47 protein-coding genes, 1 pseudogene and 2 riboswitches (1 of these 50 running past the window's edge) are annotated in these 57,671 nt (G+C 60.8%); of the genes and pseudogenes, 23 read left to right on the forward strand and 25 right to left on the reverse strand.

Annotated features, from left to right (window positions below; all coding sequences use genetic code 11):
- Window positions 1–95: 95 nt before the first annotated feature.
- From AC07XF_RS05910 to AC07XF_RS05940, 7 genes are all read right to left on the reverse strand, one after another.
- Entirely contained in the window at window positions 96–758 is a 663-nt protein-coding gene (locus AC07XF_RS05910) for a flavin reductase family protein (RefSeq protein ID WP_495025761.1), read from the reverse strand.
- A 12-nt stretch (window positions 759–770) separates the two neighbouring features.
- On the reverse strand, window positions 771–2,258 hold the full coding sequence (locus AC07XF_RS05915; protein ID WP_495025762.1) for an amidohydrolase family protein: 1,488 nt from the start codon (window positions 2,256–2,258) through the stop codon (window positions 771–773).
- Entirely contained in the window at window positions 2,255–3,451 is a 1,197-nt protein-coding gene (locus AC07XF_RS05920; RefSeq protein ID WP_495025763.1) for an amidohydrolase family protein, read from the reverse strand. Before AC07XF_RS05920 ends, AC07XF_RS05915 begins: the two co-directional genes overlap by 4 nt.
- A gap of 122 nt (window positions 3,452–3,573) precedes the next feature.
- Window positions 3,574–4,626 (reverse strand): extracellular solute-binding protein, encoded by a 1,053-nt coding sequence (locus tag AC07XF_RS05925; RefSeq protein WP_495025764.1) that lies wholly within the window; start codon window positions 4,624–4,626, stop codon window positions 3,574–3,576.
- Window positions 4,627–4,642: 16 nt separating this feature from the next.
- Window positions 4,643–5,431, reverse strand: coding sequence for an ABC transporter permease (locus AC07XF_RS05930; RefSeq protein ID WP_429389040.1), 789 nt, complete (start codon window positions 5,429–5,431; stop codon window positions 4,643–4,645).
- Window positions 5,428–6,345: an ABC transporter permease gene (locus AC07XF_RS05935; protein ID WP_007995937.1), complete on the reverse strand. Its 918-nt coding sequence runs from the start codon at window positions 6,343–6,345 to the stop codon at window positions 5,428–5,430. Before AC07XF_RS05935 ends, AC07XF_RS05930 begins: the two co-directional genes overlap by 4 nt.
- A gap of 1 nt (window position 6,346) precedes the next feature.
- Window positions 6,347–7,432, reverse strand: a complete 1,086-nt coding sequence (locus AC07XF_RS05940) for an ABC transporter ATP-binding protein (RefSeq protein WP_495025765.1) — start codon at window positions 7,430–7,432, stop codon at window positions 6,347–6,349.
- Window positions 7,433–7,572: 140 nt separating this feature from the next.
- Here AC07XF_RS05940 and AC07XF_RS05945 point away from each other — a divergent pair, with 140 nt between their 5' ends.
- The 3 genes from AC07XF_RS05945 to AC07XF_RS05955 all read left to right on the forward strand — a co-directional run bounded on the left by AC07XF_RS05945 (window position 7,573) and on the right by AC07XF_RS05955 (window position 11,022).
- Window positions 7,573–8,262 (forward strand): GntR family transcriptional regulator, encoded by a 690-nt coding sequence (locus AC07XF_RS05945; protein ID WP_495025766.1) that lies wholly within the window; start codon window positions 7,573–7,575, stop codon window positions 8,260–8,262.
- Between the two features lie 241 nt (window positions 8,263–8,503).
- Window positions 8,504–10,615, forward strand: a complete 2,112-nt coding sequence (locus AC07XF_RS05950) for a hybrid sensor histidine kinase/response regulator (RefSeq protein ID WP_495025767.1) — start codon at window positions 8,504–8,506, stop codon at window positions 10,613–10,615.
- A 173-nt stretch (window positions 10,616–10,788) separates the two neighbouring features.
- Window positions 10,789–11,022, forward strand: a complete 234-nt coding sequence (locus AC07XF_RS05955) for a DUF465 domain-containing protein (protein WP_095966813.1) — start codon at window positions 10,789–10,791, stop codon at window positions 11,020–11,022.
- Window positions 11,023–11,286: 264 nt separating this feature from the next.
- Here AC07XF_RS05955 and AC07XF_RS05960 read toward each other — a convergent pair whose 3' ends face one another.
- The 5 genes from AC07XF_RS05960 to AC07XF_RS05980 form a co-directional block, all read right to left on the reverse strand.
- Window positions 11,287–12,366 (reverse strand): SMP-30/gluconolactonase/LRE family protein, encoded by a 1,080-nt coding sequence (locus AC07XF_RS05960; protein ID WP_495025768.1) that lies wholly within the window; start codon window positions 12,364–12,366, stop codon window positions 11,287–11,289.
- Window positions 12,363–13,502, reverse strand: coding sequence for a sterol desaturase/SRPBCC family protein (locus tag AC07XF_RS05965; protein ID WP_495025769.1), 1,140 nt, complete (start codon window positions 13,500–13,502; stop codon window positions 12,363–12,365). Before AC07XF_RS05965 ends, AC07XF_RS05960 begins: the two co-directional genes overlap by 4 nt.
- Window positions 13,503–13,608: 106 nt before the next feature.
- Window positions 13,609–14,472 carry a LysR family transcriptional regulator gene (locus AC07XF_RS05970; RefSeq protein WP_495025770.1) on the reverse strand — a complete coding sequence of 288 codons (864 nt, stop codon included), beginning with the start codon at window positions 14,470–14,472 and terminating at the stop codon, window positions 13,609–13,611.
- A gap of 249 nt (window positions 14,473–14,721) precedes the next feature.
- The gene (locus tag AC07XF_RS05975; protein ID WP_015094878.1) at window positions 14,722–15,036 is read right to left on the reverse strand and encodes an SCP2 sterol-binding domain-containing protein; all 315 of its coding nucleotides are present in this window, start codon (window positions 15,034–15,036) and stop codon (window positions 14,722–14,724) included.
- Between the two features lie 64 nt (window positions 15,037–15,100).
- The gene (locus AC07XF_RS05980; RefSeq protein ID WP_310062542.1) at window positions 15,101–15,811 is read right to left on the reverse strand and encodes a histidine phosphatase family protein; all 711 of its coding nucleotides are present in this window, start codon (window positions 15,809–15,811) and stop codon (window positions 15,101–15,103) included.
- A gap of 201 nt (window positions 15,812–16,012) precedes the next feature.
- Here AC07XF_RS05980 and sohB point away from each other — a divergent pair, with 201 nt between their 5' ends.
- Window positions 16,013–17,035 (forward strand): protease SohB, encoded by a 1,023-nt coding sequence (gene sohB, locus AC07XF_RS05985; protein WP_495025771.1) that lies wholly within the window; start codon window positions 16,013–16,015, stop codon window positions 17,033–17,035.
- Between the two features lie 326 nt (window positions 17,036–17,361).
- Window positions 17,362–21,270: a dermonecrotic toxin domain-containing protein gene (locus AC07XF_RS05990; RefSeq protein ID WP_495025772.1), complete on the forward strand. Its 3,909-nt coding sequence runs from the start codon at window positions 17,362–17,364 to the stop codon at window positions 21,268–21,270.
- A gap of 51 nt (window positions 21,271–21,321) precedes the next feature.
- Here the strand turns inward: AC07XF_RS05990 and AC07XF_RS05995 are convergent, their stop codons facing one another.
- A complete protein-coding gene (locus AC07XF_RS05995; RefSeq protein ID WP_495025773.1) occupies window positions 21,322–21,816 on the reverse strand; it encodes a DUF934 domain-containing protein in 495 nt (164 codons plus the stop codon).
- Complete coding sequence (locus tag AC07XF_RS06000; RefSeq protein WP_495025774.1) at window positions 21,800–23,458, reverse strand: nitrite/sulfite reductase; 1,659 nt, start codon at window positions 23,456–23,458, stop codon at window positions 21,800–21,802. Before AC07XF_RS06000 ends, AC07XF_RS05995 begins: the two co-directional genes overlap by 17 nt.
- A 523-nt stretch (window positions 23,459–23,981) precedes the next feature.
- Between AC07XF_RS06000 and AC07XF_RS06005 the strand changes: the two genes are divergently transcribed.
- A complete protein-coding gene (locus AC07XF_RS06005; RefSeq protein WP_495025775.1) occupies window positions 23,982–25,067 on the forward strand; it encodes an ABC transporter substrate-binding protein in 1,086 nt (361 codons plus the stop codon).
- Between the two features lie 6 nt (window positions 25,068–25,073).
- Here AC07XF_RS06005 and AC07XF_RS06010 read toward each other — a convergent pair whose 3' ends face one another.
- Both AC07XF_RS06010 and metH read right to left on the reverse strand, forming a co-directional pair.
- A complete protein-coding gene (locus AC07XF_RS06010; protein WP_495025776.1) occupies window positions 25,074–25,292 on the reverse strand; it encodes a DUF2970 domain-containing protein in 219 nt (72 codons plus the stop codon).
- A 173-nt stretch (window positions 25,293–25,465) separates the two neighbouring features.
- The gene (metH, locus tag AC07XF_RS06015; RefSeq protein ID WP_495025777.1) at window positions 25,466–29,176 is read right to left on the reverse strand and encodes a methionine synthase; all 3,711 of its coding nucleotides are present in this window, start codon (window positions 29,174–29,176) and stop codon (window positions 25,466–25,468) included.
- A gap of 156 nt (window positions 29,177–29,332) precedes the next feature.
- Here metH and AC07XF_RS06020 point away from each other — a divergent pair, with 156 nt between their 5' ends.
- Both AC07XF_RS06020 and nfuA read left to right on the forward strand, forming a co-directional pair.
- Window positions 29,333–31,630, forward strand: a complete 2,298-nt coding sequence (locus tag AC07XF_RS06020; RefSeq protein WP_495025778.1) for a fatty acid cis/trans isomerase — start codon at window positions 29,333–29,335, stop codon at window positions 31,628–31,630.
- 190 nt (window positions 31,631–31,820) lie between these two features.
- Window positions 31,821–32,405: a Fe-S biogenesis protein NfuA gene (gene nfuA / locus AC07XF_RS06025; protein ID WP_495025779.1), complete on the forward strand. Its 585-nt coding sequence runs from the start codon at window positions 31,821–31,823 to the stop codon at window positions 32,403–32,405.
- Between the two features lie 143 nt (window positions 32,406–32,548).
- Here nfuA and cobM read toward each other — a convergent pair whose 3' ends face one another.
- The 4 genes from cobM to AC07XF_RS06045 form a co-directional block, all read right to left on the reverse strand.
- A complete protein-coding gene (gene cobM, locus AC07XF_RS06030; RefSeq protein ID WP_495025780.1) occupies window positions 32,549–33,295 on the reverse strand; it encodes a precorrin-4 C(11)-methyltransferase in 747 nt (248 codons plus the stop codon).
- A gap of 84 nt (window positions 33,296–33,379) precedes the next feature.
- Complete coding sequence (locus AC07XF_RS06035; protein ID WP_007998825.1) at window positions 33,380–33,793, reverse strand: cobalamin biosynthesis protein; 414 nt, start codon at window positions 33,791–33,793, stop codon at window positions 33,380–33,382.
- Window positions 33,790–34,497 (reverse strand): CbtA family protein, encoded by a 708-nt coding sequence (locus AC07XF_RS06040; protein ID WP_495025781.1) that lies wholly within the window; start codon window positions 34,495–34,497, stop codon window positions 33,790–33,792. The genes AC07XF_RS06035 and AC07XF_RS06040 overlap by 4 nt, the downstream gene beginning before the upstream one ends.
- An 11-nt stretch (window positions 34,498–34,508) precedes the next feature.
- Window positions 34,509–34,700: a CbtB domain-containing protein gene (locus tag AC07XF_RS06045; RefSeq protein WP_413423532.1), complete on the reverse strand. Its 192-nt coding sequence runs from the start codon at window positions 34,698–34,700 to the stop codon at window positions 34,509–34,511.
- Window positions 34,701–34,821: 121 nt separating this feature from the next.
- Window positions 34,822–35,047: riboswitch (cobalamin riboswitch) on the reverse strand.
- Window positions 35,048–35,242: 195 nt separating this feature from the next.
- Window positions 35,243–35,455, forward strand: a riboswitch (cobalamin riboswitch).
- 103 nt (window positions 35,456–35,558) lie between these two features.
- Between AC07XF_RS06045 and cobW the strand changes: the two genes are divergently transcribed.
- From cobW to AC07XF_RS06065, 4 genes are all read left to right on the forward strand, one after another.
- Window positions 35,559–36,629 (forward strand): cobalamin biosynthesis protein CobW, encoded by a 1,071-nt coding sequence (gene cobW / locus AC07XF_RS06050; RefSeq protein ID WP_495025782.1) that lies wholly within the window; start codon window positions 35,559–35,561, stop codon window positions 36,627–36,629.
- Window positions 36,630–36,632: 3 nt separating this feature from the next.
- The gene (gene cobN / locus AC07XF_RS06055; RefSeq protein WP_495025783.1) at window positions 36,633–40,481 is read left to right on the forward strand and encodes a cobaltochelatase subunit CobN; all 3,849 of its coding nucleotides are present in this window, start codon (window positions 36,633–36,635) and stop codon (window positions 40,479–40,481) included.
- Between the two features lie 151 nt (window positions 40,482–40,632).
- Window positions 40,633–41,640, forward strand: coding sequence for a magnesium chelatase ATPase subunit I (locus tag AC07XF_RS06060; RefSeq protein ID WP_495025784.1), 1,008 nt, complete (start codon window positions 40,633–40,635; stop codon window positions 41,638–41,640).
- Window positions 41,641–41,759: 119 nt separating this feature from the next.
- Window positions 41,760–42,305: a vWA domain-containing protein gene (locus AC07XF_RS06065; protein ID WP_495025785.1), complete on the forward strand. Its 546-nt coding sequence runs from the start codon at window positions 41,760–41,762 to the stop codon at window positions 42,303–42,305.
- A gap of 120 nt (window positions 42,306–42,425) precedes the next feature.
- Here AC07XF_RS06065 and AC07XF_RS06070 read toward each other — a convergent pair whose 3' ends face one another.
- Complete coding sequence (locus tag AC07XF_RS06070) at window positions 42,426–43,649, reverse strand: NADH:flavin oxidoreductase/NADH oxidase family protein (protein WP_495025786.1); 1,224 nt, start codon at window positions 43,647–43,649, stop codon at window positions 42,426–42,428.
- 76 nt (window positions 43,650–43,725) lie between these two features.
- Here AC07XF_RS06070 and AC07XF_RS06075 point away from each other — a divergent pair, with 76 nt between their 5' ends.
- From AC07XF_RS06075 to AC07XF_RS06125, 11 genes and pseudogenes are all read left to right on the forward strand, one after another.
- Window positions 43,726–44,130 (forward strand): MerR family transcriptional regulator, encoded by a 405-nt coding sequence (locus AC07XF_RS06075; RefSeq protein WP_495025787.1) that lies wholly within the window; start codon window positions 43,726–43,728, stop codon window positions 44,128–44,130.
- A 365-nt stretch (window positions 44,131–44,495) separates the two neighbouring features.
- Window positions 44,496–44,744, forward strand: a complete 249-nt coding sequence (locus AC07XF_RS06080; protein WP_495025788.1) for a type II toxin-antitoxin system Phd/YefM family antitoxin — start codon at window positions 44,496–44,498, stop codon at window positions 44,742–44,744.
- Window positions 44,734–45,012: pseudogene (locus tag AC07XF_RS06085) on the forward strand (type II toxin-antitoxin system RelE family toxin); the annotation flags it as partial. The gene AC07XF_RS06080 and the pseudogene AC07XF_RS06085, both read left to right, overlap by 11 nt.
- A gap of 268 nt (window positions 45,013–45,280) precedes the next feature.
- Entirely contained in the window at window positions 45,281–46,129 is an 849-nt protein-coding gene (locus AC07XF_RS06090; protein WP_495025789.1) for a transporter substrate-binding protein, read from the forward strand.
- Between the two features lie 51 nt (window positions 46,130–46,180).
- A complete protein-coding gene (locus AC07XF_RS06095) occupies window positions 46,181–46,843 on the forward strand; it encodes an amino acid ABC transporter permease (protein WP_109784714.1) in 663 nt (220 codons plus the stop codon).
- An 8-nt stretch (window positions 46,844–46,851) separates the two neighbouring features.
- Entirely contained in the window at window positions 46,852–47,514 is a 663-nt protein-coding gene (locus tag AC07XF_RS06100; RefSeq protein WP_495025790.1) for an amino acid ABC transporter permease, read from the forward strand.
- Entirely contained in the window at window positions 47,511–48,305 is a 795-nt protein-coding gene (locus AC07XF_RS06105) for an amino acid ABC transporter ATP-binding protein (protein WP_495025791.1), read from the forward strand. Before AC07XF_RS06100 ends, AC07XF_RS06105 begins: the two co-directional genes overlap by 4 nt.
- A gap of 30 nt (window positions 48,306–48,335) precedes the next feature.
- Complete coding sequence (locus AC07XF_RS06110) at window positions 48,336–48,725, forward strand: RidA family protein (RefSeq protein ID WP_495025792.1); 390 nt, start codon at window positions 48,336–48,338, stop codon at window positions 48,723–48,725.
- Window positions 48,726–48,872: 147 nt separating this feature from the next.
- On the forward strand, window positions 48,873–49,637 hold the full coding sequence (locus tag AC07XF_RS06115; protein ID WP_495025793.1) for an IclR family transcriptional regulator: 765 nt from the start codon (window positions 48,873–48,875) through the stop codon (window positions 49,635–49,637).
- Window positions 49,638–49,676: 39 nt separating this feature from the next.
- On the forward strand, window positions 49,677–50,894 hold the full coding sequence (locus AC07XF_RS06120; RefSeq protein ID WP_495025794.1) for an amino acid deaminase: 1,218 nt from the start codon (window positions 49,677–49,679) through the stop codon (window positions 50,892–50,894).
- Window positions 50,895–51,023: 129 nt separating this feature from the next.
- Window positions 51,024–51,956 (forward strand): sugar kinase, encoded by a 933-nt coding sequence (locus AC07XF_RS06125; protein ID WP_495025795.1) that lies wholly within the window; start codon window positions 51,024–51,026, stop codon window positions 51,954–51,956.
- A gap of 116 nt (window positions 51,957–52,072) precedes the next feature.
- On the opposite strand, the gene AC07XF_RS06130 is transcribed toward AC07XF_RS06125, so the two are convergent.
- The 4 genes from AC07XF_RS06130 to hbdH form a co-directional block, all read right to left on the reverse strand.
- Entirely contained in the window at window positions 52,073–52,348 is a 276-nt protein-coding gene (locus AC07XF_RS06130; protein WP_007898282.1) for a peptidylprolyl isomerase, read from the reverse strand.
- Between the two features lie 54 nt (window positions 52,349–52,402).
- A complete protein-coding gene (locus tag AC07XF_RS06135) occupies window positions 52,403–54,940 on the reverse strand; it encodes a hybrid sensor histidine kinase/response regulator (protein WP_495025796.1) in 2,538 nt (845 codons plus the stop codon).
- 208 nt (window positions 54,941–55,148) lie between these two features.
- The gene (locus AC07XF_RS06140) at window positions 55,149–57,104 is read right to left on the reverse strand and encodes an acetoacetate--CoA ligase (RefSeq protein ID WP_495025797.1); all 1,956 of its coding nucleotides are present in this window, start codon (window positions 57,102–57,104) and stop codon (window positions 55,149–55,151) included.
- A 187-nt stretch (window positions 57,105–57,291) separates the two neighbouring features.
- Window positions 57,292–57,671: the end of a 3-hydroxybutyrate dehydrogenase gene (hbdH, locus tag AC07XF_RS06145; RefSeq protein WP_495025798.1), read on the reverse strand. Its footprint extends 394 nt past the window's final position; only the last 380 of its 774 coding nucleotides appear in the window; its start codon lies off the right edge, out of view; it ends in the stop codon at window positions 57,292–57,294.

A 57,671-nucleotide genomic window follows, 5' to 3' on the forward strand; every position in this document is an offset into this window, starting at 1 on the left:
CCGGCTTGCCGGCGAAGGCGGTCTTGAGTCGTGCGCCGATCTTTCGGGCGCCTTCGCTGGCAAGCCAGCTCCTACAGGTCATGTGTAAACAGGCGTCATTTGGTGACAGGCCAAAACCGCTCACCACCCCCCGGTGCGTCCGTCCACGCTTGCAACGACCGTGTCGGCAAGTCGAAGTAATCCCGCGTGCGCGCATAGCCATGCCCGCCCATCCGTCCAATTGCATCAAGCCCCAACTGATCGATGTACAGGGTTTTCGGATCGATCAGTTCGTCACGTACATGAGCCATCAGCACTTCACCAAAGATAATCTCCCGGGATTGGCCGATGGACAGTGCCATCATTCGCCGGCACTCCAGCGCCACCGGGGCTTCGCCGATGCGCGGGCATTTGACTGTGGTGCCGGGGATGGCGGTGAGGCCGGCGGCGGTCAGTTCATCGAAACCAGGCGCGAAGGGCACGGCGCAGACGTTCATGGCCTCCACCAGCGCATCGCTGACGATGTTCACGGTGAATTCCTGATTGAGCTGGATATTGCGGGTGGTGTCCTTGGGGCTTTGGTCGCCGTAGTTTTCCACGCCCAGGGCGAGGATGGGCGGGTCGGCCGACAGTGCATTGAAGAAGCTGAACGGTGCAGCATTGACCCGGCCTTCGCCGTCGACGGTGGTGACCAGGGCAATCGGCCGTGGCACTACGCTGCCGATCAGAATCTTGTATTTGTCCCGTGGGCTCAAAGTGCTGAAGTCGAAGCTTTGCATGGGCAGAAATCTCTAAAGAAATGGCTCAATCGCGCTCAGTGGCGCATGTGCGCTGTAGTCGTCGGCGAACGGGATGGCTGGCTGGAACAGGCTTTTCCAGTCCGGTTGGCCAAGGGCCCGGTCGCTGTGGCTGCGCATCAGTTTTGCGAATTGGCGTTGGGCCTGGCGCTGCAGGGCGGGGTAGTCGACGCCTTCGACCTGGCCGTCCTGCATCACGCAGCGGCCATCGATGTAGCTGGCGATGCAGTCATCGCCGCGGCCGGCCAGAACAAGATTTTTCAGCGGATCGAACAACGGCCCCAGGTGCATCCCGCGCAGGTTGAACACGGTGATATCGGCCTTGCAGCCCGGCGCCAGTCGGCCGAGATCATCACGGCCCAGTGCTTGGGCGCCGCCAAGAGTGGCAGCGTTGTACATATCCAGCGTGCTGGTCAGCTCGTTACCGCCCTCCATCAGTCGCGCGATGTTCAAGCCCTGACGCATGTTGTCCAGCAGGTCCGCTGGCCAGGTGTCGGTGCCCAGGGCGAAGTTGATGCCCTTGGCCCGATAACGCCCAAACGAATTCAGCGCTTCGCCGTCCCGGGCAAATACCACCGGGCAATGCACCAGGCTCGCGCCGCCATCCACCACACGTTGCAGGTCGTCATCGCCGTGGGTGTAAATGCCGTGGGGCAACAGGCTGCGCGGGACCAAAAGCCCAAGCTGCTGCAACCACCCCAACGGCGAGGTGCCGCGCAGTTGCTCGACCATCGCCACTTCACCGAGGCCCTGACAGCAGTGCAAACGCATTGGCGCGTTCAGTTCCCGGCTCAGCGCGGCGGTGCGTTGTAACAGCGCCGGGGTGCAGGTCTGGATGCGATCGGGCAGCAGCGCACCGCGAATCAGGCCGTTGTTCGTGCCGTCGAAATCCCGGAAAAACCGTTCAGCGGCATCGAGCCCGGCCATGCCCCGGGCTTCGTCCCAGTGGTGCGCCAGGGCTCCATCGGCGCGCCAGTAACTCATGCCGCTCATGTAGCAGGGGCCGAGGTACGTGCGCAGCCCCAACTCGGCCGCCACGCCGGCTACCGCCGCAAACTCGTCGTAGGTCTCGGCCCACTCGCGGTAATACATCGAGGTGATCGGCATGGCCGTGGTGATGCCGTTGCGGATCAGTTGCGTGAAGGCGTAGCGGTATTTGAAGACTTCTTCTTCGGGGCTGTAACTTTCCCGCGATCCACGCGCCAGATACTCCGCCGACCACATCCGGCCCATGTCGCGCTCGTCGCCGTTGTCCAGGGTCAGCACCGTGGAGTCGAGATCGCCAAGGGCATCCAGATCGATGAAGCCGGGGCCGATCAGCGCGTTGCCGTAATCAATCCATTGATCCACCGGCTCTGGATAACCGCGCCCGACGAACTCAATGCACGAGCCTGCGAACACCACTTCGCCGTCGCGCCACAGCACATGCTGCGTGCCGTCGAAGCCGACCACGCAACTGGCCCGCAAGCCGATGCGCTTCACAAACGGCTGTCCAGCACGCGACCGCCCGCAGCAATCAACTGACCCGCGCGATAGACCTGACGCAGCGGCCGTGAAACCACGGCTTCGCCCAGCGTTTGCACCGGCATCAGCAAGAAGTCCGCCGCTTGGCCGATCTCCAGGCGATTGGCTTCGCAACCCAGCGCTTGGGCGCCATTGACGGTCGCGGCTTCGAACGCCGCCGCCAGTTCATCGTCCTTGCTCAGGTCGAAGCGGAACGCCAGCAGCATCGCCCGTTCCAGCATGTCGCCGTTGCCCATGGGCGACCAGGCATCACGGATGCCGTCCGAGCCCAGGCACACATTCACGCCGGTTTCGCGCAGGGCCAGGAACGGCGGCACCGCGCAATCGGCCGGGGCCGAACTCATCAGCGAAATGCCCAGCGTCGCCAGGCGCTCGGCCACAGGTAAGACCTGGCTCCACGGCAACATCCCCAGGCAATACGCGTGGCTGATCATCACCCGGCCTTCGCGGCCGAAGCGCTTGGTGTAGTCGGCGATCAGGGCGATCTGCCACAGACCCAGCTCACCCTTGTCGTGCAGGTGAATGTCGATGCCACGGTCGAACTCGCTGGCCAGTTTGAAGACGAAGTCGAGTTGTGCGATAGGGTCATTGTCGATACCGCATGGGTCCAGGCCACCGACGTTCTCCACACCCAGGGCCATGGCTTCGCGCATTAGCTCGGCGGTGCCGGGGCGGCTGATAAGCCCGGTTTGCGGGAACACCACCAGTTGCAGGTCGATCAGGTCGCGGTAGTTTTCACGCAGTTGCTGCATGGCCTCGACATGACGCAGGCCGAACTCCGGGTCGATGTCGACGTGGCAACGCATGGTCAGCGAGCCACGGGCGATGCAGTTTTCCAGCAGGGCGCCGGCCCGTTGCGCGATGGGGGTGGTGACTTCACGCAGAATTCGCCTTTCGTTGGCGATGTAGTCCTTGAGGGTCGGGCCGGCGCTGTTGGGGCGCCACGGTTGACCCCAGAGGGTTTTGTCCAGGTGCACATGGCTTTCCACCAGTGCGGGGGTGAGCAGTTGGTTCTGGCCGTCGATGTCGGTGCTCGCTATCGCCACGTTCGAGGCGGGACGGCGCTGGGTGAACCGGCCGTTTTCGAGCAGCAGGTCTTCGGCGGTTGAGCCGTAGGGGCGCACGTTGCGCAGCCAGCGGGGTTGATTCATTGCAAACCTCAAGTTGTATGTTGTCAGGGCCGGCCTCTTCGCGAGCAAGCCCGCTCCCACATTTGAAATGCATTCCCCTGTGGGAGCGGGCTTGCTCGCGAAGGCCGCGACTCGGTTTTGGATCAGCCCTTGAGCTTGGCCCAGATCCGGTCCTGCAGCTCACGCGCCTTGTTACTGCATTCCTTTTCCGGACGCAGGCGCGAGGCGAATTCGTCGGGCATGTTGATGGCATCCATCACCCGCCATTTGGCGTCGATCAGCTTGTCGCTCTGGATGCCGTTGTCGTAGGCGATGGCATTGGACACGGCGGCGGCGTTTTCCGGTTTCATCATCCAGTCGATGAAGATTTTTGCGTTGCCGGGGTGTGGCGCGCTTTTCGGTACGGCGAAGTTGTCCTGGAACATCGCCAGGCCTTCACGCGGGTAGACGTACTTGATGGTGCTCTTCTGCAAGGTGGCCCGGGCGGTGGAGCCGTTCCAGTTCTGCATCATGATCACCTCACCGGAGGCCATGCGGTCGACGGTGTTGTCCGAGCTGTACATCTTCAGGAACGGTTTCTGTTTTTGCAGCAGTTCGAGGATGCGCTTGGCGTCCTGCGGGTTTTCGCTGCATTCGTCGACATTCAGGTAGTGACTGGCGGCGTTGATCACGCTGCTGGAAGTGTCGAGGGCGGCGAGTTGGCCTTGCAGCTCCTTGCGCGGTTCGAAGAACTCTTTCCACGAGTCGTCCAGTTTGCCGCCAGGCACCCGGGCGCTGTCATAGGAGAACCCGGTGGTGCCCCACAGGTACGGTGCCGAGAACTTGCGGCCGGGGTCGAAGCCCGGGTCGCGGAACGCCGGTTTGACGTACTGGAAGTTGGGCAGCGCCGAGGCGTCGATTTCCAGCAGCAGGTTCTGGTTGATCAGGGTGCGCATGATCGATTGCGACGGCACGATCACGTCATACGCGGCACCGCCGGCCTGCAACTTGGCCAGCAGGGTTTCATTGCTGTCGTAGCCGTCCATGGTGACCTTGATGCCGGTCTCCTTTTCGAACTTGGCCAGCAGGTCGACCGGGTAGTAATCGGTCCAGTTGTAGAAGAACAGTTCCTTGGGCTCGGCGGCCTGCGCGGTAAAAACGGTGAAGCAACTGAGGGCCAGACCGGCAATGCCGTAACGCATGTTTTTATTTTTCATAGAGCGCGCTCCAGGTTCATTGGTTTTTGCCGCGCTGTCCCAGCCAGAAGGCCAGCACCACCAGCACGATGGATATCACCAGCATCAGGGTCGAGATCGCATTGATCTCCGGCGTCACGCCGGCCTTGATCGCCGAGAAGATGTACACCGGTAAGGTCGTTGAACCCGGCCCGGCGACAAAGAAAGTCATGATGAAATCGTCGAGGCTGACCACGAACGCCAGCACCGAACCGGACAGCACCGCCGGCCACAGTAGCGGCAAGGTCACCCGGCGAAACACCTGCCAGGGGTTGGCGTACAGGTCGTTCGCCGCTTCCAGCAGGCTCTTGTCCAGGTCATTGAGCCGCGCACGAATCGGCAGGTAGGCAAAGGGAATGCAAAAGCCGATGTGCGCGACGATCACCGTCAGCAAACCGAGCTTGATCCCCAGCGCCATGAACAGCAGCAGGGTGGCCACCGCGGTGACGATCTCCGGCAGGATCAGCGGCAGGTTGATTCCGCCTTCGACCATTTTCTGTCCGTAGAACGGCCGGTAAGTCGCCAGCGCCGCGAGCAACGCAATCGCCGTGGCGCAGACCGTGGCGATGCTGGCGACGATGATCGAGTTCAGCGCAGCGGTCTGGATCGACGGGTTGGCCAGGATGCGTCCGTACCAGGCGAACGAGAACTCGGTCCACACCGTCGCCGAGCGGTTGGCGTTGAAGCTGTAGGCGATCAACACGAAAATCGGCAGGTACAAATAGGCCAGCATCAGCAGACTGACTTCACGGGTCAGGGGCAGTTTCTTCAGGTGCAGGGCAATCATGCTTGGGCTCCCCGACGCAGGGTCTTGGCGGCATTGCGGCTATAGAGGGCGTACAGCACCAGGGACAGCAACATGATCCCTAGCAACAGGAACGACAGCGAACTGCCCAGCGGCCAATTGCGTGCAGTGCCGAACTGCTGCTGGATCAGGTTGCCGATCATCAACGTCTTGCCACCGCCGAGGATCGCCGGGGTAATGAACGCACCCAGGCTTGGCACGAACACCAGCAAGGCACCTGCAATCACCCCCGGCATCGACAGCGGCAGGATGATCCGGCGCAACGCGTGCCAGCGGTTGGCGCCCAGGTCATAGGCGGCTTCCACCAGGCGCCAGTCGAGTTTTTCCAGGGTCGAGTAGATCGGCAGGATCATGAATGGCAGGAAGCTGTAGACCAGGCCGACGCTGACCGCGAAGTCGTTGTAGAGCAGGGTGATGCCACCGGCTTGCGGGAACAGCGCGTTGAGGCTCTGGGCGACCCAGCCGTGTTCGCGCAGGATGATCAGCCACGCATAGTTGCGGATCAGCAGGTTGGTCCAGAACGGAATGGTGATCAGCAACACCATCAGGTTGCGCCGACGGGGTGTCAGGCTCGACATCCACAACGCCACCGGAAAGCCGAACAGGAAACACAACACCGTGGTGCCACCGGCCTGGAATACCGAGCGCAACAACGCTTGGGCGTAGACCCAGTTCAGTTCCAGTTCACCGTCGAAACCTTCCTGGAAAAACAGCTGTACGTAACTTTGCAATTGCCAGTTGGCCTGCCAGTCGACGCCACCATAGACGTTGCGTGGCAACAGGCTGATGTAGCCCATGATGCCCAGCGGAATGGCGATCAGGGCCAGCAGGGTCAGAACCACCGGGCTGAGCAGCAGCGCACGGTTGAGGGCTGGGGAAGTGCTGCTGACGCTCATCTCAGGCCTCCATCAACAGGCAGGCGTGGGGCGGCAGGTTGACCGCGACCCGATCACCCACCACCCGGCCGTGGTTCAGGCCTTCGTTGTTCTCGCGCAGCATGACCTGGATGTCATTGTTCAAGCGGCATTGATAGAGCGTGGCCGTGCCGACATACAGCACGGCTTCGATCACGCCGCGCAGGTGATGCGGCTGCGTCGGCTCGACCAGTTGCGAACGCTCGGGGCGGAACGCCAGTTGCACCTTGCTGCCAGCAAAACCCTGGGCCTGGCAGGGGATTTCCACCGGCATGCCGTTGGGCACGAAGAGGTTTTCGTTCTGCTGACCGCGCTTGAGATGGCCGGGGAGGAAGTTGATGTCGCCGATGAATTGTGCGACGAACTGATGCTGCGGCCGTTCGTAGATTTCATTGGGCGTGCCGATTTGCAGGATCTTGCCGGCGGACATCACGGCAATGCGATCGGACAGGGTCAGCGCTTCTTCCTGATCGTGGGTGACGAATATGAAGGTGATCCCGGCTTCTTTCTGCACGCGCTTGAGTTCGACCTGCATTTCCTTGCGTAGCTTTAGGTCCAGGGCCGACAGCGGCTCGTCCAGCAACAGCACTTTCGGTTTTGGCGCCAGGGCCCGGGCCAGAGCCACCCGTTGCTGTTGGCCGCCGGACAGCTCGGCCGGTTTGCGTTTGGCCAGGTGCTGCATTTGCACCAGCGCGAGCATTTCCTCGACCCGCTGCGGGATCAGTTTGCGATCAAGACCCTGCATCTCGAGGCCGAAGGCGATATTCTGCGCAACACTCATGTGCGGAAACAGCGCGTAACTCTGGAACACCGTGTTGACCCGACGCTTGAACGGCGGCAAATCGTTGACCGGCTCGCCTGCGAGGCGGATCTCACCGTCGCTGACGTGCTCGAAACCGGCGATGGTGCGCAGCAAAGTAGTTTTGCCGCAGCCGGAGGGGCCGAGCAGGGTGAAGAATTCGTTGTCGGCGATGTCGACAGAAACGTTGTCGAGCGCTGGAGCCAGCCCTGGATCGTCGGAATATCGTTTTGAGACGTTTCGCACTTCAATTGCAACTGGATGACCCATAATGGTGCATTCCTCTAATTATTGTATGCAAAATCTGGATGCAATTTAGAAATACCCGGATTAATCTGCCCGTGCAAGCCCCTTTTTCAACGGCTGTTCATTCGCCAGGGTTGGCTGCACAGGGCTGAAGGAGTTGATGAATGACGGAAAAGAAACTGGAAACCACGGTCGACCGCGTCTACCAAGGGGTGTACGAGGCGATCAGCAAACGCTCGTTGCGGCCCGGGATGAAGCTCGGCGAAGCCTCTTTGGCTGAACTATTCAATGTCAGCCGCACATCCGTTCGGGCCGCGCTCAAGCAACTGGAGGCCGACGGACTGGTCACCACCGAGCCCAATAAAGGTGCGTCGGTGTCGTTACCGAGCGACGAAGAGATTCGTTCGCTGTTCGAAACCCGGCGCTTGATCGAGATCGGTATCGTCAGCGAACTGTGCCGTCGTCGCGATACGGCGGTGACCCAGGACCTGCGCGATCACTTGTTGCTGGAGGATGAAGCGCATCAAAGCGGTGATCACGAACGGCTGATTCACCTGCTCGGCGAGTTCCACATCAAACTGGCCCGCAGCCTGAACAACCCGGTGCTGCTCGACTGGTTCCAGAAGCTGATTTCCCGGGCATCGCTGTATGCCGCCGCGCTGGATGACGACAGCCATGAAGCCTGTCGCGACGATGAACACCTGCGGTTGATCGAGTACATCGAAGCGGGCAACCAGAGCGCGGCCATCGAACTGACCTGCATGCACTTGAATGGCATCGAGAAGGCGATTCTCGACGTCGCGGCCACTCTGAAAAGCGGCTACAACCCGCTCAAGCACTTGATTGAGGTGTAGTAAGCCACACTGAAGATCAAAAAGTGGGAGCGGGCTTGCTCGCGAAAGCGGTGCATCAGAAGACGAATGTGTTGAATGACACACCGCCTTCGCGAGCAAGCCCGCTCCCACAGCAATCTCTATTGGCCACAGATTCCCGGCTCGACAAGGAAGCCTCAGAATCAGCTATACCTCTATGAAACAAATAGCGTGCAGGATGCTCGAAACAAACGGGTGCAATTGACCGGGATTGAGCCAAGCCATGCAGTTTCTAGAGGATAGCCACGGGTGCTCCGGGTGGAACGGCGAAATGGCCGGGCGCATTCGTGCGTTCGACTGGAGCCTGACCGAACTTGGCCCACTCGACTCATGGTCGAAGAGCCTGAGCAGCGCGGTGCAGTTGATGCTCGCGTCCCCGCTGCCGATGGTGATGCTCTGGGGCCAGTCCGGGTACATGATCTATAACGACGCTTACTCCAAGTTTGCCGGTGGGCGTCATCCGTATCTGCTCGGCTCGACCGTGGAACTGGGTTGGCCGGAAATCGCCGAATTCAATCGCCACGTGGTGGATACCTGCCTGGCGGGCGGCACCTTGTCCTATCGCAATAAAGTCCTGGTATTGCTGCGCGACGGCGTTCCCGAGGATGTCTGGCTCGACCTCTATTACAGTCCGGTGGCCGACGATGACGGGCGCCCGGCCGGGGTCATGGCCATGGTGGTGGAAACCACCGAATGGGTGATTTCCGAGCGCCGGCGCCGGGCGGCCGAAGACGCCTACCGCGCCGACAACGAACGGGTGCGTCTGGCGCTGAATGCCGGTGCCTTGCTTGGTTCCTTTGTCTGGGACATCAAGGCCAATGTGCTGTCGGGTGATGAGCGATACGCTCGCACGTTCTCTTATCCAGCCGGGCAGGACCTGGGCAACCTGTCACAGGAGATCGCCGACAGCAGGATCCATCCGGACGACCGCGACTGGGTCCAGGAACGGACCACACTGTCGGTCGAGACTGGCGAGCCCTACAACGTCGAATACCGGATACTGCGCCCCGACGGCAGTTACCTCTGGGTACTCGCCAGTGGTTGTTGCGAGTTCAATGAACAGGGTGAGGCGTTTCGTTTCCCCTGCGTGCTGATCGATATTCACGAACGCAAGACCGCCGAAGAGTCCCTGCTCAAGTTCACCCGCAACCTGGAGCAACGGGTGGCCGATGAAGTCGAGGCGCGGTTGGCGGCGGAAGAGCAACTGCGTCAGTCACAGAAACTTGAAGCCATCGGCGGCCTTACCGGCGGTGTGGCCCATGACTTCAACAACCTGTTGCAAGTGATCGCCGGCAACCTGCACCTGCTGGCGCGTCATGAGCCGGCTAACGCCAATGTGCAGCGCCGGGTCTCGGCGTCGATTGCCGCCGTCGAACGCGGTGCCAAGTTGTCCTCGCAGTTGCTTGCATTCGCCCGTCGCCAACCGTTGTCGCCAGGGGTCTTCACATTGCGGCAGATTTTCGATGGCCTGGCGGAACTGTTGCAGCGTGCCTTGGGTGAAACCCTTCAGGTGCACATGGCAGCGCCTGAAGATTCGTGGAATGTGTTTGTCGATCGCAATCAACTGGAAAACGCCATTCTCAATCTGGCGATCAACGCCCGGGACGCCATGCAGGGGGAGGGGACCCTTGATCTTTGCGCGGACAATATCGTCCTCGACCGCAAGTTTTGCGCCGGCAAGGGCATTGCTGCCGGGGACTATGTGCGGGTGTCCGTGGCGGACACCGGCGTCGGCATGCCACCACAGGTATTGGCCCAGGCGTTCGAGCCATTCTTCACCACCAAGGCCGACGGTCAGGGCACCGGATTGGGCTTGAGTATGGTGTTTGGCTTCGTCAAACAGAGTGGCGGTCATATTGAAATTGCCAGCGACGTTGGGCAGGGCACCCGGGTGCAGCTGTATTTCCCGCGCACCTCGCGCTCGGCACCCAGCGAAACGCCGAACCTTGACGTGCCGCAACGGGGCGGGCACGAGCGCATCCTGGTGGTCGAAGACAATGAGGCGGTGCGGGTATCGGCGGTGGAGTTGTTGCGCGAAGAAGGCTATCAGATCCTCACGGCAACCAACGGTGACGTCGCCATGCAAATGTTGCTGCAAGGCGTGGCGGTGGACCTGATATTCACCGACGTGGTCATGCCCGGCCTGATCAAGAGTTCGGACCTGGCGGCCTGGGCGAAAGTGCAGGAACCCCCGGTGGCCGTGCTGTTCACCTCGGGGCATACCCGCGACATCATCTCGCGTAATCACCAGTTGAGCCCCGACACCCACCTGCTGAGCAAACCCTACAATCCCGAAGCACTTAAGCAGATGGTGCGCATGGTGCTTAACGGCTGAAACCGCTGGAGGCGCCCGCGCAGGCAATGGTTTTATCGCATTGGCGACAGGACGACGAACGGACACCGCTGGTCTGACGGGTGGTCGACAGAACAGGCTAACCGAGGCCATTCTGATAGTTGGTGAACGCAATCAGTCGGCGTTTGCTACCGATTAACAAACGGAGGTGTTCCATGCCGGTGCCCCATGACCTTTTTCAGGATCTGAGTTGCACAAAGGAAGAAATCCAGCAGAAACGCACCAAGGATCCGTTACTGGATTCACTGATCAACAAGTATTCCCTGGCTGATGCCGAAGTGGTGAAAGCGGAGGAAGCCAAATCCAGCGATGATGCGGTGACGAAGCTCAAGGCGAAGCGCTTGGAGGTCAAGGACAAGATCGTCAAACAACTCCAGTTGCGGTCCTGATCCAGCGAACCTGCCACCGACGATCGGTGGCTGAAAAGTTGGACCGGCCACCAGAACCGGCACCTCGAATGCTCAGAGACCGATATTACGGCTCTCAACGAGGTGCCCCCGAATATCCCTGTGAACTGAACGCTGTCCCATGTGGGAGCGGGCTTGCTCGCGAATTGGGCCTGCCAGTCAATGTCGATGTTGAATGTGCTGACGTCTTCGCGAGCAAGCCCGCTCCCACATGGGGGCTACGGTGAATTCAGAGAGGTGCACTGCTCATTGCAACGCCTTGCTCAATGGCAAACGCACCATGTTCTGCGCTTTCAGCGAACCGAAGTACAACCAGTCCCCATACTCGCGCACCGTGGTGATGGGTGAGTAATTGTCGCTGCTGCCGTCCTGCAGGTTGGCGATCACTTTGCCCTCAAGGTCCAGGCCCAAGGCAAACCCGCGCTTTTCCACGGGTTTGGGCAGGACGGTCATGGCCCGCACGATCATCTTGCGCACGAACGGATGCGCCGCCGTGCCGTCGAGCAAGGCGTTTCGGGGGGCATACAGTGCCACCCAGAACCGGTCGTGACCATTGAACGACAGGTTGTCCGGTAGCCCCGGCAGGTTGTCGATGAACAGGTCATGGGTGCCGGCCTTCGGACCGCTGAGCCAATAACGGCTGATGCGGTAGGCACCGGTTTCATTGACCAGTACATAGGCATCGTCCGGTCCCAGGGTTACACCGTTGGCAAACTCCAGCTTATCCAGCACAACCGAGGTCTTGCCGGTCTGGAAGTCGTAACGCAGCAGTCGGCCGTCCCCGCCGTGTTCGAGCACGGCCTCACCGTCGTGGCCGTAGCCGAACCGGCTCGAGGCATCGCTGAAATAAGCGTAGTGACCGGGTTTGTCGATGGCGACATCGTCGGTAAAACCGAAGGGAACGCCGCCGGCCTCTTTGGCCAAGGCCACCAGACGCCCCTGGGCGTCGAGTGACAGCAAGCCTTTGACGGCATCGGCGATCACCAGCAAACCATTGGGGTGCCGGGCCATGCCCAAAGGTCGGCCACCGGTATCGACCAGGACTTTGGTGGTCTTGCCGTCCAGGCTCGTGCGGATCAGGCGACCGTCGTGCAGGCCGGTGATGAGCGTGTCATTTTCCAGCAACAGGGCTTCCGGCCCGTCAATGTCGGCGGCACCGACGCGCTCCACGCCCTTGAGTCGCTGATTGTCGGCATAGATTCCGCTGGAGAGCGACGGCGCGGGTTGTGGTGTCCAGGCCACCGGTTGCACCTTGGTCGGCATCAGCAGCAGGAAGGCGCCGATGACGACGATGACCAGCAACAGACATTTGAAGATTCTGCTCACGCGTTGACTCCTGACGCCGCCAGATGTTTTTGCGCCATGTCGCGCAACGCCTGCATCGACGCCGCCGATTCGTGATCGATGCGACGCTTGAGCAGCACCCGGTTGGCGATCCGCATCGCCAGACCGCTGAATTGATACTCCAGGGTGCGGACGAAACATGTGTCCTCGCCTGTTGCTTCGCATTCATAGGTCACCACCAGCGACAGGCCATGATCACCCTGGGCCCGGGCGCTCCAGCGCCTTCCGGGCAGGTACTCCGCCACCTCCCAGCTCAAGTGTCCGTTGCGTCCGCCGGCGCGGATGTCTTCCTCGAAACGTGCACCGGCATGCAACGGACCTTTTGGCCCATCGATGCGCAGCGACGACGGATGCCATTGCGGCCAAAGGGTCACGGTGCTGGCGTAGGCCAGTACGTCGATCGGGTGTCCGGCAATGACAATCTGATGCTGCATGCGGGTCATGGGCGTTCTCGTCGGGTTGAGCGGCGCAGGTTCCCAATAGAGGGTACCGAACAGGTAGTCCATCAGCGGGAAAACGATGTTGAAATTACGCTCCTGCATCAATTCGCGGCGGTGGTGCAGTTCGTGTAGCCGGCGCATCTGACGGATCCACGGCAATCGCGTGATCGGGTTGCGCGATGGCAGGTGCTCGCAGGCATGAAACACTTCATAGGTAAGGTAACCAAGGACAAGAACACCGCCAACCAATCCGGCGACGTTGGTATCGATGTGCTTGAGCAGCCACCAGAGGGGCAGGGCGACGGCGAGGGTGTGCAGCACGATCAGCCATGCCGGAAACAGGATCACCCGCCAGTCGCGCGCGCTGTCGTAGGTCATGTGGCCGGGGGTGAAAAAGCTGTGATGGTCGCCCGCATGACGGGCATAAAACAGCCGGGCGAAGCTCTTTCTATGATGACCCAGGTGGCGGTGCACCATGTACACGCCGAGGTTGAACAACAGCAGCGTGACGGGCACCGCCAGCCATTGTGCTGGCCGCACCTGATGCACGTTGCTCCAGAAAGCGCTGATCGCCAGAACCCCGAACAACAGGACAAAAGCGCCGTGCAGCCAGGGGTTGTAGAGCGGATGAATGTCGGCGCGGTAACGGCTGCGGAATCCTTCGGTGGTCTGCCTCACTGCAATCACCTGTCGTTATTGTTATTTCTTTCAGATTAGCCGATCCCGGTGATTTGACGGGCCGAACCTTGAGGACACAACAGCCATGATCCGGTGCAAACCGGTCTCAGGTCAGCGGGTCCCAGCGTTGCGACCAGTCTTCGTCGGAGTCGATGACCTTGCGCAGCAGGTCGAAGGCGCGTTGCAGCGTCGGCGAGTCACGATCGCGCGAGTAGACCAGATAAGTCGGGTAGCTGAATTCCGGCGCCTTGGGCACCCGTTCCAGGGCGCCGCTTTCCAGATAACTCTGCACGACGCGAGTGCGGAAGTAGCCACTGCCGCCGTTTTCAAGAAGGTACTGCAAGCCCAGCGGGCCGAGATTGAAACTCAACGCGGCCTTGGCCTTTTCCGGTAGGGCAGCGTCGTGCTGGCGTCGGAATTCGCTGCCCCAGTCGATGTACACATAAGGATCGGGCTTGCCGGCCAGACGCACGAGAATCAGCTTTTCTTCGAGAATCTGCTCGACCTGCAAGCGCGGCCAATACTCGGGCTGATACACCAGCGCCGCATCCAGAACGCCCAATTCCAATTGGCGCAGCAGGTTTTCGCCGTCTCGGATTTCCATGCGCAAGGCGTGGCTGGGGATGTTCTTGCGGATTTCGCCGGCCCAACCGAGCATCAGCGGGTTGCACAGGCTCACTTCGCCACCGATGTGCAGCACATCGCGATAGCCCTCGGGCAACGGTAAATCCCGTCGCGCAGCTTCCCAGGTTTGCACCAATTGATTGGCGTACACCACGAACGCTTCACCGTTGGGCGTCAGGCGGGCACCGGCACGATTGCGCACGAACAGGGTGCTGCCCAACTGGCTCTCGAGTTTTTGCACCCGTGCGGTGATGGCGGTCTGGGTGACATGGAGTTTTTCCGCGGCGGCAGCGAGGCTGCCATGACGGACGATTTCGAGGAAGGTGCGGGCGAGGTCGATGTCCATGGGGCGGCCGGTGTGGGGAGTGCGGGCATTGTAAGAGCACCACAGAACTTGTGGCGAGCGAGCTTGCTCGCGTTGGGCTGCGCAGCGGCCCCAAACCAGTGCTGCGTACTCGAACGGGACGGTGCGGCGATCCGACAAGCTCCCTCGCCACACAGAGCGTCGTTTCAGGGCCCTGAAACGACGAATCCCGCCACTAAGGGCGGGATTCGATTGCAGCAGGCACACTCCCGGAGTCCGGGAGCCCAGTGCTTACGACGGGAACAGCTCGGACAGTTTCATGGCCAGCATCATGTCGCCTTCAGCGCGCAGTTTGCCGCCCATGAACGCTTGCATGCCATCAGTCGAGCCGTCGACGATGCCTTCCAGGGTTTCGCCGTCCATCACCAGGGTCACCTGGGCGTCCGGGTTCTCGCCTTCCTGCAGCTCGCAGGTCTGGTCTTTGACGATCAGCGAGAAGTTCTTGGTGTCGTCGATGCGGAAACCAAAGACCAGGTCCAGACCGGCGGCAGCGGCTGGGTTGAACTTGGCTTTCATTGCTTGTACGGCATCAGCTACGGAGGTCATGGTTCGATCCTTTCTTGGGTAATAAGAGCTGGGCGATTACAGCCAGGGTCACAATAGTCCGGACTCAGCGAAACGTGATGAGCTCCGGGGTCTTCAACAGTTGCAGGTGTGCATGTCCGTTGAAGGAAGCCAGGGACACCTCGCGACCACGAAACTTAAGCTGGTTGAGCGAGGTGTTGACGATTTGCCAGTTCAATTCAAAGGCCTGCCTGGCAGGCATTTGCGTAATCAGGTGGAGCAGGGCGGTGATGGTGCCGCCGGAGGTGAACACGGCGATTTTTTGTGTGTTGTCGGCCTGGTCGAGGATACGATGCAAACCGGCCCGTACCCGCTCGACAAACCCCAGCCAGCTTTCCAGGCCCGGTGTGTCATAGGTGCCGGCAAGCCAGCGTTCGATGATCAGGGCGAAGATACGCTGGAACTCACCACGGTTTTGCGCGGCATTGCGCAGGATGTTCAAGGCTTCGGGTTCGTCCGGCAACATGGCCGGCAACAGCGCGCGGATGACCGCATCGGCGTCGAATTCGTTGAAGGCGGGGTCGGTTTCCAGGAGCGGCACCGGCAGGCCCACCGCGGCGAATTGTTCCAGCGCGCTGTTGGCCGTGTGCTGCTGACGGCGCAGGTCGCCCGCCAGGCAGCGGTCGAAGCTGATCCCCAGTTCGGCCAGGTGCCGGCCGAGGATTTCAGCCTGACGAATACCGGTCGGCGACAGGACGTCGTAGTCGTCCGCACCGAAGGAGGCCTGGCCATGTCGAATCAAATATATGCTGCCCACGTCCGCGTCATCCCGGTACGTTGAAGGTTTGGCGAGGTTATGAGGATGGCGGTGTGCTGTCAATGAAAAAACATACGCTTGTTTGAAATGCCCGTTACAGGCCTGTTGCCAGAGGTTTCACGACTGGTCGCAAGGTCGGCGCATGGGTATGCTGGAGGTATCCCGCGCGCGTTCAAGCCGTGCATCGTTTGAGGAGTCCCTGTGGAGTTTTTTTCCGAGTACGCCATTTTTCTGGCCAAGACCGTGACCCTGGTGATCGCCATTCTGGTGGTCCTGGCCAGTTTTGCGGCCTTGCGCAGCAAAGGGCGGCGAAAGTCGTCCGGGCAGTTGCAGGTCAGCAAGCTCAATGATTTCTACAAAGGGCTGCGCGAGCGCCTGGAGCAAACCTTGCTCGACAAGGACCAGCTCAAGGCCTTGCGCAAGACCCAGGCTAAAACCGACAAGAAACAGAAGAAAAAACCCGAGGCCAAACCCCGGGTGTTCGTGCTGGATTTCAACGGCGATATCAAGGCCTCGGCCACCGAAAGCCTGCGCCACGAAATCACCGCTCTGCTGACTCTCGCCACACCGAAGGACGAAGTGGTCCTGCGCCTGGAAAGCGGCGGCGGCATGGTTCACAGCTACGGCCTGGCCTCCTCGCAACTGGCGCGTATCCGTGAGGCCGGCGTGCCATTGACCGTGTGCATCGACAAGGTCGCAGCCAGCGGCGGCTACATGATGGCGTGCATCGGCCAGAAGATCATCAGCGCACCGTTCGCAATCCTTGGCTCGATTGGCGTGGTGGCGCAGTTGCCCAATGTCAATCGCTTGCTGAAAAAACACGACATCGACTTCGAAGTGCTGACCGCCGGTGAATACAAACGCACCCTGACCGTGTTTGGCGAAAACACCGAGAAGGGCCGGGAGAAGTTCCAGCAAGACCTGGACATCACCCATCAACTGTTCAAGAACTTCGTGTCGCGCTATCGCCCGCAACTGGCGATCGATGAAGTGGCCACCGGCGAAATCTGGCTCGGCGTCGCGGCGCTGGACAAGCACCTGGTCGACGAACTCAAGACCAGCGATGAATACCTCGCCGAACGCGCCAAGCAGTCCGAGCTCTATCACCTGCATTATTCCGAACGCAAAAGCCTGCCGGAGCGCATCGGCATGGCCGCCAGCGGTTCGGTCGATCGCGTGCTGTTGAGCTGGTGGAGTCGCTTGACCCAGCAACGCTTCTGGTAAGGCTTTTGTTGTCTTCGAAAAAATGAAACCGCAGCGCCTGCTGCGGTTTTTGAAGTTGAAACGGTCCTTTGTAGCAGCTGTCGAGTTTACGAGGCTGTGTTCGGCAGCGAAGCAGTCGCAAAACCGTGCAGCTCGGTGTATCAGACAAACCGCGTACACCAGCCTGCGAGGACTTTGTCCTCGAACGCAGCCTCGCAGGCTCGGCAGCTGCTACATCCTTCACACATCAGAGAAATTTCCCAGACCCGCTGGCGAGCCCTTCCTGCTGCCGACCCAGCCACCGCCCGCTATGTTGCAATTCCTCCAATGTCTGCAACGGAATGCACATGAACGACTATTCGCACGGCCACTACGCTCCGCCACATCCACCCGTCACGCCCTTGCGTGATGAACTGAAAACGGCGGTAGCGACAGCACTGCCGCAATCCCCCGAGCAATTCGGCGCAGCACTGATAACGGAAAAATGGGGACAGGCCATTGATCCGCAAACGGCTCTGTTGGTGACGCTGGACTACGACACTGACGCAAGCGCCGGGCATGACGCGATCCACCAGGGAAAGGTGAACAATTCACGCACCCTGGTGCAGGCATTGCTGTCGAATTATCAGACGGTGGGTGACGGTCGTTTCGGTGAAACGGCGTTCGGCCTGTACACGCCACCGGACATCGGTCCCGAGATACGTATCGTTGATCCCGTCGATGAGCCGTCTGCCAAAGTCGTGGATTATTACCGGGACTATGAGGGCATTTACCGGTGCACAACACCGCAGATCTATGGCCCCTCCACGCAAATCGCCCTCCGGCCGGCCGATTTCAAACAGTGGGTATGGGAACTGGATCTGCAAACCCGCTATCAGGCTTACCTTGACCACGCCTGGCCTTCCGATAAGCGCATCGTCCAGACAGAGCCTTACGACCTGAGAACATCGACCAAGGCCGCCTTTATCATGAGCGCCTGCCTGCAGCATCAGGAGGGCAGTTTGAGTCAGGAAGGTCTGGCCCTGGCGATGCAGGCCGCCGGATTGCCGGCGGAGCAGGCCTGGAATGCGCTGACCATCGGCCAGGTGCAGGCGCCAACCCGCGTCAGCGCACCGATCGAGGTCGGTCGGCTGACGATCTATCGCTACACATCGAACGATATCTGGTGTTATCGCCACCGTCACAGTGGCAGGGTCTTGCTGAGTATCCCGGGCAATTCCTCCCCCTTGCATGAATTCGCCGACTTCCAGCACCTGCGCCAATGGATCGTGGCACAAGGCACGGTGGACGCTACACGGCAAGCACTGGTCGCGCACTTTGCCGAGGACGATCGTGAAGATGGCACCTTCCATGCGGGCGTGTTGACGGCGTTGGAGGGCATGGCTGTTTACCCGAAGGAGCACTGGCTGAAAAAGAACGCCGGGCTCTTCAATGACGACGGTTTCTGGGATCCGCAGGACTACATCGACCTTGCGCGTCCTCCGACCGACACCGACCCGTTCGCGCAACTGGTGCTGACCATGAAGCAAGCCTCCATGGCCAGCGTCAAAACCATCCGCGACGATGCCCAAGTCAATCGCGACAACCTGAGCGCAGTGGTGGAACCGCTTGTGCAGTGGATCAATCGGTTGGGTCCATTGGCGTTGTTCATTCCAGGAGGCGAGGGCGTTCTGGTGCTCGCCGGCCTGATCGACGCCGGATACGGCCTCGACCAGGCCATCGACGGCAAAACACCCGAACAGCGCTCCGAAGGCGTGACGCGCACCGTGTTTGGCTTGCTCAATGCGCTTCCGCTGGCCGGGTCGGTGGCAGCACTCAAGGGGGAAGAAAAAATCACCGGAACGCTGCGCGAGCCCCGGGAACCCGGGAACGAGCCGCCTCGCGAAACGCCGGTCGAGCCCACCCCCGGATCGGCTCCGGCACCCGTGTCGACACATGTGGAGCTGATGCGTGGCGTTTGCGCGCCACTTGCTTCCTTCAGTGATGAGGTACTGGCGCAAATCGCGCAGGTCAGTACGGTCGACGACGATATGCTGCGCCTGATGCAGGCCGGACGCCCGCCGACGCCGTTGCTCGCCGACACCATCACGCGCTTCAAGCTCGATCAAGAACTCGACACCGTCGCCGATTCGCAGGCGCGGGCCGGATTGTTCAACGCCCGCTATCAGGCGCTCCAGCACTCGGACCAGCAATGGATTCGCCTGTTTCAGGGCGAATACCCCGGTTTGCCGAAAAGTGCCGTGGAGCAAATCCTCGACCGTTCGGGAGTCGACCTCGAGCGGCCCTTCGATGCTGACGAGGCGCTGCAACTGTTCAAGCGTCTGGACAGCAAGGCGCGGGAGTATCAACAACATGTACAACTCAACCGAGCTTACGAAGGCCTGTACTTGCGCTCGGTCGTCCATCCCGACACCGACATCCTGGCGTTGCACTCCCTGCAACGCCTGCCCGATTGGCCGAAAGGCTTGCGTATCGAAGTGCTCGACGGATCAATCAGTGGCCGGGTCCTGGACCGCTGCGGTCCGCTCGATTCAGCGGATTGTCGGCGTTTGATCAAGGTAGGTGATCGATATCGGTATTCCGCAGTGGCGGCTACCGACGGCGAGGGTTCGGATCTGTTTACCGCGCTGGTCGACCTCTTGTCCGTGGAGGAGCGTACGGCGATGTCGCTGCACTCGCTGCGCTCGCTGGATTTGGCTAGTGAATTGCGCTTGCGCATTGGCGGGCACGCCTTGTCCCGCTCCGAGCTGATGCTCGGCTTGGGTCGAATGGATTCGGACTTGCCCTTCGAGGCCCCGGGATTGCGCGGCGGCGGCTTTCCGAATACGCCACAGGCCGCTGTGCTGAACCACGAAATCATGCGTTTGCAGGTCAAGGATGTGTATCCGGATTTCACCGATGCCCAGGCGGACGAGTTACTCCGGATGGCGGGCGCCGGGGCCCAAGCGCTGGTGGATCGCCTGATGCTCCAGATGCAGCAACTGCATGCCGACCTGCGCCAGTGGGTCGACCAGGCCGTGCTGGATGCCGATGACATGGACGTGGATTTTCTGGCGGTAGGCGATGATGACGCCGCGGGCATGAGTCCTCAGCAGGTGGCGGCGCACAATGCCGAACTGTTGCAAAGCGTGATCGATTACGAGCGTGAGACACGAATTGAACTGAGCGACGAACTGATGAGCATCTGGCAAAAATGCCCGCCCCAGATCAATAGAGTGCTGTCCGGTGAGGGGTTTTCCGGCTACAGGCTGGATCTGGGTTTCGAGGACTTCCATCGGTTGCCGACGATGAACGTGCGCTTCAATGAAGTTGTCGAGCTATCGATGAAGGGCATGCACTTGGTCGAGCGCGAGAGCCTGGACGTCTTTCTGGAAAGCTTTCCGAATCTGCGCTCCCTGAACCTGGAACGTGTTGACCTGCGTCGGCTCAACGCAGACGACGTGCTGGAGGGTGTATTGCCGGCGCCGGTTCGTCAAATGACCCGGCTCACAACGCTCAAGCTGGGTTCCACCTTTCTGCAGCTTCAGGAGAACACGGCTTCACAGTTCTGTGATCTGGCGAGCCTGCAATCACTGGATCTGAGTGACAACCCTTTGGCCGTCCCTCCTGTTGTTTTGGGGTTGAAAGAATTGCGTGTATTGAACTTGAGAAACACCGGAATTGGCCATTGCCCGATTGGCATCGCCGACCAGCCGTACCTCACCTCGCTTGACTTGCGCGGCAACCGGATCAGCCGGGTTCCCTACGCAATACTGAGTCAGGCGGTCTCCCGGGACCGGGTGAAGCTGTGGGGTAATCCGTTGACGGATGAAGAGACGTTGTTGCGCCTGGTCGATCATCGTGAGCGCACCGGTATCAATCTGTGGCTGAGTGAGCCGGGTGCCGATTATGGCAGTGCGACGCCCTGGCTGGAGGAGGGCGACGAAAGCGTGCGCGAGGCGCGGCAACAGATCTGGCAGCGATTGGCCGTCAAGCCATCGGGCAGTACGTTACTGAGGGTCATGGATGGTTTGAGCCTGACGGCAGATTTCCGGATCGACTATCTGTCGCTACAGGCGCGAGTGTGGCGCTTGCTGCACGAAGCGGATGCATCAGAGGAGTTGTGGGGCTGGTTGCGCCGGTGTGTCGAAACGCGGATGGCCGATGCGGACAACCCGTTCAGGTTGTTCGTGGTGCTGGAGGATCGAGTCCGGCTGTACCGCGACTGGGTCGCCATGGGGCGGTTGATTCCGCTGGCGGATTATCCAGTGTTTTAGCGGCAAGGGTAAAACGCCTTGAACCCCGGGCCGGGGTTCAAGGCGTGACGGTCAGCGGCGACGGAACAGCGGCAGCGGTTCGTCGGTAGCGGCCTGGTAGGTCACCGAGAAGTCCTTGAGGCCTTCAAGGGCTTCGTACGGGTCTTTGTCGGGGCGTACAGCAAAGGCATCGAAACCGCAGCGATGCATGTAGAACAACTGGTCACGCAGCACGTCGCCAATGGCCCGCAGTTCGCCCTTGAAACCGTAACGGTCGCGCAGCAGGCGGGCGTTGGAGTAGTTGCGGCCATCGGTGAATGCCGGGAAGTTCAGGGCGATGACCTGGAACTGCGCCACGTCGTCACCGATTTCCTCGGCTTCTTCATCGGCATCCAGCCAGATGCCCAGGCCGCCGTCGCGGGCCAGGAGCATGCGGCTGTGTTCGCGCCACAGCTGCAGCGGCACGATGAGGTCGTCGCAGTTGCTGATCCCGTCGATGTTGAAATCCTTGGGCAGCAGGTGCCAGGTCTCGTCGACGACCTCGTTGTTCTTAATTATTCGCTGCATAGACACGCTCCTTGAAGAGTTCGATGCCAATACGCTGATAGGTGTCGATGAAGCGTTCGTCTTCGGTACGTTGTTCGATGTACACGTCGATCAGCTTTTCGATCACGTCAGGCATGGCTTCCTGGGCAAAGGACGGGCCGAGGATCTTGCCCAGGCTGGCGTCACGGCTGGCGCTGCCGCCGAGGGAAACCTGATAGAACTCTTCGCCTTTCTTGTCCACCCCGAGGATGCCGATGTGGCCAACGTGGTGGTGACCACAGGCGTTCATGCAACCGGAGATGTTCAGGTCCAGTTCGCCGATGTCGAACAGGTAGTCGAGGTCGTCGAAACGACGCTGGATCGATTCGGCGATCGGAATCGATTTGGCGTTGGCCAGGGAGCAGAAGTCGCCACCCGGGCAGCAGATGATGTCGGTCAGCAGGCCGATGTTCGGCGTGGCGAAGCCTTGCTCGCGCAGCTCGCCCCACATGGCGAACAGTTTTTCCTGCTCGACGTCGGCCAGAATGATGTTCTGCTCGTGGGAGGTGCGCAGTTGACCGAAGCTGTAACGGTCGGCCAGGTCGGCCACGGCGTCGAGCTGTTTGTCGGTGATGTCGCCCGGTGCAACGCCGGTCGGCTTCAGGGACAGGGTCACGGCCACATAGCCCGGCTTCTTGTGGGCCAGGGTGTTGCGCACGCGCCAGCGGGCAAAGCCCGGGTGCTGCCGGTCGAGCTCGGCCAGTTCGGCGGCCTGGTTGTCCAGCGCCTTGTAGTCCGGGTCGACGAAATGCTTGGCGACGCGCTGCACTTCGGCTTCGGTCAACGTGGTCTGGCCACCGCGCAGGTGCTCCATTTCCGCATCGACTTTCTGTGCGAAGACTTCAGGCGTCAGCGCCTTCACCAGGATCTTGATCCGCGCCTTGTACTTGTTGTCGCGACGGCCATAGCGGTTGTAGACCCGCAGGATGGCGTCGAGGTAGCTCAGCAGGTCTTGCCACGGCAGGAATTCATTGATGAATGCACCCACCACCGGTGTACGGCCCAGGCCACCGCCGACCAGGACACGGAAGCCCAGTTCGCCAGCGGCGTTGTGCACCGGCTCAAGGCCGATGTCGTGGACTTCGATGGCGGCGCGGTCGGAGGTCGAACCGTTGACGGCGATCTTGAACTTGCGCGGCAGGTAGGCGAATTCCGGGTGGAACGTGGTCCATTGGCGGACGATCTCGCACCACGGGCGCGGGTCGATCAGCTCATCGAAGGCGACACCGGCGAACTGGTCGGTGGTGACGTTGCGCAGGCAGTTGCCGCTGGTCTGGATCGCGTGCATCTGCACGGTGGCCAGTTCAGCCAGGATGTCCGGAATGTCTTCCACGGCCGGCCAGTTGAACTGCACGTTCTGCCGGGTACTGATGTGGGCGTAGCCCTTGTCGTAGTCGCGGGCAATCCGGGCCATCATTCGCACCTGGCGCGAAGTCAGCTGGCCGTAAGGCACGGCGACTCGCAACATCGGCGCAAAACGCTGGATATAAAGACCATTTTGCAGGCGCAGGGGGCGGAATTCTTCTTCGCTCAGCTCGCCTGCCAGATAGCGTCGGGTCTGATCACGGAACTGCTTGACGCGGTCCTCGATGATCCGCTGATCGTATTCGTCGTATACGTACATAAAAGTCCTGTTCTCAGGCTTGGGCCGGTCGGAAACAGCGGCGTTTTTTGGCTTGCTGGCGTCCGATAAAACCTCGGCAATTCTGCGCGCACGGCCGCGCACTCCCTACGGAGCCGGGGCAAGATACCAGTTTGCAGTTATGCGCAAAAGTGATGTTTGAGTATATGTAAAGAACCAAATCGCCTAATGAGAATCGTTGTTGCAACGCCCTTGTTTGTGGTGCGGGCAATCGTCGTCTTTACTCTGCTCGAGTCTTTATGCAATCACCGATAAAACCGACAAGAGGCGATGCAATGAGCAACCCAACCAAAGCACGGAAAAGCGATAGCACCGTTGATGCATGGGCCATTTTGTTTCTGATCATTCTGGTCGTGGGGACGGCGGTTTTCTGGGTCAGCCATCAATAAACGACCCCGTCCGGGCCCGGTTCCGACGATTGTCTGACAAAAACCGGAAAAATCGCCGTTTTACGGACGTTCGCTGGCTATAATGCGCGGCGAATTTCCGGGGGCTCGGACGACCAATGTTGAAGTTTCTGTGTGGCGTAATACTGACGCTGGGTATGGTCGTGGGACCTTGTGTCCAGGCGGCGTCAGTGCTGTTCCTGAACCCGGGAACCCCCACGGAAGCTTTTTGGATGAGTTACTCGCAGTTCATGCAGGCCGCGGCGACCGACCTGGGGATGGACCTGCGCATCCAGTATTCCGACCGCGTCTCCGAAAACACCATCCAGCAGGCTCGCGAAGCCCTTCAGGGCCACCATCGTCCCGACTACCTGATCTTCGTCAACGAACAATACATCGCGCCGGAAATCCTGCGGCTGGCCAAAGGCAGCGGTGTGAAGCTGTTCATGGTCAACAACGCCTTGACTGCGGATCAGATGAAACTGATCGGCGCGCGGCCTGACAAGTATCCCGATTTGCTCGGTAGCCTGGTGCCCAATGACGAGGAGGGCGGCTACCTGATGCTCAAGGAGCTGATTCGACAGCACGGCCCGGTGGCCCCCGGCCAGACGATCGAACTGCTGGCCTTTTCCGGTTTGAAGATCACCCCGTCCGCGCAGTATCGCGAGAAAGGCCTGCGGCGTGCCTTGGCCGAGCACCCTGAAGTGCGTTTGCGGCAGTTGGTGTACGGCGGCTGGAGCCGGCAACGTGCCTATGAGCAGGCCAGGTTGTTGCTCAAGCGCTACCCGCAGACGTCGCTGGTCTGGGCCGCGAATGACGAGATGGCGTTCGGTGTGATGCAGGCGTATGCCGAAGCCGGAGGTGTGCCAGGCAAAGGCGTGCTGTTCGGCGCGATCAACAATTCACCCGCAGCGTTGCAGGCATTGCTGGACCGTCGTCTGAGTGTCTTGCTGGGCGGGCACTTCAGTCTGGGGGGCTGGGCGCTGGTGCAATTGCATGACTACGATGAAGGCGTGGACATCAGCCAGTACGGCGGCCGTGACCGACAAGTTCCTCTGTTGCAACTGATCGATCGGGCACAGGCCAAGCGACTGCTGGAGATGGGTTCCACGCAGGACTTCGGCGTGGACTTCCAAAAGCTCTCGGCCAAGGGCCGTCCCGCGTCCTGGCGCTACCCGTTCACCCTGCAAACCCTGATGCACTGAGCCGCGTCAAACCCCGGCCAGAAGTAGCACCAGCTTGACGATGCCGAACAGCGTCAAGGCGAACACCACCGTGAACAGAATCCCCAGAATCACGAAATGACTCGGCTTGCCGTGAGTGAAATCACGGGCCCGGTTTTTCCCGCTCTGCACCCCGAACGCCGCCGCCACAACGCTGTGCAGCATTTGCCAGAAGGTCGGCGGCTTGTTGTCGGCCGGATCGTCCATAAATCCCTCGCCAGGAATGTGTGTGAGGCAAGCATAGACAATTCACAGCATGCACAAAACAAATGTGGGAGCGGGCTTGCTCGCGAAGGTGGTCGTTCAGTGAAAATGTCTGTTTCTGACGAACCGCCTTCGCGAGCAAGCCCGCTCCCACACTGAATCGAGTACGCCTGCAATCAGTTGTCGTAACCCAGGTTCGGCGCCAGCCAGCGCTCGGTCACGCTCAACTCCTGGCCTTTGCGCGAGGTGTAGCTTTGCACCTGGTCCTTGTCGACCTTGCCCACGGCGAAGTATTGCGCCTGCGGGTGGGCGAAGTACCAGCCGCTGACCGCCGCGGCCGGGAACATGGCGTAGTGCTCGGTGAGGAACACGCCGCTGCGGCCTGCACGCATTTCCTGGGCTTCGGGATCGAGCAGGGCGAACAACTGGGCTTTCTCGGTGTGATCCGGGCAGGCCGGGTAGCCCGGGGCAGGGCGGATGCCGCTGTATTGCTCCTTGATCAGGGCCTCGTTGTCCAGCACCTCATCCTTGGCATAACCCCAGTACTCTTTACGCACCTGCTGGTGCAGCCACTCGGCGCACGCCTCGGCCAGGCGGTCGGCGAGAGCCTTGACCATGATCGAGTTGTAGTCGTCGCCAGCGTCCTGGTAGGCCTTGGCCACCTCTTCGGCGCCGATACCCGCGGTGGTGATGAAGCCACCGACGTAGTCGGTCACTTCACTGTCCTTCGGCGCAACAAAGTCGGCCAGGGAGAAGTTCGGCTTGCCGTCGGTCTTGATGATCTGTTGACGCAAGTGGTGCAACTTGGCCATTGGCTTGCCGTCATCGCCATAGAGTTCGATGTCGTCGTCATGCACCTGGTTGGCCGGCCAGAAACCGAACACCGCGCGGGCGCTGATCAGCTTCTCGTCGATCAGTTTGGTGAGCATTTCCCGGGCATCGTTGTACAGCGAGGTGGCAGCCTCGCCGACCACTTCGTCCTGGAGGATGCGCGGGAACTTGCCGGCCAGGTCCCAGGACACGAAGAACGGTGTCCAGTCGATGTACTCGGCCAGAACGTTGAGGTCGATGTTGTCCAGCACCCGCGACCCGGTGAAAGTCGGCTTGACCGGGGTGTAGCTCGCCCAGTCGAATTGCGGCTTCTTGGCGATGGCCGCGCCATAGCTCAGGCGTTCGGTGCGGGCGCTGCGGTTGGCGGTGCGCTCGCGAACCTCAATGTAGTCCTGGCGGGTTTTCTCGACGAAGCCGGCCTTGAGTTCCTTGGATAGCAACTGCGTCGCCACGCCCACGGCGCGGGAGGCATCGGTGACGTAGATCACCGCATCGTTGCTGTACTTCGGCTCGATCTTCACCGCCGTGTGGGCCTTGGAGGTGGTGGCACCACCGATCATCAGCGGCAGGTGGAAGTCCTGGCGCTGCATTTCGCGGGCGACGTGGACCATCTCATCCAGCGACGGAGTGATCAGGCCGGACAAGCCGATGATGTCGCACTTCTGTTCTTTGGCTACCTGGAGGATTTTCTCCGCCGGTACCATCACGCCGAGGTCGACGATGTCATAGCCGTTGCAACCGAGCACGACGCCAACGATGTTCTTGCCGATGTCGTGCACGTCACCTTTCACGGTAGCCATCAGGATCTTGCCCTTGGCTTCCGGCTTGTCGCCTTTTTCCAGTTCGATGAACGGGATCAAATGCGCGACCGCCTGCTTCATGACCCGAGCGGATTTCACCACTTGCGGCAGGAACATTTTGCCGGCGCCGAACAGGTCGCCGACGATGTTCATGCCAGCCATCAGCGGGCCTTCGATCACCTCGATCGGGCGGCTGAAGGACTGGCGCGATTCTTCGGTGTCTTCAACGATGTGGGTGGTGATGCCCTTGACCAGCGCATGTTCCAGACGCTTGTTGACGTCCCAGTTGCGCCACTCTTCGGTCTCGGCTTCCTTGACGCTGCCGTCGCCCTTGTACTTGTCGGCGATGGCGAGGAGGGCGTCGGTGCCTTCCGGCGTACGGTTGAGGATCACGTCTTCCACGGCGTCGCGCAGTTCCACCGGGATCTGGTCGTAGATCTCCAGTTGGCCGGCGTTGACGATGCCCATGGTCAGTCCGGCGCGGATCGCGTACAGCAGGAACACCGAGTGGATCGCCTCACGCACCGGGTTGTTGCCGCGGAACGAGAACGACACGTTGGACACGCCACCGGAGGTCAGCGCATAGGGCAGCTCGTCACGGATGTAGGCACAGGCGTTGATGAAGTCGACGGCGTAATTGTTGTGCTCTTCGATACCGGTGGCGACGGCGAAGATGTTCGGGTCGAAGATGATGTCTTCCGGCGGGAAGTCCACTTCGTTGACCAGAATGTCGTAGGAGCGTTTGCAGATTTCTTTCTTGCGCGCTTCGGTGTCGGCCTGGCCGGCTTCGTCGAAGGCCATCACCACCACGGCGGCGCCGTAGCGCTTGCACAGCTTGGCGTGATGAATGAACTGCTCGACACCTTCTTTCATGCTGATCGAGTTGACGATGCCCTTGCCCTGGATGCACTTCAGACCGGCTTCGATCACTTCCCACTTCGAGGAGTCGATCATGATCGGTACGCGGGAGATGTCCGGTTCGCCGGCAATCAGATTGAGGAAGGTCACCATGGCCTTCTTCGAATCGAGCATCCCTTCGTCCATGTTGATGTCGATCACCTGGGCACCGGCTTCGACCTGCTGCAGGGCGACTTCCAGGGCTTCGGTGTAGTTGTCCTCGCGGATCAGCCGGGCGAACTTGGCGGAACCGGTGATGTTGGTGCGCTCGCCGACGTTGACGAACAGCGAACTGCGATCGATGGTGAACGGTTCCAGGCCGGAGAGGCGGCAAGCTTTGGGAATGTCCGGGATCTCGCGCGGCGCATAACCGGCCACGGCCTTGGCGATGGCTTCGATGTGGCCCGGCGTGGTGCCGCAGCAGCCGCCGACAATGTTGAGGAAGCCGCTTTGGGCGAACTCTTCGATGACCTTGGCGGTTTGCGACGGCAGTTCGTCGTACTCGCCGAATTCGTTCGGCAGGCCGGCGTTCGGGTGCGCGGAAACGTGGGTGTTGGCCTTGTTCGACAGCTCTTCGAGGTACGGGCGCAACTCGCTGGCGCCGAGGGCGCAGTTCAGGCCAACGGAAATCGGCTTGGCGTGGGCCACGGAGTTCCAGAAGGCTTCGGTGGTCTGGCCCGAAAGGGTGCGGCCCGAGGCGTCGGTGATGGTGCCGGAAATCATGATCGGCAGTTCGACGCCCAGTTCTTCGAACACGCCCTGTACGGCGAAGATCGCGGCCTTGGCGTTCAGGGTGTCGAAAATGGTTTCGATCAGGATCAGGTCGGCGCCGCCTTCGATCAGGCCTTTGGTGGATTCGGTGTAGTTTTCCACCAGCTCATCGAAGGTCACGTTGCGGTAGCCGGGGTTGTTTACGTCCGGGGACAGCGAGCAGGTGCGACTTGTAGGACCGAGCACGCCGGCGACGAAGCGCGGCTTGTCCGGGGTTTCCAGGGTCTTGGCGTCGGCAACCTTGCGTGCCAGGCGAGCGCCTTCTACGTTTAACTCATACGCCAGGCCTTGCATGCCGTAGTCAGCCAGGGAGATCTGGGTGGCGTTGAAGGTGTTGGTTTCCAGAATGTCGGCGCCGGCGTCGAGGTAGGCTTTTTCAATGCCGCCAATCACGTCCGGGCGAGTCAGTACCAACAAGTCGTTGTTGCCTTTGACATCGCTCGGCCAGTCAGCGAAGCGTTTGCCACGGTAATCCTGCTCTTCAAGCTTGTAGCTCTGGATCATCGTGCCCATACCGCCATCGAGAATCAGGATGCGCTCTTTGAGGGCGTGCTTGAGAGCTTGAAGGCGAACGCTGCGATCGGACATTTGGACTACTCGGTAAGACCATGACGAAGGGCCGGGATGATAGCAAACCTGTGCGCTTTTAGAGCATGACTCGGTTTTGCATGAATATCGTTCATGTTGGTAAGGATGACAGACCGGTAGAATCGCGGCGTTTTTTCAGGATTCAGGACCAGGGACATGTCGTATCGCTTCGTCATCAGCGCATTGCTGTTGTTTTCAAGCTGGGGCGCTATGGCGCAAAGTCCGGCGATTTCCTCTGCCATTTCATACAGCCGCGACATTCAACCGATCTTCACTGAAAAGTGCGTGGCCTGCCACGCCTGCAACGACGCCGCCTGTCAGCTCAACCTGGGCAGCGGCGAGGGTGCAGCGCGGGGCGCGACGAAAGTCCCGGTTTATGACGGTGACCGCACTAAAGCAGTGGCACCGACACGGCTGTTTTTGGACGCCTCCGGAAAAACCGCCTGGCAGCAAAAGGGCTTCTATTCGGTGCTCGATGCCCAGGGCAGCCAGGCCGCATTGATGGCACGGATGCTGGAACTGGGTCACAAAACCCCGTTGCAGCCCAATGCCAAGTTGCCGGAAGACATCGTCCTGGGCCTGAACCGGGAAAACATGTGCGCCATGCCCGCGGAGTTTGACGGCTACGCCGCGTCGCACCCGAAAGAAGGCATGCCGCTGGCGGTGACCGGCCTGACCGATCAGCAGTATCAGACGCTGCAACGCTGGCTGGCCGCAGGCGCGCCTATCGATCAACAGGCCCTGGCCCCGAGTGCGGAAGAAGCCCAGCAAGTGGTCCAGTGGGAAAACCTGCTCAATGCGCCGGGTGCCCGGGAAAGTCTGGTGGGGCGCTGGCTGTACGAGCACTGGTTCCTCGCTCATCTCTACTTCAAGGATGGCGAGCCTGGGCATTTCTTCCAGTGGGTGCGTTCGCGCACGCCGACCGGCCAGCCGATTGACCTGATCAACACCCGTCGCCCGAACGATGACCCGGGCACGCAGTTTTACTACCGCTTGTGGCCGGTGCAGGGCGTGATCGTGCACAAGACCCACATCACCTATCCGCTGAGTTCGGCGAAGCTGGCGCGGGTCAAGTCGCTGTTCTACAGCGGCAACTGGCAGGTTGACGCATTGCCGGGCTATGGGCCGCAGAGCCGGGCCAACCCGTTTGCAACCTTCGAAGCGATTCCGGCCCAGGCGCGCTATCAGTTCATGCTCGATAACGCCGAGTACTTTGTGCGCACGTTTATCCGTGGGCCGGTGTGTCGTGGCCAGATCGCCACGGACGTGATCCGCGATAATTTCTGGGCGCTGTTCCAGGCGCCCGAGCACGACCTCTACATCATCGACCCGAATTATCGCGGGCAGGCGACGCCGTTGCTGGCCATGCCGGGGCAGAACGATGATGTCGGCAGCGTCCTCAGCCTGTGGCACGACTATCGCGACAAACGCAATGAATACGAAGCCTTGCGCCGGGACAGCTACGCCGATCAGCCGGCACCGAGCTGGTCGATCCTGTGGGCGGGCAATGACAATGCGTTGCTGAGTATCTTCCGCCATTTCGACAGTGCTTCGGTGACCAAAGGCCTGATCGGCGACGTGCCGCAAACGATGTGGCTGTTCGACTATCCGTTGCTGGAGCGTACCTACTATCAATTGGCAGTGAACTTCGACGTGTTCGGCAATGTGTCCCATCAGGCCCAGACGCGGCTGTATTTCGACCTGATCCGCAACGGTGCCGAGCAGAACTTCCTGCGCCTGATGCCCGCCGATTCCCGGGATGGCTACCTCGACGATTGGTATCAGAACAGTGGCAAATTCAAGATGTGGCTGGACTACGAGACCATCGATAACGACAAGCCGACGGCACTGAATCTGAATCCGCAGGATCCCAAGCGAGATTTCGCCCGGCAATTGCTCGCCCGCTATGGCGACCTCAATGCCAGGCCTGATCCAATCAATCGCTGCGACGGCGCCTACTGCTCGCGGCCGAACATTGATCCGGACCTGCAAAGTGCCGAGCAGGCGCTAAGCCGGCTGACCTCGCGTCCGGCGGCCGGGTTGAAAGTGATTGATCAACTGCCGGAAGCGACCCTGCTGCGAATCGAAACCCGCAGTGGCAAGCGTGAGGTCTACAGCCTGCTGCGCAACCGTGCCCACAGCAACGTGGCGTTCCTGCTCGGCGAATCGCTGCGCTATCAGCCGGGGCTCGACACCCTGACGATTTTCCCGGGTGTGCTCAGCAGCTATCCGAACTTCATGTTCAACATTCCGGCCGAGCAAGTGCCGGCGTTTGTGGATGCGATGGAAAACGCCAGGGATACCGACAGCTTCGAGAAAATCGTCGAACGTTGGGGGATACGTCGCAGTCATCCGCAATTCTGGCCGTATTTCCATGACCTTAGCCGCTACATCCACGAAACCGATCCGGTGGAAGAGGGCGTGCTGGACATGAACCGCTACGAGAACCTTTGATCCCCTGTAGGAGCTGGCTTGCCAGCGAAAGCGGTGTGTCATTCGCAATTGATTTGCCTGACACGACGCCTTCGCGAGCAAGCCCGCTCCCACAGGGGGTTATTGTCGGAATCTTTCCCGACAAAAATACTAGGACTTTGTCCGGCGCGTTGATTGGCGTAAACTGCGCCCAAGCCTGCGAGGAGTTTCCATGACCGCTATTACCATCACTGACGCCGCTCACGATTATCTGGCTGATCTGCTTTCCAAGCAGAACACCCCGGGCATCGGCATCCGCGTCTTCATCACCCAGCCTGGCACCCAGTACGCCGAAACCTGCATTGCCTACTGCAAGCCGGGCGAAGAAAAACCCGAAGACACCGCGCTGGGGCTGAAAAGCTTCACCGCGTACATCGACCATTTCAGCGAAGCCTTCCTGGACGATGCAGTCGTCGACTACGCCACCGACCGCATGGGCGGCCAGCTGACCATCAAGGCGCCAAACGCCAAAGTACCGATGGTCAACGCCGACAGCCCGGTCAACGAGCGCATCAACTATTACCTGCAAACCGAGATCAACCCGGGGCTGGCCAGCCACGGCGGCCAGATCAGCCTGATCGACGTGGTTGAAGACGGCATCGCCGTCCTGCAGTTCGGCGGTGGTTGCCAGGGCTGCGGCCAGGCCGACGTGACGCTGAAGGAAGGCATCGAGCGCACCCTGCTCGAGCGTATTCCCGAGCTCAAGGGCGTTCGCGACGTGACCGACCACACGCAGAAAGAAAACGCCTACTACTAAGGTGTTCGCTGCGAAACGAAAAAACGGCGCCCCGTGAGCGCCGTTTTTTTGTGGGGAAATTTCGTTGGCCCCTTCGCGAGCAAGCCCGCTCCCACAGTTGACCGCATTTCAATGTGGGAGCGGGCTTGCTCGCGAAGAGGGCCTTATGGACGATAGAGATGCGCATGCCCCGCGCGATACAGCGATGACTCACTGAAGTGGTCACTGCCCAGTACCCGACCCACCAGAATCAACGCTGTACGGCGAAAGCCCTTGGCTTCAACCTTTCCGGCAATATCCTCAAGCGTTCCCACCACCCAATCCTGATCCGGCCAGCTCGCGCGATGTACCACTGCAATCGGGCAATCGGCGCCGTAATGCGGCACAAGCTCCTCAACGATCTTCGCCAGGTGATTAACCCCCAAATGAATCGCCATGGTCGCGCCGTGCTGCGCCAGGCTGGAGAACTCCTCTCCGGGTGGCATGGCGGTTTTGTCGGCGTAGCGAGTCAGGATCACGCTCTGTGAAACGTCCGGCAGCGTCAGTTCGGCGCCCAAAAGGGCTGCGCAGGCCGCCGTTGCGGTGACGCCGGGCACGATCTCGAACGGAATTCCCAGCTCACGCAGATAGCGAATCTGCTCGCCAATGGCGCCATACAGGCTCGGATCGCCGGAGTGCACTCGGGCCACATCCTGACCTTTGGCGTGGGCGCTCTTGACCAGGTCGATGATCTGTTCCAGGTGCAGTTCGGCGCTGTTGACCACCTGCTCGGCACAATGACCTTCCAGTACGGCGGCTGGCACCAGAGAGCCGGCATAAATGATCACCGGGCAGCTGCGAATCAGCCGCTGGCCTTTGACGGTAATCAATTCGGGGTCGCCGGGACCTGCGCCAATGAAGTAGACAGTCATCGTCGGTTCCTGTGGAAAAAAGGGGGATGAACAGGGCTTCAGATGAAGAATGTTCATAATCAATGGCGGGGATTATCGGGGTTTTTATGCCGCGCCGGCCAATGCCAGGGTTGCCTGGGCATATTTTTGTCGTGGAATCAGCAGTTTTGCCGGGCCTTGGGCCAGTTGTTCAGCCAGGGCCAGTGCTGCGCTTTCCGCCACGCCATAGCAACCGGTGCGTTCAAATGCTATTTGCGATTGATGACTGAGTTGCGGCTCATAGACAGCCAGTTGTTCGCTGCTGAAATACTTCAATTCAAGGCCAAGCTGCTGAGCCAGTTCGATCAACGCAGGTTCGTCGCGCTTCAAATCGATGCTGGCCAGCGCCTTGATTTCATGACGAGCAATCTGGTGCGCCTCCAACGCCTGATCAAGCAGCGCCAGCAACGTGCTCACGGGGCAGCCCCGTTGGCAGCCCAGGCCGACCACCAGGGTCGGCGCTGTGCTGGCATCCGTCATGCGTGGTATTGACCATCGCTTTTGCGGCGGAACAACCAGGCGCTGATCAGGCCCAGGGCCAGCCAGAACGCCACGTTGGTCAGCTGCGAAGCGATTTTGAACTGGGCTTCCAGTGCTTGCGGAGCGAGCATCGAATGCACTTCCGGTTGCGGTGCGCCAATCACATGGGGAACGGCGAGGATCGCCGCACCGAGGACTTTCATCAGCCAGTGACGGCTGAACACGATCAAGGCAATACCGACGGCGGTGGAGGCGGCGGTGCCGATCCACCACAGTTGCCGTTGTGCCAGATCGGCTGCGGCAGTGCCGGGCAATTCAGGTGGCAGGCCGAGCGTCGGCGCGAGCACGAAGGTCGCATAACCGGCCAGGCCCCAGAGCAGGCCTTGAGAGGTTTTGGTCGGTGCACGCAAGGTGTACAGGCCGGCCAGCATCAGGGCGAAACCGACGGCCACCACCAGGTTGCCGCCAGTGGTCGACAGCACACGCTGCCAGCCGTCTTCCGGCTCCCAGGCTTCGGCATCGTGGGTGTGAGCAGCCATGGCGCCATCGGCGTGCTGGTGAACTTCAACAGCGGCTGGTTCGGCTTTTTCGTAGGTCTCGGCCTGCAAAATCAGCGGAGCGACCCAGAAACTTTGCAGCAGGGTCAGTAGCAGGGCGGCCAGCAGCCCGGTGAAACCTGCGGTTTGCGCAATACGCTTGATCATGTCGGCAGCTCTCAATGGCACGGGAATGCGGAGCTGTGACGGGTATCGTGGGCGGCATTGTGCACCGCTTCGATGTGCGAGAAACCGGCGAAATACACGAGGCAAGCGCCCAGGATCGACGCGCAGACGGCGGCGGTCAGGCGTTGGGCCAGGGTAGAAGTGGTGCTGGTTGTTGTGTGGCCGGTGCTGCTGATGATCGACATGGCGTTTCCCTCTGGTCTGTCAGCGGGGAATAAGAGCGCATGCAAAAACCTGCGCAACCAGGCGCGCAGCGTTTCGAACAGCGCCCGCCCACCGCGGGTTTGTTGTTTCAGTGATCGTACTGGTCACTTTGTGTTGCGGGCCGGTCTCCGGGCTCACGAGGGGCGCAGGCATCTGCCTGATCCTGCAAGCATCACCTTCCCATGCCGTAGTGGCACAGTGGATCTGATGCTTCGCTCGCTTACCGTTGCGGGGGCAGCACCGGACTGACATGGCTTAAGAGTAAAGCACATGATTCACCGGTTTCCCGTTTCACCCTGTGAAGGGCACCCGTAACAAGTTGTGTAGGAGAGCATGGGCGGGGGTTGGGCGTCAATTGGCAAGGGTTCTCAACTGGAAACCGAGTCGCTTTCTTCGCGAGCAAGCCCGCTCCCACACTTGACCCTTTTCTCCTGAAAGAACCCGATCAAATGTGGGAGCGGGCTTGCTCGCGAAGGGCACACCGCAGAAGTCACGTGAACATTGACCCGCCCCAATACCATGCGTAGCCTTGCGCTTTCGAGGTTCTTCGGCGTTTGTCGAAGCTAAGAAGGGAACGCGGTCGATGCCGCGGCTGCCCCCGCAACTGTGAACGGTGATGTTCGCTGCCACGCCACTGCAGGCTCAATCCATGAGACCGGCGGGAAGGCGCAGCGAATGCCAGGCTCAAGGCCGGCACACCGTCAGCCAGGAGACCTGCCTCGTCACAGATTCTCACTTTCAACCGGGCGGGGTGATCCGGTGGCGAACTCTTCAGGCACGCGCGTCCTCGTTGCCGGTTGTCGTCCCGTATGCCCGCCAGCTTAGCCAAAGGGCATCCGATGAAAACACTGGCCAAACTCCCCGTCACCATCGTCACCGGCTTTCTCGGCTCGGGTAAAACCACGCTGCTGCGGCACATGCTCGACAACGCCCAGGGTCGCCGCATCGCGGTGATCGTCAATGAATTTGGCGAGTTGGGCATCGACGGCGAAATTCTCAAGCAATGTTCCATCGGCTGCACCGAAGAAGAGGCCAACGGCCGTGTCTATGAACTGGCCAATGGCTGCCTGTGCTGCACCGTCCAGGAAGAGTTCTTCCCGGTGATGCGCGAACTGGTGGCCCGTCGCGGCGATCTCGATCACATCCTGATCGAAACCTCGGGCCTTGCCTTGCCAAAGCCGCTGGTGCAAGCCTTCCAGTGGCCGGAAATCCGCAGCGCCTGCACGGTTGACGCGGTAATCACCGTGGTTGATAGCCCGGCCGTCGCCGCGGGCACGTTCGCTGCGTTTCCCGATCAGGTCGACGCCCAGCGCAAACTCGACCCGAACCTGGACCACGAATCGCCACTGCACGAGCTGTTCGCCGACCAATTGGCCAGCGCCGACCTGGTCATCCTCAACAAAACCGACCTGATCAACCCGGCAGACCTGGCCCGTGTGCGCCTGGAAGTCGCCGAAGAATTGCCGCCCGCGGTGAAAATCATCGAAGCCAGCAGCGGTCGCCTGCCGCTGGACGTGCTGATCGGCCTGGGTGCCGGCTCCGAAGAACACATCGACAGCCGTCACAGCCACCACGACCATCATCACGATGGCGACGACGATCATGATGACCACGATCACGACGCCTTCGATTCGATCTCCATTGAACTGCCCCAGGCCGACGAAAGCCTGCTGATGGACGCGCTGACCCAACTGGTGGTCCAGCACGGCATTTTGCGGGTCAAGGGTTTTGCGGCGATCCCGAACAAACCTATGCGCCTGCTGATCCAGGGCGTGGGCACGCGTTTCGACAAGCATTTCGACCGTCAGTGGGGCGCCGAAGAAGCGCGCATCACCCGCTTGGTGCTGATCGGCCAGGAACTGGACGCCACTGTTCTCGAAGCGCAATTGCGCGCCGCGCTCAGCGTGTAAGCCATGCACCTGCTCAGGACCCAGCCCGGCGGTTTCGTGTCGGATGACAACATTGCCGACCTTGGACAAACCCCCGCCGAACTGGTGGTCCTGTGCAGCGGCGACTCCAGCCTTGCGCTGCTCGCCGAGGCGGCGCAGCAGTTGCCCGGCGATTACCCGAGCGTGCGCCTGGCCAACCCGATGCAGGTGCAGAACCATGCCTCGGTCGATTTGTACGTCGACGAAGTGCTGCGTCACGCCAAGGTGATCCTGATTTCGCTGCACGGCGGCATCGCTTATTGGCGCTACGGTATCGAGCGTCTGGTCGAACTGTCGCAACGCGGCGTGCAGGTGATTCTGGTGCCGGGTGATGATCGCCCGGACCCGGAACTCAGCGACCTGAGCACCGTCGGCGCCGAGGATCGCGATCGGCTCTGGCAGTTTCTGCGCCAGGGCGGCATGGGTAACGCACTGGATTTTTTTCGCTGCCTGGCCAACCGCTGGCTGGCTCGTGATTACACCTGGGGCGAGCCGCAAACCCTGCCACGCACGGCGATTTACCACCCGCACAAACACGCCGCCGCACTGAGCGACTGGCACGCCGACTGGCGCGCGGGTCAACCGGTGGCGGCGGTGCTGTTTTACCGCTCGCATTTGCAGGCGGCGAACACCGCTTTCATTGATGTTTTTTGCCAGCGATTGCAGGCGGCGGGGTTGAATCCGTTGCCGATTGCGCTGGCCAGCCTGAAAGAACCCGGCTGCCTTGGCGTGGTCGAGGACTGGCTGGATGAGGCCAGCGTCTCGGTGATCCTGAACACCACGGGGTTCGCCCAGTCGAGCCCCGAAGCCCCGCATCTGCGTCCGTTTCGCCGCAATATTCCGGTGATTCAGGCCATTTGCGCGCAGGACAACGAACCGGGTTGGCGCGCCAGCGAACAGGGCCTCGGCCCCCGTGACCTGGCGATGCACATTGCCTTGCCGGAACTGGACGGCCGCATCATCAGTCGCCCGATCAGTTTCAAGGATCTGGCGTGGCGCAGTGAGCGCAGTCAGTCGGATGTGGTTTGCTACCGGCCGCAACCGGAGCGCATGGATTTCGTGGCCGAACTGGCGCGGCGTTGGGTCGATCTGGCACGGGTGCCGAATGCGCAGAAGCGCATTGCGTTGATTCTCGCCAATTACCCGACCCGTGACGGTCGCATCGGTAATGGCGTCGGGCTCGACACACCGGCCGCCGCACTGAATATCCTGCGGGCGCTGCATGCCGAAGGGTATCCGTTGCCGACCGAATTGCCGGACAGCGGCACGGCGCTGATCCAGCAGTTGCTGGGCGGCGTCAGCAACGATCTCGATACCCTCGACCTGCGTCCGTGCCAGCAAAGTCTGGCAATGGACGAGTATCTGGCGATGTTCCACGCACTGCCCGAAACCAACCGCGCGGCGGTGCTCGAACGTTGGGGCGCGCCAGAAAACGACCCGATGTGTCGTAGCGGACGGATGATGATCGCCGGCCTGCGTTTTGGCCTGACCTTCGTCGGCATTCAGCCGGCGCGGGGTTATCAGGTTGACCCGAGCGCGGTGTATCACGACCCGGACCTGGTTCCGCCCCACGGCTACCTGGCGTTTTATTTCTGGCTGCGCAACACCTACGGTGCGCATGGCGTGATCCACGTCGGCAAGCACGGCAATCTTGAATGGTTGCCGGGCAAAGGCGTGGGGTTGTCGGAACATTGCTGGCCGGACGCATTGCTCGGGCCGCTGCCGAACATTTATCCGTTCATCGTCAACGACCCGGGCGAGGGCGCCCAGGCCAAGCGGCGGACCCAGGCTGTGATCATCGATCACCTGATGCCACCGCTGACCCGCGCCGAAACCTATGGCCCGCTGCGCAACCTCGAGCTGTTGGCGGACGAGTATTACGAAGCGCAGTTGCTCGATCCCCGCCGCGCCCGAGAGTTGCAACGCGACATCCTGCAACTGGTGCGCGACACGCACATCGACCGTGAACTGCAACTGGACGAACAACTCGACAGCGATGCCGACGCGGCGATCTGGTTGCCGCGACTCGACACTTACCTGTGCGACTTGAAAGAGTCGCAGATCCGCGATGGCCTGCATGTGTTCGGTGAGTCGCCCACCGGTCGATTGCGCATCGACACCTTGCTGGCGTTGTTGCGCATTCCAAGGGGCGATGGACGCGGTGCGCAATCGAGTCTGTTGCGGGCGCTGGCCAAGGCGTTTGCGTTGGGCTTCGATCCACTGGATTGTGCACTGGCCGAGCCCTGGGCTGGGCCGCGGCCCGAGCCTCTTTTGCTTGTCAGCGACGACACTTGGCGTACGGCGGGCGATACCCGCGAGCGCCTGGAGTTGTTCGCCGCGCAGTTGATTTCGGATGCGTTGAATAACCCCTGTGGGAGCGGGCTTGCTCGCGAATCGGTTGAACATTCAACATTGATGTCGATTGACCCGCCGCTTTCGCGAGCAAGCCCGCTCCCACAAGGGGCAGGTTGGGCTGAAGTGAGTGCCATAATTGATGGCCTTTGCGAAGTAGTCGCACCGCGTCTGGACGCCTGCGGTCCGGCGGAAATGCGCGGATTGCTCGATGCCCTGAGCGGTCGCTTCGTCCCGGCCGGCCCCAGTGGTGCGCCGAGTCGTGGTCGCCTGGACGTGCTGCCCACCGGGCGCAACTTTTACTCGGTGGACGTGCGCAACCTGCCGACCACCACGGCGTGGCGCATCGGTTTCCAGTCGGCCAACCTGATTCTGGAGCGGCACCTGCAGGACCACGGCGATCATTTGCGCCAGCTCGGTCTGTCGGTGTGGGGCACCGCGACCATGCGCACCGGCGGCGATGACATTGCCCAGGCCATGGCGTTGATGGGTGTGCGTCCGGTCTGGGCGACCGGCAGCCAGCGGGTCGATGATTTCGAGATTCTGCCGTTGAGTTTGCTCGACCGCCCGCGAGTCGACGTGACCTTGCGTGTGTCCGGTTTCTTCCGCGATGCCTTTGCCAATTTGATCCGCCTGTTTGACGCGGCGGTGCAAGCGGTCGCCGACCTTGATGAGCCGGACGATCTCAACCCATTGGCGGCCAAGGTACGCGACGAACGTGCAGCCTTGCGGCAGGCGGGGCTCGATGAAGACACGGCGCGACGTCAGGCCGGCTGGAGGATTTTCGGTGCCAAACCCGGTGCCTACGGCGCGGGTGTTCAGGGCGCCATCGACGCTCGCCTGTGGCAGACCCGCGAGGACCTGGCCGAGGTTTACCTCAACTGGGGCGGCTACGCTTACGGTGGTTCTGACGAAGGCACCGCGGCTCGTGAGCAATTCACCCAGCGTCTGGGCCAGGTGCAAGCGGTGCTGCAAAACCAGGATAACCGCGAGCACGACTTGCTCGACTCCAACGATTACTACCAGTTCCAGGGCGGCATGCTCGCAGCGGTGGAAAGCCTGAAAGGTGAGGCGGCAGCCAGTTATCATGGCGACCACAGCCAGCCGGACCTGCCGAAGATTCGCACCTTGAAGGAAGAACTGAACCGGGTGATCCGCTCCCGGGCGGCCAATCCGAAGTGGCTTGAAGGCGTTAAACGTCACGGCTACAAAGGCGCGTTTGAAATGGCCGCGACCGTCGATAACCTGTTCGCCTTCGACGCCACCACGCAGTTGATCGACGATCACCAGTACGCGTTGCTGGCCGACGCCTATTTGCTCGACCCTGACACCCGGGATTTTGTCCGTGAGCACAATCCCCATGCCTTGCGCGACATGACTGAACGCATGCTCGAGGCGCAACAACGCGGGATGTGGAAGGACCCCGGCGCCTACCGCGAGGCACTGGAGAATTTGTTGCTGGATATAGAAGAAGACGGCTAATCACCGCAAATCCTGTAGGAGCGGGCTTGCCCGCGAAGGCAATTTTTCAGCCAACGATGATGTTGAATGTGATGGCCTCTTCGCGAGCAAGCTCGCTCCTACAGGGATTGAGGCGCCAGTGAAGATCACCGACCATGACCGAGATAAAACAATGACCGACACCCCGCATTTCCCGCTTTCCGCCGTGGTCGGTGCCGACGATTTGAAGCTGGCCCTGTACCTGACCGCCATCGACCCGAAAATCGGTGGTGTACTGATCGAAGGCCCGCGGGGCATGGCCAAGTCGACCCTGGCCCGCGGTCTGGCGGACCTGCTGGCCAGCGGTCAGTTCGTCACATTGCCGCTGGGCGCCACCGAAGAACGTCTGGTCGGCACCCTCGATCTCGACGCGGCGCTGGGCGAAGGTCGTGCTCAGTTTTCCCCCGGCGTACTGGCCAAGGCTGACGGCGGCGTGCTTTACGTCGACGAGGTCAATCTGTTGCCCGATCACCTCGTTGACCTGCTGCTCGATGTGGCCGCCAGCGGCACTAATCTGGTCGAGCGCGACGGTATTTCCCATCGGCACTCGGCGAAGTTCGTGCTGATCGGCACCATGAACCCGGAAGAGGGTGAGCTGCGTCCGCAATTGCTCGACCGTTTCGGCTTGAATGTCGCCCTCGGTGGCCACACCGCGCCGGCCGAACGCGGTCAGATTATCCGCCGTCGCCTGGATTTCGACAGCGACCCGCAAGGTTTCTGCGCCGAATGGGAGCCCGCGCAGGCGTCCCTGCGCACGCGTTGCCAGAACGCACGTAATGCCCTGGCAAGCATTCCCCTCGACGACCAGGCACTGGCACACATTACCGAACGCTGCTTTGCCGCCGGCGTCGATGGTTTGCGCGCCGATCTGGTCTGGCTGCGTGCGGCCCGGGCTCACGCCGCCTGGCGCGGGGCGAACGCCATCGCCGAGGCAGATATCGACGCCGTCGCCGAGTTCGCCTTGCGTCATCGCCGTCGTGAGCATTCACCACCGCCACCTGCGCAATCCCAAGCGGCGCAACAATCCGCGCCGCAGAGCGACAATCCGGGTGAAGGGCAGGGCCAGTGGGGCGAATTGCCTGCCCAGGCGCTGGCGGTCGGCGCACGTCGTGAAGTGCCGAGCTGGCCAAAAAAGCTCTAGGCATTCGCCCTCGTTCCGACGCGGGGGCGAATGCCAGACCCCGTGCCGGGCAGCTGGACCACGGCAAACAGGGCAAGCGTCACGCCGCGCGCAATGGCTCGGTCAACTGGCCCGGCACATTGCTCAATGGCCGGCCGCGTCAGCGCGACGATCTGTTGTTTCACCTGCGTACTCGTTCGCCCCATGAACTGTGGCTGGTGATTGTTGACGCCTCCGCTTCGACCCGCCGTCATCAGGCGTTGAGCGATGCCAAGGGCTTGCTGGCGCAGTTGTTCGACGATGCCTATCGCCAGCGTGCGCGACTGGCCTTGCTCACGGCCAGCGGTTCTGCACCCAAGTGGCAGGTGCAGGGATTGAAGGCTTCGACGGGGTTGCGCCATTGGCTCGATGGCCTTGGCGCCGGTGGCGGCACGCCGCTGCTGGCGGCTCTGAGCGAAGCGGGGCAATGGCTCGCGGCACGGCAAAAGCGTTTTCCGGCAGAGCAGCAGCGCTTGCTGCTGGTGACCGATGGCCGGCTGAAGGACTGGCCGCTGCTGCCGACGCTGGAGTGTCCGGGGTTGTTGATCGACATTGAGCGCGGGCCGATTCGGCTTGGGCGTAGCCGGGTGTTGGCGACGCAGTTGCAGGCCGAGTATCGGCACATTGACGAGCTGCTTCCTGGCTGAATTCTCCTTCGCCCGGACCGGCCTCTTCGCGAGCAAGCCCACTCCCACAAGAGAACGCATTCCAAATGTGGGAGCGGGCTTGCTCGCGAAGGCGATGTGTCAACCACCACCCATTTCGGATTACTTGCCCATCGCCTGCCGATACTGCCGGGTACGCCTGGAGATGTACAACTGATCAACAATCAACGCCCACAACGCTGACACGTCAGGCCGGGTGGTGCGCCCACGGCTCAAGCGATGCAGCTGGAACTTCACCACCGCCATGCTCGCCAGCGCCGCCAGAGGCTTGCGCTTCCAGCGGATCGGCGGCAGTTGCGGGTGGCTGTTCTGGCCTTCGCGCCAGTGCTTGACCAACTGCGGCTCCACGGCCAGCGCAGTGCCGATGCCGGCCATGGCGATGCCGCTGTCGAGTACCTGTTCGACGATTGCCAAACGACGGATCCCGCCTGTCACCATCACCGGCATGCGCGCCACGCTGGCCAGTTCACCGGCCATTTCCAGAAAGTACGCCTCCCGTGCCAGGGTCCGGCCGTCGCGCGTTTCACCTTGCATCGCCGGTGCTTCGTAACTGCCACCGGAGAGCTCCAGCAGGTCGATCGGTTGTTCGTTGAGCCACTGGATCACCTGCCGCGCATCATCGGCATCGAAACCACCACGCTGGAAATCTGCTGAATTGAGCTTCACCGACACACAAAATTGTGGCGACACCGCTTGGCGGACCGCCTCGACGACGGACAACAGCAGGCGTGCACGATTTTCCAGCGAGCCGCCCCAGTGATCAGTGCGCCGATTGGTGAGCGGCGAAAGGAACTGGCTGATCAAGTAACCGTGGGCGGCGTGGATCTGTACCCCGGTAAAACCGGCTTTCTCCGCCAGGGCGGCGCTGGTGGCGAAGCGTCGGATCACCTCCTGGATGTCGTCCTCGCTCATGGGCTTGGGTTCGGCGAACATCTTCGAGAACTGACCGAGATCCAGTGCAACCGCCGACGGCGCCAGAGCCTGCTGGCCCAGGTTGGCCATGGTCTGGCGGCCAGGATGGTTGAGCTGCATCCAGAAATGCGCACCGCCGGCTCGGCCGATACTGGCCCACTGGCGGAAGCGTTCCAGATGGCGCTCGTCTTCTAGCGCTACACCGCCGGGGCCGGTCATGGCGCGGCGGTCGATCATCACATTGCCGGTCAGCAACAAGCCGGCCTCGCCCCCGGCCCAGGCCTGATACAGGCGAAACAGTGCCTGGTCGGGCACCTGCTCGGTATCGGCGAGGTTCTCTTCCATGGCGGCTTTGGCAATGCGATTACCGATGGTCTGACCGTTGGGCAATTTCAATATTTGGAAGGGCGACATGCTTGACTCCTCGAAGTGATGAGCAGAGCCTAAGCTTAAAGTTAACTTTAATGTCAAGCAGGCAAATGAGGTCCCGATGAAAATTGGTGAATTGGCGCAGTTGAGCGGGTTGACCGCATCGCGCATCCGTTTTTACGAGTCTCAGGGATTGATCCGGCAGGTCGAGCGTTCTGCCAACGGATATCGGCGTTACTCGCAACAGGCGCTGCAAACGCTGCAAATCATCCAATGTGCGCAACAGGCCGGTTTCAGTCTGGAGGAGCTCAAGCAATTGCTGCCGGATAATGTGACGGGCGCGTTCAAGCACGATGAATTGATGGCCGGCCTGCATCGCAAGATCGAGCAGATCGAAGAGATGCAACGGCACCTGGCCCATAGCAAGGCGCAGTTGCTGGGGTGGATCGACACCATTCAGGCCCGGCCCGAAGGCATGACCTGCGATGAAAATGCCGAACGGGTAATGACTTCATTCAAGCACTAGGTCAGGTAGGGACACGTGGATGATGCTGAGCTGCTTGAACATTTCCCGGTGCTGGCCAGTGGAGCAGATGTTCAGTTTGATACCAGGCCAATTACGCAGTACCAGCGCCAGGGGGCTGCACACGCCGGAATTGTCCGACAACTTTGCAAGGCCTGGCCCACAACAGTCACAGAAATGCCGAAATGCATAACGTGATAATTTTTTGTGAATTCGATTGCGGACATGGCGATGAGCAAAGTGATGGGGGATTCAGGTGTCATGAAATCCAGAATTTTTTGCCAAAAGGATAGAGCCCGGATGCGCTTTGGAGTGCTATTTTGAGTGCTATTTTGAGTGCCTCTATTAGCACTCCAAGGAATAATTTCATGACCCATATCGTGCTGTCACAGGTCGTGGCGAGCATCTCTGAACTGAAAAGAAACCCCATGGGTACGGTTGCTGCCGGCGGTGGTTCGTCGGTTGCGATTCTCAACCGCAACGAACCGGCTTTCTATTGCGTCCCCGCCAAGGAGTATGAAGCCATGATGAATCGTCTTGAGGACCTGGAGTTGATTGCTCTATGCAAGAAGCGAGAAAACGATCCAACCATAAAGGTTTCAATTGATGACCTATGAGCTGGAGTTTTCTGATTAAGCCTGGAAAGAATGGAGAAAGCTTGGAGCAGACCTGAGAGATCAATTCAAAAAGAAGCTCCAGGAGCGATTGGTCAATCCACATGTTCTCGCAGACCGGCTTTGTGGTCTGGGTAATGCGTATAAGATCAAGTTACGTAGTGCAGGGTATCGGTTGGTTTACCGCGTGGAAGACGAAGTGCTGGTGGTGACGGTGATCGCCATCGGGAAAAGAGAGCGGGGCGAAGTCTACAAGGACGCAATTGAACGCTGGCCGCCTGAATTTCAAGCTGCACCGAAATGGCTCAGCGCAGCCCGATTGAGAACCAGATACCCGTCCCTGTAGCCAACGGTAGCGGTCACGGTGCCGAGCGATTCGTAACGTTTTTTCCTGTTTGTACGCATCCCTCTGATTCAAAACAAATTTCAATCTCCCTCACATGGCCTCCACATCCTGTGGCACACTTTCTGCTGTCTATTCCGTTGTTACATACCGTGTTCCGGTATAGCGGAATAAACATAATCCTGGAGTGCTTGCCATGCATCGCCGACCTTCCTTGTTCAAAGCATGTGTTTTTCTGTTCGCGGCTTCCGCCGCTGCCATGGGTGTAGCCCAGGCAGCGGACAGCAAGCTCGACAGCGTCCTGGCCCGCGGCAAACTGATTGTAGGCACCGGCAGCACGAATGCGCCGTGGCACTTCCAGGGTGCGGATGGCAAGTTGCAGGGTTTTGATATCGATATCGCCCGAATGGTCGCCAAAGGGTTGTTCAACGATCCGAGCAAGGTGGAGTTTGTGGTGCAGTCGTCCGACGCGCGTATCCCCAATCTGCTGACCGACAAGGTCGACATGAGTTGCCAGTTCATCACTGTGACCGCCAGCCGCGCGCAGCAAGTGGCGTTCACCCTGCCGTACTACCGCGAAGGCGTCGGCCTGCTGTTGCCGGCCAACAGCAAGTACAAGGAAATCGACGACATGAAAGCCGCCGGCGATGGCCTGACCGTGGCGGTACTGCAAAACGTCTATGCCGAAGAGTTGGTGCATCAGGCGCTGCCCAAGGCCAAGGTCGATCAGTACGACAGCGTGGACCTGATGTATCAGGCCGTGAACTCCGGTCGTGCCGACGCGGCGGCCACCGACCAGTCTTCGGTCAAATACCTGATGGTGCAGAACGCCGGCCGCTATCGCAGCCCGGCTTACGCCTGGAGCCCGCAAACCTACGCCTGCGCGGTCAAGCGCGGCGATCAGGACTGGCTGAACTTCGTCAACACCACCCTGCATGAAGCCATGACCGGCGTTGAGTTCCCGACTTACGCGGCATCGTTCAAGCAATGGTTCGGTGTGGATCTTCCAACGCCTGCAATTGGCTTCCCTGTCGAATTCAAATGATCCCGTGAGAGCGGGGCGGTTATGAATCGCCCCGTTCAGGTACTGCTGACCATGAACTATCAGTTGAACTTTGCCGCCGTCTGGCGCGATTTCGACACCTTGCTGGCGGGGCTCGGCCTGGGTCTTGAACTGGCCCTGGTGTCGATCGCCATTGGCTGCGTGATCGGCCTGATGATGGCGTTTGCTTTGCTGTCGAAGCATCGCGCATTGCGGGTGCTGGCGTCGGTGTATGTCACGGTGATTCGTAACACGCCGATCCTGGTGTTGATTCTGTTGATCTACTTTGCCTTGCCGAGCCTGGGCATCCGGCTCGACAAGATTCCCTCGTTCATCATCACCCTGTCGCTGTATGCCGGGGCGTACCTGACCGAAGTGTTCCGCGGCGGTTTGCTGAGTATTCCCAAGGGCCTGCGTGAAGCCGGGTTGGCCATTGGCTTGGGCGAGTGGCAGGTCAAGGCCTACGTCACCGTGCCGGTGATGCTGCGCAACGTGTTGCCGGCCCTGTCGAACAACTTCATTTCGCTGTTCAAGGACACCTCGCTGGCGGCGGCGATTGCCGTACCGGAGCTGACCTATTACGCGCGCAAGATCAATGTCGAGAGCTACCGGGTGATTGAAACCTGGCTGGTGACCACGGCGCTCTATGTGGCGGCCTGTTACCTCATTGCCATGATGCTGCGTTATCTCGAACAGCGTTTGGCGATTCGCCGATAGGAGGCCACATGTACGAATCCCCCAGTTGGTTGCATGAGTTGTGGGTAGCGCGGGAACCCCTGTGGCAGGGCTTTCTGACCAGTGTGCAGGTGTCGGCGCTGGCGATCTTGCTCGGCACCCTGGTCGGTGTCTTCGCCGGACTGGTGCTGACCTACGGCAAGTTCTGGATGCGCGCACCGTTTCGTTTTTATGTCGATGTGATTCGCGGCACGCCGGTGTTCGTGCTGGTGCTGGCGTGCTTTTACATGGCGCCGGCACTGGGCTGGCAGATCAGCGCGTTCCAGGCCGGCGCGCTGGGTTTGACGCTGTTCTGCGGCTCCCACGTCGCCGAGATCGTGCGCGGTGCGTTGCAGGCATTGCCGGGCGGGCAAATGGAGGCGAGCAAGGCCATCGGCCTGACGTTTTTTCAGGCCTTGAGTTATGTGTTGTTGCCCCAGGCACTACGGCAGATCTTGCCGACCTGGGTCAACTCGTCGACCGAGATCGTCAAGGCCTCGACCCTGTTGTCGGTGATTGGTGTGGCGGAACTGCTGCTCAGTACCCAGCAGATCATTGCCCGGACCTTCATGACCCTGGAGTTTTATCTGTTCGCCGGATTTCTGTTTTTCGTCATCAACTACGGCATCGAATTACTCGGCCGGCACATTGAAAAGCGGGTGGCTTTGCCATGAACCAGACTCAAACCAATGCACAAAACGGCCAACCCCTGCTGGACATTCGCGGCCTGCACAAGCGTTACGACCAGCTGGAAGTGCTCAAGGGCGTCGACCTGACCATGCAGCGCGGCAACGTGGTGACGCTGATCGGCTCCAGCGGCTCGGGCAAGACCACGCTGCTGCGCTGCGTGAACATGCTCGAAGAGTTCCAGGGCGGGCAGATCCTGCTCGATGGCGAATCGATCGGATATGACGAGGTCAACGGCAAACGCATTCGCCACCCGGAAAAAGTCATCTCCCGCCATCGCGCCATGACCGGCATGGCGTTCCAGCAGTTCAACCTGTTCCCGCACCTGACAGCGTTGCAGAACGTCACCCTGGGCTTGCTCAAGGTCAAGAAGCTGCACAAGGACGAGGCTGTGGCCCTGGCCGAGAAATGGCTGGAGCGCGTTGGCCTGCTGGAACGTCGCGATCACTTCCCCGGTCAGTTGTCCGGTGGCCAGCAGCAGCGCGTGGCGATTGCCCGGGCGATTGCGATGAACCCGAGCCTGATGCTGTTCGACGAAGTCACCTCGGCGCTGGACCCGGAACTGGTGGGCGAAGTGCTGAGCGTGATCAAGGGCCTGGCCGAAGACGGCATGACCATGCTTCTGGTTACCCACGAAATGCGCTTCGCATTCGAGGTTTCGGACAAGATCGTTTTCATGAATCAGGGGCGTATCGAAGAGCAGGGTCCGCCCAAGGACCTGTTCGAGCGCCCGCAATCGCCACGACTGGCGGAATTTCTCAAAAGCACCCGTTTTTGATCCTTCAATGTTCAATCAGGAGAAACACTCATGAGCATTACTCGTTACGGCACCGGCAGTACCGCCGCTGGCGGTCAGCCTCGCCCTTTCGCCCGCGCCGTTGAAGCCGATGGCTGGCTGCACGTTTCCGGGCAGGTGCCGGCGCTGGACGGCGAGATTATTACTGGCGGCATTGTCGAACAGACCCACCAGGCCATGAAGAACCTGGTCGCGATTCTCGAAGAGGCAGGTTTCGGCCTGGAAGATGTGGTGCGTGCAGGCGTGTGGCTGGAGGATCCGCGGGATTTCACGAGTTTCAACAAGGTCTTCTCCGAATACTTCAAACCCGAGCACGCTCCCGCCCGGGCCTGTGTGCAGGCGAACATGATGGTCGACTGCAAGGTCGAGATCGACTGCATTGCGTACAAGAAAAAGGCCTGAGATTTGCGGTGAATTCTTCGCGAGCAAGCCCGCTCCCACAGGGGGAATGCATTCCAAATGTGGGAGCGGGCTTGCTCGCGAAGGCGGCCTAACGGTCGCCACAGCACTCTGGGTAAACTCCCGGCATTTTGAAGGGGAACCACTGACATGACCGAAGACACCATCAAGCGCCGGGCACGCGGTCTGGACCGGGCGTTCGATATCCTCGATTTCCTCAAGGAGATCGGCCAGCCCCTGCGCCCGAACGACATTGCCAACGGCATCGGCAGCCCCAAGTCCACAGTCTACGAACTGGTGGCCTCGCTGCTGGAGCGGCGCATCCTGGAGCCGGTGGGCAAGGACGGTCATGTCTACCTCGGTCGCCAGTTGTACTTTCTCGGGCAGGCGCACTTGCGCCATTTCGACCTGACTCGCGAGGCCGATCACGCCCTGCAGGAAATCGTCAGCCAGACCCATGAAACCGCGCAGATGTGCCTGCTCAACGGGCGCAAATACACCGTCGCGCTGATGAAGGAGGGGGAGCGGCATTTCCGCATTTCTTCGGACATCGGTGAAAACGCGCCCATCCCCTGGACCGCCTCCGGGCGCCTGTTGCTGACGCACCTGAGCGACCAGGAAATCGTCGACCTGATCGACCACGACGACTTCATCCTGCCCGATGGCGAACGCTTGCCTCTGGAGCAGTTCCTCAAGGAAATCCGTCAGGCCGGTATCGATGGGTTCTTTTCCTTCGATAGCGTCGCCGACACCTTTACCCATTGCTTCGCCGCGCCGGTCAAAGACCCCAACGGCGTGGCGATCGCGACCCTGTGCATCGTCGCCCCTCGGGCCGATGCGAAGAAAAATTACAACGACTACCGCCGGGTGCTGATTGAAAGCGCGAACAGCCTGGCCCGTCGCATCAACGAATAACAGCGGCTGCCTGCGGCCGCGTGAACGAGGAGTTCGACCATGTCTTCTGCCCCCAATACTGCCGCTGTGGAAAAAGGCATCGCGCCCATTGGCGCCAGCCTGGTGCGTGACGTCAGCCTGCCCGCGCTGGTACTTCACCGCGAGGCGCTGGAACACAACATTCGCTGGATGCAGGCGTTCGTCAGCGACAGCGGTGCGGAACTGGCGCCCCATGGCAAAACCAGCATGACCCCGGCGTTGTTCCGTCGCCAACTGGATGCCGGTGCCTGGGGCATCACCCTGGCCAGTGCCACGCAAACCCGTGCGGCCTATGCCCACGGTGTGCGCCGGGTGCTGATGGCCAACCAGTTGGTGGGCACGCCGAACATGGCGCTGATCGCCGACCTGCTGGCCGACCCGACGTTCGACTTCTATTGCATGGTCGACCACCCGGACAACGTTGCTGACCTCGGCACCTATTTCGCCTCCCGTGGCGTGCGCCTGAACGTCATGATCGAATACGGCGTGGTCGGTGGTCGTTGCGGCTGCCGCAGCGAACAGGAAGTGCTCGACCTGGCCAAGGCCATCGCCGCGCAACCGGCGCTGGCCCTGACCGGGATCGAAGGCTACGAAGGCGTGATCCATGGTGATCACGCCGTGACCGGCATTCGCGATTTCGCCGCGTCACTGGTGCGTCTGGCGGTGCAGTTGCAGGACAGCGGCGCCTTCGCCATTGCCAAGCCGATCATCACTGCATCGGGTTCGGCCTGGTATGACCTGATTGCCGAATCCTTCGAAGCACAGAACGCCGCTGGACGCTTCCTCAGCGTGCTGCGTCCCGGCAGTTATGTGGCTCACGACCATGGCATCTACAAGGAAGCGCAGTGCTGCGTGCTCGACCGTCGCAGTGACCTGCACGAAGGCCTGCGTCCGGCGCTGGAAGTGTGGGCGCACGTGCAGTCGTTGCCGGAGCCTGGCTTCGCGGTGATTGCCCTGGGTAAACGCGACGTAGCCTACGACGCCGGTTTGCCGGTGCCGTTGCTGCGTTACAAGCCAGGCGCCGTACCGGCCAAGGGCGACGATGTGAGCGCCTGCAAAGTGACCGCGGTGATGGACCAGCATGCGTTCATGACCGTGGCGCCGGGGGTTGATCTGCGGGTCGGCGACATCATTTCGTTCGGCACTTCGCACCCGTGCCTGACGTTCGACAAGTGGCGTGTCGGCTGTCTGGTGGATGAGCAGTTGAACGTCATCGAGACCATGGAAACCTGTTTCTAAGGTTCAGGACCGAGGTGCGGCCTTCGCCGGCAAGCCGGCTCCTACATTGGAATGCGTTCCCCTGTAGGAGCGGGCTTGCCCGCGAAGAGGCCCGCCCAGACAACAAAGAAACCTCTGAGACCCCAGCACATGAACACCATCAACACCCTCGGCCCCAACACTCCCCGCATCGCCCTGATCGGCGAATGCATGATCGAGTTGCAGCATCGCGCCGACGGCAGCCTGCAACAAAGCTTCGGCGGCGATACCTTGAACACGGCGGTGTACCTGTCCCGGGAGCTGGGAGAGGATGGCACCGTGGACTACGTCACCGCCCTGGGCGACGACAGTTTCAGCGATGCGATGTGCCAGAGTTGGGCGGCGGAAAATATCGGCCTCGGGATGGTCCAGCGCCTGCCCGGACGCCTGCCGGGTTTGTATTGCATCCAGACTGATGCGGCCGGTGAGCGACGCTTTTTGTATTGGCGCAATGAAGCGGCGGTGCGCGATTGCTTCACTACGCCGGCCGCCGCGCCGATCCTGGCGGCGCTGCCGGATTACGACGTGCTGTATTTCAGCGGCATCACCCTGGCTGTACTCGGCGCTCAAGGCCGGGAAAAGTTGCTGGACACCCTGATCGAAGCCCGCCAGCGCGATGCGCGAATTGTGTTCGACAACAACTACCGGCCACGGCTGTGGGCGTCGGTCGAAGAGGCACAAGCGGCGTATCGCCGTGTGCTGCCGCAGGTTGATCTTGCGTTGCTGACGGTGGATGACGAGCAGGCGTTGTTCGGTTATGCCGATTGCGAAGCAGTGTTTGCCGCGTATGAGCAGATCGGTACGCCGGAAGTGGTGCTCAAGCGCGGTGCGCAAGCGTGCCTGATTCGTTGTGATGGCGAGTCATTCGAGGTGCCGGCGCAGAAGGTCGAGCGGGTGGTGGACACCACGGCGGCGGGGGATTCGTTCAGTGCGGCGTATCTGGCCTCGCGGCTGAAGGGCGGTAGCCCGGGGGAAGCTGCCGAAGCCGGGCATCGGTTGGCGAGTCGGGTGATTCAGGTGCCGGGGGCACTGATTCCGAAGTAAGCGCTGAATGGCCGCTTGCTGCGCAATCGGTTCGCGGGCAAGCCCGCTCCCACAGGGGAACGCATTCCAAATGTGGGAGCGGGCTTGCTCGCGAAGAGGCCCGAAAGCCAACAGCATCAATCCCGGTAAAACACCTGCACCAGGTGATACCCGAATTTGCTCTTGATCGGTCCATGCACCACCCGCAACGGTTTCTTGAAGATCACCGCATCGATCACACCGACCATCTGCCCCGGGCGCACTTCACCGAGATCGCCGCCGCGCTTGCCAGATGGGCAGGTCGAATACTTCTTGGCCAGCACATCGAACGCTTCACCCTTGGCGATGCGTTGTTTGAGCTGCTCGGCTTCTTCCGAGGTCTTGACCAGAATATGGCGGGCTTGAGCTTTCATGGGGCGGTTACCTTGCAGCGAGGTTGACAACGGGGCGCGCGATTATGCCTCAACTCAGTTCGGTTGACCGATCATCGTGCGAATCTTGTTGGCCAGCAGGTCGATGGAAAATGGCTTGGCCACCATGTCCATGCCTTCTTCGAGGAAGCCCTGGCGTTCGGCGGCGATTTCCGCGTAACCGGTCATGAACAGCACTTTCAGTTCGGGACGGTGCTGGCGGGCGATTTCTGCCAGTTGTCGGCCGTTCATGCCCGGCAACCCCACGTCGGTCACCAGCAGGTCCACCCGCAGGTCCGACTCCAGCAGCGGCAGGGCGCCCTTGGCGTCTTCGGCTTCATGGGCGCGATAACCCAGTTCCTTGAGCAGGTCCAGTACCAGCATGCGCACCGCCGGATCGTCCTCCACCAGCATCACGGTCTCGCCGGCAATCGCCGCGGGTGCCTCGCCGACGACGGGCGACAGGACTTTTTCCGGCTCGAGCGAATGCAGGCGCGGCAGGTACAAGCGCACGCTGGTGCCCCGTCCGGGCAGACTGAACAGATTGACGTGGCCCCCTGACTGCTGGGCGAAACCGTAAATCATCGACAAGCCCAAACCGGTACCCTGGCCGATGGGCTTGGTGGTGAAGAACGGGTCGAATGCCTTGGCCAGCACCGAGGGCGTCATGCCGGTGCCGTTGTCGCTGACGGCAATCATCACGTAGTCGCCTGCCTTGACCGGTTCCAGGGTCGTGATGTCGCTGCCGTCTAGGTACACATTGGCGGTTTCGATCTGCAGCACTCCGCCACCGGGCATGGCGTCCCGGGCGTTGATCACGAGGTTGAGCAAGGCGTTTTCCAGCTGACTGACATCCGTGCTGACCCGCCAGATGTTCTCGGCCAGTTGCAGTTTGAGTTCGATGTGGTCGCCCTTGGTTCGACTGAACAAGTCTTCGAGCGAGTGAATCAGCTCGTTGGGGTTCAGCGGTTTGCGGTTGAGCGACTGACGCCGGGAGAACGCCAGCAAGCGATGGGTGAGGGCGGCGGCGCGGTTGGCCGAGGACACGGCCGCTTCGGTAAATCGGCCGACCTCGGTGGCACGGCCGTCGGCAATGTAGCGTTGCATCAGGTCGAGGCTGCCAATGATGCCGGTCAGCATGTTGTTGAAGTCATGGGCGATGCCGCCGGTAAGCTGGCCGACCGCTTCCATTTTCTGGGCATGGCGCAAGGCGTCTTCGGCACGCTCACGCTCGAACATCTCGTTTTGCAAACGCTCGTTCGCCTCGGCCAATTGGCGGGTGCGGGCGGCAACCCGTTCCTCAAGGGTTTCGTTCAGGATGCGCAGGGCTTCTTCGGTCTTTTTGCGTTCGGTTTCGTCGATCACGAAAATGTAGAAACCGTTCACCGCGCCATCTGCACCGTGGCGAGGCAGGTAATTCATCAAGGCCTGGCGGATGCTGCCGTCACGATGTGGCGTGCTGATGCTGAAACAGCAGGGCCGGCCGGACAACGCCTCAGCGATATACGGGGCGCGCAGTGCATAGGCCTCCTCGCCGAGCACTTCAAGAATGGTTCGCCCGTAAAGCTCTTGCGGCGTCAGCCCGTACCAGTCGAGGTACGCCGCATTGTTCAGACGAAAGCGTTCTTCACGGTCGACGTAGCTGATCAGGACCGGCATGGCGTTGATGATCAGTTGCAGTTCGGTCTGGCTCTGGCGCAGGGCCTGTTCGGTGTGTTTGCGTTCGGTCAGGTCCAGGACGGCGCCAAGGAAACGCATCGGCCGGCCGTGGTGATCCTTGTAGCAGCGACCGCGGGCAAACACCCAGCGCATCTGACCGTCGGTTTGCAGCAGGCGATATTCCTCGGCGTACTCAGTTCCGTGGCTTATGCAATGCTTGATGCTGCGGGCGATCAGGGCGCGGTCTTCGGGGTGTACACCGTGCATGTATTCACTGATCGGCAATTGACTGGCCATGCTCGGATCGATGCCGTGCAACTGGGCAAAATGCGCATCGGCGATGAAACGGTCCTCGCTGATGTCCCAATCCCAGGTGCCGACCGCATCAGTGGCGGCAAGGGCCAGTTGCAGGCGTTCCTCGGTTTCGCGCTGGGCCTTGAGGCTGGCCGCCGAGCGCTGTTCGAGTTCGAGGGTGATGCGCCGGCGTTCGTTGGTTTCGATGGCGGTGACCAGGATCCCGGCCACCCTGGCACCTTCGTCGCGGATCGGGCTGTAGGTCAGGTCGAGCCAGAAGTCGGACTCCCGGCCTTCACGTTGCAGGGTAAAGCGTTGTTCGCTGTAGGTCCGCACCTGGCCTTGCAGGACGGCGCTGTATATCGGGTCGGTAAAGTCTTTTAACTCTGGCCAGATCAGATGTGCCGGTTGTCCGAAAGCGTGTGGATGCTTGCTTCCGGCGAGCAGGGCAAAGCCGTCGTTGTAGATTTGCGTCAGTTGCGGGCCCCATAGCAGGAGCATCGGCATTGGCGAGTGAATGACGATGTCCACGGCGGTTCGCAGGCTCTGTGGCCAGGTGCTGGCGGCGCCCAGCGGGCTGCTTGCCCAGTCGAGTCGGGCTATCAGGGCCTGGGCATCGCTGCCGGTCGGTATTGCGTTCATCAACGAGTCCTGCACATGAGTCGCTTTAGCTGGCGTCTATTCTTGCACAGGTGGTCGATTGTGGAGGACCCGTCAGGGTGAGCGGTTAAGCGACACACAACCCTGTGGGAGCGGGCTTGCTCGCGAAAGCGGCGGTTCAGACAACATCTGCGTCGGATGTGAGACCGCTTTCGCGAGCAAGCCCGCTCCCACAGGGGATTGCGGTGGTTCAAGACTTGAGTTCGGGCCGGTCACGGAACTGCTCCAGCGCTTCGGGATTGGCCAGCGCATCGGTGTTCTTCACCTTCTGCCCATGCACCACATTGCGCACCGCCAACTCGACGACTTTGCCACTGATGGTCCGGGGAATGTCGGTGACCGCGACAATTTTCGCCGGCACATGACGTGGCGTGGTGTTGGCGCGAATCGTCTGGCGGATCTGCTGTTGCAGCGCCTCGTCCAGTTCGAGCCCGTCGCGCAAGCGTACGAACAGCACCACCCGCACGTCATCTTGCCACTGCTGACCAATGGCCACGCTGTCGAGCACCTGGGGGACTTTTTCCACCTGGCGATAGATTTCCGCCGTGCCGATGCGCACGCCGCCGGGGTTGAGCACGGCATCGGAGCGACCGTGGATCATCATCCCGCCATGGGGTAGTTGTTCGGCGTAGTCGCCCTGGGCCCAGACACCAGGGAACAGGCTGAAATAGGATTTGCGCAGCTTTTCGCCATCCGGATCGTTCCACAGGCCCACGGGTATCGCCGGGAAATGGCGGGTACAGACCAGTTCGCCTTTTTCGCCGATCACCGGGTGGCCGTCGTCGTTCCACACTTCGACGGCCATGCCCAGGCTCTTGCCCATGATTTCGCCACGCCTGACCTGCGACATCGGGTTGCCGTTGACGAAGCACGAGACGATGTCGGTGCCGCCGGACATCGAGGCCAGGCACACGTCAGCCTTGAAGTCGCGATAGACGAAGTCGTAACTCTGCGGTGACAGCGCCGAGCCGGTACAAAGCAACGTCTTGAGGCTACTCAGGTCATGAGTTTCACGCGGCTTGATACCGCTGCTTTCCAGGGTCGCGAGGTATTTCGGGCTGGTGCCGAAGACGCTGATGCGTTCGTCGTCGATCAGGTCGATCAAGCGTTGCGGGTCGGGCTGGAACGGCGAGCCGTCGTACAACACCACCGCACTGCCTGTCGCCAACGCCGAAACCAGCCAGTTCCACATCATCCAGCCGCAGGTGGTGTAGTAGAACAGACGTTCACCGGGGCCGAGATCGCCATGCAGGCCATGCTCCTTGACGTGTTGCAGCAACACGCCGCCGGTGCTGTGGATGATGCATTTGGGTACGCCGGTGGTGCCGCTGGAGTAGAGGATGTACAGCGGATGGGCGAAGGGCACGGGGACGAAATCCGGTTCGCCGCCGGGTTCATAGAAGTCGTCCCACAGCGTCACGTTGGCCGGGGTGCGGAAGTCTACGATGTGCGCCTGAGGCCGCGCATACGGAACCACGATCAACTGTTGCAAGGACGGCAGGCGTTCGAGGATTTCATTGACCTTGGCGGTCTGGTCGATGTCTTTGCCGGCATAGCGGTAGCCGGCGCAGGTCACCAGCACTTTCGGTTCGATCTGGCCGAAACGGTCAACCACCCCTTGTGTGCCGAAGTCCGGTGAAGAGCAGGACCAGACAGCGCCAAGGCTGGTGGTGGCGAGCATGGCGACCAGGGTTTGCCAGGTGTTGGGCATGCAGGCGGCGACCCGGTCGCCAGCAATGACGCCAGCGGCGATCAAGCCATTCTGAAAACCGGCGACATGTTCGGCCAGTTCGGCCCAGGTCAAGTGTTCGCGTTGACCATTTTCGCCGACGGCCACCACCGCAATGGCATCGTCGCGACGCCGCAGCAAGTGTTCGGCAAAGTTCAGGGTGGCACCGGGGAACCACTGGGCGCTGGGCATCTGAGGGCCTTCGAGCAGCACGGCGTCGGGTTGTTCATGAAAGCGAATGTCGAAGAAATCGACGATCGCTTGCCAGAAGTCCGGGCGTTGCTCGATGGACCATTGGTGCAGGGCAGGGTAGTCGTCAATCTTGAGGTGATGCCGCTGATTGATGAAGCGCCGGAAGGCCTCCATGCGCGTCTTGCCGATGCGTTTGGCGTCAGGTTGCCAGAGGATGTCGGACATGGTTTGCCTCTTCTTTTTTATGCATTCACACAGGCTGATGTGGAGCAGGCTTTTGTGGCGAGGGAGCTTGCTCCCGCTGGGTGGCGAAGCCGCCCTCTAAACTCACAGACGATTAAGGTCGGCTGATTTTACGACTGCTGCGCAGCCGAGCGGGAGCAAGCTCCCTCGCCACAAAAGCAACCGGCAGTTACTGCGCCAACCACCCACCATCGACATTCCACGCCGCGCCACGTACCTGGCTGCCGGCATCGCTGCAGAGAAACAGCACCAGTTCACCCAGTTGCGGTGGTGTCACGAACTCCAGCGACGGCTGTTTCTCGGCGAGCAAATCATGCTGCGCCTGCTGCGGATCAACCCCGCTGGCAGCACGATCATCAATCTGCTTCTGCACCAGCGGCGTCAGCACCCAGCCTGGGCAAATCGCGTTGCAAGTGACCTGGGTGGTCGCGGTTTCCAGCGCGACCACTTTGGTCAGGCCAATCACGCCGTGCTTGGCGGCGACATAGGCCGCCTTGCCCACCGAACCCACCAGACCATGCACCGAGGCAATGTTGATCACCCGGCCCC

The organism is Pseudomonas sp. GW821-FHT01C01 (genome assembly GCF_059422645.1).

Coding starts and splice junctions, on each gene's coding strand:
- AC07XF_RS05910 (WP_495025761.1), bottom strand. CDS start 758: ATGCAAAGCTTCGACTTCAGCACTTTGAGCCCACGGGACAAATACAAG.
- AC07XF_RS05920 (WP_495025763.1), bottom strand. CDS start 3,451: ATGAATCAACCCCGCTGGCTGCGCAACGTGCGCCCCTACGGCTCAACC.
- AC07XF_RS05925 (WP_495025764.1), bottom strand. CDS start 4,626: ATGAAAAATAAAAACATGCGTTACGGCATTGCCGGTCTGGCCCTCAGT.
- AC07XF_RS05930 (WP_429389040.1), bottom strand. CDS start 5,431: ATGATTGCCCTGCACCTGAAGAAACTGCCCCTGACCCGTGAAGTCAGT.
- AC07XF_RS05935 (WP_007995937.1), bottom strand. CDS start 6,345: ATGAGCGTCAGCAGCACTTCCCCAGCCCTCAACCGTGCGCTGCTGCTC.
- AC07XF_RS05940 (WP_495025765.1), bottom strand. CDS start 7,432: ATGGGTCATCCAGTTGCAATTGAAGTGCGAAACGTCTCAAAACGATAT.
- AC07XF_RS05945 (WP_495025766.1), top strand. CDS start 7,573: ATGACGGAAAAGAAACTGGAAACCACGGTCGACCGCGTCTACCAAGGG.
- AC07XF_RS05950 (WP_495025767.1), top strand. CDS start 8,504: ATGCAGTTTCTAGAGGATAGCCACGGGTGCTCCGGGTGGAACGGCGAA.
- AC07XF_RS05955 (WP_095966813.1), top strand. CDS start 10,789: ATGCCGGTGCCCCATGACCTTTTTCAGGATCTGAGTTGCACAAAGGAA.
- AC07XF_RS05970 (WP_495025770.1), bottom strand. CDS start 14,472: ATGGACATCGACCTCGCCCGCACCTTCCTCGAAATCGTCCGTCATGGC.
- AC07XF_RS05975 (WP_015094878.1), bottom strand. CDS start 15,036: ATGACCTCCGTAGCTGATGCCGTACAAGCAATGAAAGCCAAGTTCAAC.
- AC07XF_RS05990 (WP_495025772.1), top strand. CDS start 17,362: ATGAACGACTATTCGCACGGCCACTACGCTCCGCCACATCCACCCGTC.
- AC07XF_RS05995 (WP_495025773.1), bottom strand. CDS start 21,816: ATGCAGCGAATAATTAAGAACAACGAGGTCGTCGACGAGACCTGGCAC.
- AC07XF_RS06000 (WP_495025774.1), bottom strand. CDS start 23,458: ATGTACGTATACGACGAATACGATCAGCGGATCATCGAGGACCGCGTC.
- AC07XF_RS06005 (WP_495025775.1), top strand. CDS start 23,982: ATGTTGAAGTTTCTGTGTGGCGTAATACTGACGCTGGGTATGGTCGTG.
- AC07XF_RS06010 (WP_495025776.1), bottom strand. CDS start 25,292: ATGGACGATCCGGCCGACAACAAGCCGCCGACCTTCTGGCAAATGCTG.
- metH (WP_495025777.1), bottom strand. CDS start 29,176: ATGTCCGATCGCAGCGTTCGCCTTCAAGCTCTCAAGCACGCCCTCAAA.
- AC07XF_RS06020 (WP_495025778.1), top strand. CDS start 29,333: ATGTCGTATCGCTTCGTCATCAGCGCATTGCTGTTGTTTTCAAGCTGG.
- nfuA (WP_495025779.1), top strand. CDS start 31,821: ATGACCGCTATTACCATCACTGACGCCGCTCACGATTATCTGGCTGAT.
- cobM (WP_495025780.1), bottom strand. CDS start 33,295: ATGACTGTCTACTTCATTGGCGCAGGTCCCGGCGACCCCGAATTGATT.
- AC07XF_RS06035 (WP_007998825.1), bottom strand. CDS start 33,793: ATGACGGATGCCAGCACAGCGCCGACCCTGGTGGTCGGCCTGGGCTGC.
- AC07XF_RS06040 (WP_495025781.1), bottom strand. CDS start 34,497: ATGATCAAGCGTATTGCGCAAACCGCAGGTTTCACCGGGCTGCTGGCC.
- AC07XF_RS06045 (WP_413423532.1), bottom strand. CDS start 34,700: ATGTCGATCATCAGCAGCACCGGCCACACAACAACCAGCACCACTTCT.
- cobW (WP_495025782.1), top strand. CDS start 35,559: ATGAAAACACTGGCCAAACTCCCCGTCACCATCGTCACCGGCTTTCTC.
- cobN (WP_495025783.1), top strand. CDS start 36,633: ATGCACCTGCTCAGGACCCAGCCCGGCGGTTTCGTGTCGGATGACAAC.
- AC07XF_RS06060 (WP_495025784.1), top strand. CDS start 40,633: ATGACCGACACCCCGCATTTCCCGCTTTCCGCCGTGGTCGGTGCCGAC.
- AC07XF_RS06070 (WP_495025786.1), bottom strand. CDS start 43,649: ATGTCGCCCTTCCAAATATTGAAATTGCCCAACGGTCAGACCATCGGT.
- AC07XF_RS06075 (WP_495025787.1), top strand. CDS start 43,726: ATGAAAATTGGTGAATTGGCGCAGTTGAGCGGGTTGACCGCATCGCGC.
- AC07XF_RS06080 (WP_495025788.1), top strand. CDS start 44,496: ATGACCCATATCGTGCTGTCACAGGTCGTGGCGAGCATCTCTGAACTG.
- AC07XF_RS06090 (WP_495025789.1), top strand. CDS start 45,281: ATGCATCGCCGACCTTCCTTGTTCAAAGCATGTGTTTTTCTGTTCGCG.
- AC07XF_RS06095 (WP_109784714.1), top strand. CDS start 46,181: ATGAACTATCAGTTGAACTTTGCCGCCGTCTGGCGCGATTTCGACACC.
- AC07XF_RS06100 (WP_495025790.1), top strand. CDS start 46,852: ATGTACGAATCCCCCAGTTGGTTGCATGAGTTGTGGGTAGCGCGGGAA.
- AC07XF_RS06105 (WP_495025791.1), top strand. CDS start 47,511: ATGAACCAGACTCAAACCAATGCACAAAACGGCCAACCCCTGCTGGAC.
- AC07XF_RS06110 (WP_495025792.1), top strand. CDS start 48,336: ATGAGCATTACTCGTTACGGCACCGGCAGTACCGCCGCTGGCGGTCAG.
- AC07XF_RS06115 (WP_495025793.1), top strand. CDS start 48,873: ATGACCGAAGACACCATCAAGCGCCGGGCACGCGGTCTGGACCGGGCG.
- AC07XF_RS06120 (WP_495025794.1), top strand. CDS start 49,677: ATGTCTTCTGCCCCCAATACTGCCGCTGTGGAAAAAGGCATCGCGCCC.
- AC07XF_RS06125 (WP_495025795.1), top strand. CDS start 51,024: ATGAACACCATCAACACCCTCGGCCCCAACACTCCCCGCATCGCCCTG.
- AC07XF_RS06130 (WP_007898282.1), bottom strand. CDS start 52,348: ATGAAAGCTCAAGCCCGCCATATTCTGGTCAAGACCTCGGAAGAAGCC.
- AC07XF_RS06135 (WP_495025796.1), bottom strand. CDS start 54,940: ATGAACGCAATACCGACCGGCAGCGATGCCCAGGCCCTGATAGCCCGA.
- AC07XF_RS06140 (WP_495025797.1), bottom strand. CDS start 57,104: ATGTCCGACATCCTCTGGCAACCTGACGCCAAACGCATCGGCAAGACG.